This is a genomic window from Bradyrhizobium sp. AUGA SZCCT0105 (assembly GCF_018129565.1).
In the GTDB taxonomy this organism is placed as follows: Bacteria; Pseudomonadota; Alphaproteobacteria; order Rhizobiales; family Xanthobacteraceae; genus Bradyrhizobium.
Genome location: NZ_JAFCMK010000008.1, coordinates 266,384 through 321,411, shown reverse-complemented (window position 1 = coordinate 321,411; position 55,028 = coordinate 266,384). Strand labels below are relative to the sequence as shown.

Genomic DNA, 55,028 nt, shown 5'->3' with positions numbered 1-55,028 from the left:
CGGAGCAGATTCCGACGCGGGTGCGGCTCGCGGTCGGCGAGGAGATGCGCGGCGGCGAAGGCGGCAAGCTGCACTGGCGCGCCGGCGGCATCCTGCTGCAATTCCTGCCCAAGGCCCCCGAACGCGCCAAGCAGGCCGATCTGCATCCCGGCGATGCGCCGGAGGGCACGGCTACGCACAGCGTGCCGGATGACGACGCCTGGGTCGAGGGACAGTCGCTGATCTCCACCGTCGAGGATGTCGAGCTGATCGATCCCGATCTCTCCGGCGAGCGGCTGTTGTACCGCCTGTTCCACGAACGCGGCGTGCGCGTCTTCAACCCGCAAACGCTGCGCGCGCAGTGCTCCTGCTCGCGCGATGCGGTGTCGTCGATGCTGAAGAGCTTTGCGCCGAACGATCGCGCCGAGATGGTCAAGGACGGCAAGGTGGTCGTGACCTGCGAGTTCTGCTCGTCGGTCTACGAATTCACGCCGCAGGAAGCCGGCGTCGAGTAGGCGGAAAGCCGCCCACGAGGCCCGGTAACCAGGCCTGTCAGCTCAGCAAGGTGCGGGTCTTGCCGGCGGCGTCGTAGATTTCGATCTGAAGCATCGGATAAGCCGCCTTCAGTTGTCGGCCAGACGTTTCAGCAGCCTCGGCGGTGTCGAACTCCGACTTGAAGTGTTTGTCGACAATGATCACGAAGCCTTCGGTAGGAGGCCGGTCGGCGCGCAGCGGCTTCTTCAGCTCTGGTTCGTCAATGGAGAGCAGGGATTTCTTCGTCGTCATGGGAATCCTCCTGGATCGATCTCAACTCAGCCGGTGAAACGCGGGCGGCAGGGTCTCGCGCACGAGCCCGCTCAGATTCAAGGTCTCCCCGCTGTCGGTGATGTCCGAGAACAGTACCTCGACATAGGGATGCTGGCGGTTGAACGCAGCACCGCGTTGGTATTTCGCACTGACGATCCGCTCGATCGCCGCCAGGTTCAGCCTGCCGAGTGCGTTGTATTGATCGCGGAACAGGCTTTGATGTCCGCCGCGGTGCTCGACAGACTCGGCCCAGACGTCCATCACCTTGCGGCCGATGAATGCCTCGACCCGTTCATTTCCATCACGGGCGAGAAGTCGCAGCCCGTCCATGCTGTGCTGTCCGTCATCGACGTCAAATTGGGTAAGTGACATGGTGAATCTCCTGTCGTCGTAGTTGGCTCACATCGGCAGTCCATCGGGGACTGCACCTCCTTCATTGTCCCATCGCGACAAAGCCGCAGCGCCCGATCTCGCGTCCTGACGCGCCTCCAGAACCTTGTCGCGGCCGGCATCATCCTTGTGCTTGTGCAGGAAGCGCGCGATCTGCCCGCGCAGCGCCGACGTCTCCAACAGTTTTCCGACCGATCCGGCGGTGTCGAAGATTTCCCGCTGCAGCGCCTTCGGCAGCACGTTCCATTGCATGATGATGGCCGCGCCGAGACACCGCAGGACGTACTCCTCTTCGGCGGCAAGGGCGGCGCCGCGAGAGCGGTCCTGCTCCGCAACGTTTATGGCGTTGTCGAAATTGTCCGCCAATCCTTGCTCGTTATCCGCGAGCGAAGCGAGGCGGTCTTGCTGCTCTTGAAACTTGCGGCTTTCGCCCTGGCTGCTCGAACGCTTGATCAGTTCGCCGTATGCGGCTGCCTTGGTGCGGTACTGCTGAGATTTGAACATGGCGGGCCCTTTCCTTGGAGGTCTCCGCGCATTCCGACCAATCTCGATGGCTGACGAGGACTGATTTGTATATGGGAGGCAAAGGGTCGAATAACGAGCACCGAGGCCACAAATCACCGGGCACAAGCCAATCGGATGGCGCGCGTGAATATCTGCACCGCGACAACGTTCACCGCGGTCGCCAGTTCCTGAAGCACAGTTGGAAGCAATGTCGAAGCCGTCGCTTGGTGAGAGGCGACCGGAGGCCGGGCCCCGGTTGCATCGGAAGAATGGCGGCCTCAGCCGGCCCCGTACCGGGGCTTTCTCCGCAAGATCGGCAGTCAGCTCGGGGTTCGCAGGCCGGGAGATGTCAGCCAATCATTGATGTGCGAGGCGGTTTCGACCAGCCGCGCCTTGCGAAGCATCGCGTCGCGCTGAAGGCCGGGCAGGAATGGCTTCGCAGCATCTCCTGTCCTCACGGCTTCCAACGCCGGCAGATCATGAGGCGGCGGTTCAGGCTGGCTGTGTTGAGCAATCGGCATAAAGCTCTCCTGGTTACGGGCGGGAGCTTGCAGCACTCTCAGTCACCGGTATCGGCCGGCGGCGGAGCAGTGATGACTTCAGTAGATACCCCTTACGCCCGGTAGTCGACTCAATTCGCAATCGGGGGAGAATATCCAGACTTAGGCGTGCGTTCGGGACTTCGGCTATGGGGTTGACGACGTAAGAGAAGCCAATGGTGCGTCGAATGTGTACACGAAACCGGTCGGCTCATAGCTTAGCTGCACGTCGCCGCGCAACTGCCTGCCGAGCGTCTCGATCAACCGGGTCCCGAAACTGCGCCGTTCCGGAGGGTGGACTGCCGGACCGTTCTTCTCGGTCCATGTCAGATGCAAGCGCTGTGTTGGTTGATCCAGCGTCCAACTGATGTCGATCCGCCCCTGTGGGGCGGACAGGGCGCCGAACTTCGTGGTGTTCGTGCAGAGCTCGTTGAGTGTCATTGCGATGGCAATGACGGCGCCCGACGTCATGCGAATAGCGGGTCCCGAAATCGAGAATTTCGGCTCATCCGGATTGTTGAAGGCTTCGGTGGCGCCGCGGACGACCGTGCCGAGATCCGCGCTGCTCCATCTTGCCTGCAGCAGGAGATCGTGCGCCCGCCCGAGCGCCAGCAACCGGCCATCGATGGCGTGCTGCGCATGTTCGACCCCTTCCAGGTTGCGCAGGCTCTGGGAGACAATGGCACCGACGGTTGCGATCGTGTTCTTGATGCGGTGGTGCAGCTCCTCGAGGATCACCTTCTGCAGCTTGTCGGCCGCTTCGCGCTCCTTGGCGTCAATGCCGGCCGCGGTCAGCAAACTCTGGGCATCGATCGCGGCCTGCGCGAGCAGAAGCCGAAGGCTGATATTCTCTTCCGCCACAACGTCCTGCGGCGGTGCCAAGCTGCTTGCAGCACGCGGGTCTGGGCGGAGGTCGGCTGAAGACATCACCGACCGTATCATCATAAGCTGGCCCTTCGGCGAATGTTTTCTGCGCAATCGGGCGAATCTGGACGTATCCGGCACGAAAAACGCGAGCGATTGCCCCGATACGTGCCGAGTGGGCTTGTCATTCGATAGCGGAGTAGCCACCTGATCAGCAGCGCAACTGTATTGTTACAGCATCCCCCTTGCGGAAGCGCGAAGCCTTAGCTGCCAAATCTTGTAACCGATCGACCAGACGTCACGTCGCTTCAATGCGCGTGTTACGGATCACGACAAGCTGTGGCAACAACCTGACAGGCCTTACCCATGATTGAATTTCCAAATCATAGTCGTTCATACGACCAAACGCGGCGCGCCGTGCGGTTTTGGGGATATGACAGTGCTATTGAGGCATCGTTCTTCGTCACCGAAGGCGCATTGAAGCGACTTCAATCGGATGCCTATCTCGACGAGCCGGGCCTTCTGCACGCCTTCGATGCCAACCGCGATCGGATATGTGCCGCTGCGGCCAGGGTCTATGTCCGCGGAAGCAGGGGATCTTACGATCTGGTCGCCGCGAATTTCTGAAATCGTCGGGTTCGATCAGATCACGCCCGACAATTTGGCAGATTGAGCGCGTTAATCGCACACCACCCTTGCAAGCGATCAAAAGGAGGATGTCATGGATACGAGCTTCCTACAGACTTTCCTGGCGTGCGGAGCAATCTTCGTGCTCTCGTTCGTTGCGATCGGGGCTTTCTGGCTCCTGGAGCGCATGCGAGGCGCCAGCGCCCCTCACATGTGAAGATGGGGCAGGCGGCCGGCGGACCCAGGTCCACGCCGTTCGAGATGCCGCGTCTCCAACAGAAAGGCCGCGGATTGCTCCGCGGCCGTTCTGACGCCGATGCGTTTCCTCAGTAGCGGTCGGTCCCGATTCCGACGCTCACGCCCGGAGCGCGGAACCCGATGCCGCCACGCTCCTCATAGCCACGGCGCTCGATGTAGCGCTCGCGAGGTGCGTAGCCGTATGAATCATCGGGCTCACGGACGATGACGCGGCGTTCGCCACGTGCACGCCAGCAACGGCCGGCGTCATCGCAAACCATGCGAACGTTCTGGATGTTGCTCTCCGGCCCGACCGACGCGCCGAGTGAAAGCGGTGCGGCGAAAGCCGTGCTTGTGGCAGTCATGACGAGGGCACTTGCACCGGCTGCCAAATAGATCGCGAGATTCTTCATATGATTTCTCCAAAAAGTGCTTGTGTCAGGGAGCCAAGAGTCTCGCGAGCCATTGGTTCCTGGCACCGGCCGGTCGATTGCATTGATCGCGTGGCGGCCGTGCCGCCCCAATGCGCAATGGCACGTTGAAATGATGAGGAACTAAGGCCGGCCCTGCGCCTCCTCTCGTCGGGCAAATCAGGAAAACCCGCAACTATTTCCATTATTCAGAAATTTGACGGGCCGCGCATCCCCGGTGACTGCTTGGGGCGCGGCGAGACCGACATCGCGGCTAATTCAGCACCCTTTTCCCGTCCGGGCTCGGGCTATCCAGCGAGAAGGTCGGCACGTCGATGTCGAAGCGCTCGCCGGCTTCGGTGACCATCTGGTAGCTGCCGGTCATGAAGCCGGAGGCGGTCGGCAGCGGCACGCCGGAGGTGTATTCGAAGCGCTCGCCGGGCGCGAGCACCGGCTGCTCGCCGACCACGCCTTCGCCACGCACCTCCTGGCGGCGGCCGGTGGCGTCAGTGATGATCCAGTGCCGCGTCCGCAGTTGCACCGTTTCCGGGCCCGAATTGACGATCACGATCTTGTACGACCAGAAATATTCGCGCCGGTCGATCGACGAGCGCTCCGGCATGAAGTTCGGCTCGACGGTGACTTCGATCTGGCGGGTAACGGCGCGGTACATACGGCTCAATCCGATGATCTCGGCGCAAAATCCGCTTTCGGCCGGATCATGCGCAAACAGGCGCCCATCATAGCCAATTGGTCAGCCGGAACCAATCGCCGGGCAGGCCGTGAAAAGCCGGTCCCGGGGGCCGCCTGTTCATCGTGGTTTCAACATAGTTCCGCTCTAAAGCGCGGCCGCATGTCGCCGCACTCTGTGCTTTGTCGGCAAGTTGTGGACCGATATTATCTTTTCAGCACGACCTGCGGACGCCCGCAGCCGACACGGTGTTTGATGAGCTCGATTGCCGATCCCATAGCCGGTTCGCCGGTGGCCGACGCCAAAGCCGATGCAGAGGTCAAGGCGAAAGCCGTGGCGGCGGCGCCCGCAATCTCGCTGCCGGCGACCGGCGAGCGCGAGCTCCGGCTCGATTTGTTCCGCGGGCTCGCGCTGTGGCTGATCTTCATCGATCACCTGCCGACCAATCTCCTGACCTGGCTGACGATCCGCAACTACGGCTTCTCCGACGCCACCGAGATCTTCATCTTCATCTCCGGCTACACCGCCGCCTTCGTCTACGGCCGCGCGATGCTGGAGGGCGGCTTCGTGATCGCGACCGCGCGCATCCTGCGCCGGGTCTGGCAGATCTATGTCGCGCATGTCTTCCTGTTCACGATCTTCCTCGCCGAGATCTCCTATGTCGCGACCTCGTTCGAGAACCCGCTCTACACCGAAGAGATGGGGATCATGGACTTCCTCAAGCAGCCGGACGTCACCATCGTGCAGGCGCTGCTGCTGCGCTTCCGCCCCGTGAACATGGACGTGCTGCCGCTCTACATCGTGCTGATGCTGTTCCTGCCGCTGATCCTGTGGCTGATGAAGTGGAAGCCCGATGTCACGCTCGGCCTGTCGGTTCTGCTCTACGCGCTGACCTGGCAGTTCGACCTTTATCTGTCGGCCTATCCGAACGGCTTCTGGGCGTTCAACCCGTTCGCCTGGCAATTGCTGTTCGTGTTCGGCGCCTGGTGCGCGCTCGGCGGCGCGCGGCGGATGTCGCGCATCCTGTCGTCGAACATCACGATGTGGATCTGCATCGTCTATCTGGTCGCGGCGTTCTTCGTGACGCTGACCTGGTACGTGCCGCAGCTCGGCCACATCATGCCGAAGGTGATCGAGCAATGGATGTATCCGATCAACAAGACCGACCTGGACGTGTTGCGGTTCGCGCACTTCCTGGCGCTCGCCGCGCTCACCGTGCGCTTCCTGCCGAGGGACTGGCCGGGCTTGAAATCACCCTGGCTGCGACCATTGATCCTGTGTGGCCAGCATTCGCTTGAGATATTCTGTCTCGGGGTCTTCCTCGCCTTTGCCGGTCACTTCGTGCTTGCCGAAGTATCTGGCGGTGCCGCACTGCACGCCTTGATCAGCGTTTGCGGTATCCTCATCATGTGCGGCATGGCGTGGATTATTTCGTGGTACAAGCACTCCGCCGACAAAGGCGCCTCGAAAAAAGGCGCCGGCGGCAACGCCGATCTGGCGGGAGGGGGAGCATGAAGTCCGCGTGGACGATGCTGAGCCTGACGCTGCTGGCCGCCTGTTTGGCGGCTGCGCCCGCGCGCGCCGGCGATACCGTCGAGCCGGCACCGGCTCCGCCCTGCGACGTGCCGGCCTATCTGCTGGCGAGCGAGAGCTCGCTGCCGAAGGTCACCGACGCGGTGAAGGCCAACAAGCCGCTCAGCGTGCTGGTGGTGGGCAGCCGCTCCTCGACCATCCCCGGCAACGAGGCGAGCGCCTATCCGGCCACGCTGCAGGCGGCGCTGAAGGAGGCGTTTCCGGCCGCCACCATCGATCTATCCGTAGAATTACAGGGAAAGAGCACCGCCGAGGAGACCGCGGGAACCCTTGTTAAGCTTGTTGAAGCAAAAAAGCCTACTTTGGTTATCTGGCAGACCGGAACGGTCGATGCTATGCGAGCAGTCGATCCTGACGATTTTCGCACCGCCATCAACGATGGCGTTGTTGCGTTGCGGGGCGCCGGGACCGACGTGGTGCTCGTCAATCTGCAATACAGCCCGCGTACGGAAACGATGATCTCTGCGCCGCCATATCTCGACAATATCAAGGTGGTGGCGCAGCAGCACGACGTTCCGCTGTTCGACCGGTTCGCGATTATGAAGCAGTGGAGCGACGCCGGATATTTTGACCTGTTCAGCACCTCGCACGGTGTCGATCTGGCCAAGAAGGTTCATGCCTGTCTCGGCCGCGCACTGGCGAAATTCGTGATCGATGCGGCTCATCTGGGCCCGGTGCAGCAGAATTAGAGGAAGCCGAGTTGATGCGTTTTGCCTTCCCTTTTCGTTTCGCCGCAGGGCGGAGCCTGCGCGCCGTTGCGGTGCTCGTGTTGCTCGCGCCGCTCTCGGCCGTGCCGTTGTGCGCGCAGACCGGCCAGGCCGACCAGCATGCGGCGCTGTCATCGGGAGCAAAGACTGAAGCAATCAGAGCCGATGCTGCGAAGCCCGCCGCGGTCGAAACCGATGCGGCCAATCCGCAGCCGCAACCGGGCGTCGCCGCCAAGGCGCTCGACAAGGTGAAGCAGGTCGCGAAATCCGCCAGCGACATCTTCCACCGCGTGCCCTGCCATCAGCCCACCGGCGTGCCGAACAGTACCGGCTCGCTGCCGCATGTCGCAGCCAAGCTCGCCGCCGGCAAGCCGGTCGTCATCATCGCGTTCGGCTCGTCCTCGACCCAGGGCTACGGTTCGTCGGCGCCGGAATTCACCTATCCGAGCCGGCTCGCCGCGCAGCTGCGCCGGCAGTATCCGTCGGCCGACATCAGCGTGCTCAATCGCGGCAAGGGCGGCGAGGATGCGCCCGAGATGATGAAGCGGCTGCAGACCGAAGTGCTCGACGTGCACCCCGACATGGTGATCTGGCAGGTCGGCACCAACGCGGTGCTGCGCAACCTCGATCCGACCGAGACCGCCAAGCAGGTCGAGGACGGCGTGGCGCGGCTGCAGGCGTCCGGCGCCGATGTCGTGTTGGTCGATCCGCAATATTCGCCGCGCGTCACCGAGCGTCCCGAAAGCGCGCGCGGCATGGTGAAGCTGCTCGGCCGCATCGCCGCGCTGCGCCATGTCGGCATCTTCCCGCGCTTCGAGGTGATGCGCGACTGGCACGAGAGGCAGGCGATCCCGATCGACGATTTCGTCACCGCCGACGGCCTGCACATGAACGACTGGGGCTATGCCTGCTTCGCCCAGCTGCTCGGCGACGACATCATCCGCTCGGTCGGCGCGATCAAGATCGGCGTCAACGTCCCCGGCGACGTCAGGACCTACCGGCCGATGTGACCGGCGCTTCCTCCATCTCCTCGCACTAGCTCTATCCCCGTCACCCTGAGGTGGCCGCTTCTTCAGCGGCCCTCGAAGGGTCGATGGCCACCAGCCGGGCCGTGCATCCTTCGAGGCTCGCCCAGCGGCGCAATTGCGCCGCAAGGCTCGCACCTCCAGCGACAAAGGCGAAGCCTTTGCGCGGGGATGACGGGACTGATACTGTCGCGGGGCCTTTGCCTCGACCATCCCGCCACACTCACCAGCAATCTTGACCTCGCCGCGGTAATCCGCTCCCTTGGCGCCTGTTACGAAGCCTTAAGGGAAACGCTCATGTCTTTCGTGCTGGCCATCGATCAGGGCACCACATCGTCGCGCGCCATGGTGTTTCGCAGCGACATCTCCATCGCCGCGGTCGCGCAGCAGGAGTTTCCGCAGCATTTCCCGGCCTCCGGCTGGGTCGAGCACGAGCCGGAGGATATCTGGACCTCGACCGTGATGGTGTGCCGCGAGGCGCTGGAGAAGGCCGGGCTGAAGGCGAAGGACATCGCCGCGATCGGCATCACCAACCAGCGCGAGACCACCGTGGTATGGGACCGCGCCACCGGCCAAGCCGTGCATCGCGCCATCGTCTGGCAGGACCGCCGCACCGCCGACATCTGCGCCAGACTCAAGGCCGAGGGCCATGAGCCGGCGATCTCGGCCAAGACCGGTCTCATTATCGACCCCTATTTCTCGGGGACGAAGGTGGCCTGGATCCTCGATCACGTGCCAGGCGCGCGCGAACGCGCCGAGCGCGGCGAACTCCTGTTCGGTACCGTCGACTGCTATCTCTTGTGGCGGCTCACCGGCGGGCGGGTGCATGCGACCGACGCCACCAACGCCTCGCGCACGCTGCTGTTCAACATCCACACCGGGGCGTGGGACGACGACCTCATCAATCTGTTGCGCGTGCCGCGCTCGATGTTGCCAGAGGTGAAGGATTCCTCCGCCGGGTTCGGCGAGAGCACCGCGGATCTGTTCGGTGGCCCGATCGCGATCTCCGGCATTGCCGGCGACCAGCAGGCCGCGACCATCGGCCAGGCCTGCTTCGAGCCCGGCATGATGAAGTCGACCTACGGCACCGGCTGCTTCGCGCTGCTCAACACCGGCACCACGCCGGTGGCGTCGAAGAACAAGCTGCTCACCACGATCGCCTACCAGCTCAATGGCCAGCGCACCTACGCGCTCGAGGGCTCGATCTTCGTCGCCGGCAGCGCGGTGCAATGGCTGCGCGACGGTCTCGGCATCATCAAGCACGCTGCCGAGACCGGGCCCTTGGCCGACAAATCCGACTCGATGCAGAGCGTCTACCTCGTGCCGGCCTTCGTCGGCATGGGCGCACCCTACTGGAATCCGCGGGTGCGCGGAGCGCTGTTCGGCTTGACCCGCAACACCGGTCCGGCCGAGCTCGCGCATGCGACCCTGGAAAGCGTCTGCTACCAGACCTTCGACCTGTGGGCCGCGATGCGCACCGACTGGCCGGAGGCAAATGCCGCCAACACCGTGCTGCGCGTCGACGGCGGCATGACCGCATCCGACTGGACCATGCAGCGGCTCGCCGATCTGCTCAACGCGCCGGTCGATCGCCCGATGATCCAGGAGACCACGGCGTTAGGCGCCGCCTATCTCGCCGGCCTCGAGGCCGGCGTCTATCCGGAGCCCGCGAAATTCGCCGACAATTGGCGGCTCGAACACCGCTTCAGGCCGGCGATGAGCGAGGCGACGCGCGACCGCAAGCTCGCCGGCTGGGGCCGCGCGGTGAAGGGCGTGCTGGCGAGCGACGAGGGGGAGTAGCGCGCCGGGTGAGAAACCCGGATGAAGTCTCGTACCAAAAACAACAACCATCGGAGAACAACATGAACACGGATCTCAACCGCGTCGCGAAACTACTCACCGCCGCGCTCTGCGCCACGATGCTCGCCGCTCCCGCCGCGGCGCGCGAGAAGCCGAGCCCGCTTGTGGCGGCGCGCGAGGTCAAGACCGACGTCGCCGGGCTGAAGGCGCCGGGCCAGATCCTGGTCGACGTCTGGGGCATTCCGCACATCTATGCCGGCAACGAACACGACCTGTTCTTCCTGCAGGGCTTCAACGCCGCGCGCGACCGGCTCTGGCAGATCGACCTCTGGCGCAAGCGCGGGCTCGGCCAGCTGGCAAAGGATTTCGGTCCCGCCTATGCCGAGCAGGACAAGGCGCTGCGTCAGTTCCTCTATCGCGGCGACATGAACGCGGAATGGGCCGCCTATGGCCCGAAGGCGAAAACCTATGCGGACGCCTTCGTCGCCGGCGTCAACGCCTATGTCGCCGACGTCCAGGCGGGCAAGCGCGCGCTGCCGATCGAGTTCAGGATCGCGGGCACGATGCCGGACCTATGGTCGGCGGAGGATGTCGTGCGCGTCCGCAGCCACGGCCTGACCCGCAACGTCGCCTCCGAGGTGAAGCGCGCGCTGGTCGCCTGCGCCGCCGGCCTCGATGCCGATCGTTTCCGCGTCAAGCTGGAGCCCACCTGGACCACCAAGGTGCCCGATGGGCTCGACCCCTGCAGCGTGCCGAAGGGCGTGCTCGCGGCCTATGACCTCGCCACGCGCCCGGTGAAGTTCGCTGCTCAGAAGGACCAGAAGGCCGCGCTGGCGCACGATCCCGACAAGTTCTTGGCCGAGGCCGATCAGCAGCGCGACACCATCGGCTCCAACAACTGGGTGATCGCCGCATCGCGCACCGCGACCGGGCGCCCGATCCTCGCCAACGATCCGCATCGTGAGCACTCGGTGCCGTCGCTGCGCTACATCATCGGCCTCAACGCGCCCGGCATCTCGGTGATCGGCGCCGGCGAGCCGGCGCTGCCGGGCATCTCGATCGGCCACAACGACACCATCGCGTTCGGCCTCACCATCTTCAACGTCGACCAGGAAGACCTCTACGTCTACGAGCTCAACCCTGACAATCCGAACCAGTACCGCTACGGCACGGGCTGGGAGGACATGCGCATCGTGCACGAGAAGGAAGCGGTGAAGGGCGAAGCCGACCGCGACCTCGAGCTGAAGTTCACCCGCCATGGACCCGTGATCTTTGTCGACGCCGACAAGAAGCATGCGTTCGCCGTGCGCTCGATCTGGTTCGAGCCGGGCACCTCGGCCTATTTCGGCTCGTCCGACTACATGACCGCGAAGTCGTGGAACGGCTTCCTCGGCGCGATGCGGCGCTGGGGCGCGCCGTCGGAGAACCAGGTCTATGCCGACACTAGCGGCAATATCGGCTGGGTCGCCGCCGGCAAGACGCCGCGCCGGACCAGCTTCGATGGCCTGATGCCGGTGCCTGGTGATGGCCGCTACGAGTGGCAGGGTTTCCTGTCGCTCGACGAGCTGCCAAAACTCTATCAGCCCAAGCAGGGCTTCATCGCCACCGCCAACCAGATGAACCTGCCGGCCGATTATCCGGTCAATGAGCGCCGGGTCGGCTTCGAATGGTCCGACAGCGCGCGCTGGCAGCGCATCGTCGAGGTGCTGCAGACCAACAGCAAGGTGACGCTGGCGGATGCGATGGCGTTGCAGAACGACGACACCGGCATGCTGGCGCGGCGCCTCGTCGCGCTGCTGAAGCCGCTGTCGTCCGACGATGCCAATGTGAAGAAGGGCCTCGATCTGTTGAAGGCGTGGGATGCGCGCGACGCGGCTGATAGCGCTGCGGCCGCGGTCTACGAGGTCTGGATCGCGAACCATCTCGGCCCGGTGCTGCTCAAGACCACAGCGCCGAAGGCAGCCGAACTGATCGCGCCGGAAGCCTCCAGCATCTCCGCCATCGTCGATTATCTCGAAAAGCCGGATGCGGCGCTCGGCAGCGATCCCGCCGGCGGACGTGACCGCGTGCTCCGCGACAGCCTCGGCGCGGCCGTTGCCGACGTCGCCGACAAGCTCGGGGGCGATGCATCGACCTGGCGCTGGGGCCGTCTGCATGTCGCCAAGTTCGATCACGCGTTGATGCCGCTCGCCGACAAGGCGACCGCGGCGCAGATGTCGGTCGGTCCGCTCGCCTATGGCGGCGCCGCCAACGTGCCGCGCGCCGCCACCTATCGCCGCTCCGACTATAATCTCACCGCGGGTGCCTCGTTCCGCATGGTGCTCGACGTCGGCAATTGGGATGCGAGCCGCACCATCAACACGCCCGGCCAATCCGGCGATCCCTTCAGCGGCCACTACCGCGACCTCGCGCCGCTCTGGGCGACGGGCCAATATGTGCCGCTGCTCTACAGCCGCCCGGCCGTGGAAGCCGCAACCGCCGAGGCGATCACGCTGACGCCGCGGTGAGGGGCCAGTACGTCTCACTGGCTGCGCCACAAACTCCAGCGTCGTCCCGGCGAAGGCCGGGACCCATAACCACAAATCTCGCTTGGGTTGCACGCTGCGGCCCCAGCGTGCCTCATCACTAATATTCGGGGTAATGGGTCCCGGCCTTCGCCGGGACGACGGCGAATATGCGGATGATGCTTCCAGCTTCATCGAGCGCTTGATTCGCCAAAACACCGACTGACAAATCGGTGACTTTGTTACGCCGCGTTGCATTGCATCTGCCGCGACATGCGGATATCTCCCGCCGATCGTATCGAAACAAAGGTCGCGCGATGCTGCTGCCCGACGGCTATTCCGACATCCCCGACGGCAAGGTCGCCGCCGTCGTCACACATCTGGAAATGACCGAGCGGCCGCCGCGGCGCGACGATCCGCCGGGCGCGTGGCGCCTGCGTAAGGTCGAGCCGCCTGCGCTCGACTGGTATCGCGATCTCTACCGCCGCGTCGGTGAGGAGTGGCTGTGGTTCACCCGCACGGGAATCGATGACGCCGATCTCGGGGGTCGGATTCACGCGCCCGGCGTCGAGCTCTACGGGCTGGTCGTCGACGGCAATGATGAAGGCCTGCTCGAACTCGACTTCAGCGAGCCAGGTGAGTGCCAGCTGCTCTATTTCGGCGTCACCGCAAAGTTCATCGGCACCGGCGCCGCACGCTTCCTGATGAACTGCGCGCTCGAGATCGCCTGGTCGCGCGACGTCAGCCGGGTCTGGGTGCACACCTGCACCTTCGATCATCCCTCCGCGACCGCATTCTACCAGCGCTCCGGCTTCCGTGCGTTCAAGCGGCAGATCGAGGTGGCGGATGATCCCCGGCTCGACGGCAAACTGCCGCGCGATGCGGCGCGGCATGTGCCGGTGATTGGATAGGAGGGAATTATATGCCTGGCTTTTCCCTGGAACTACCGGCGGACTTTGCAGACTACGAATGGGAAGTCGAGGCAAAGGGTTGGTTTTCGCAGGCGCGGATCAATGCTTCGGGGAAGCGGTACCTTCTGAACTTCTATGACCCCGCACGACTTGCACAAGCCATCAATGACGAGCTTGAGCGCGGCAGGGTGTTCTTCGAGCCGAACCTGGTGATAGTTCAATCCATCACAAGGACGAGCATGGAGCAGGCCGTGGCGCTGTTGATGGAGTCAGGTGAGCTCACCAACATGGTTGAGGAATAGCGCCGATGGCGTCGCATCCCGCCTTCGCGAAATATCAAACATCATCCCGCACCCACCTGTAGCGTCGGCAGAATCAACAGCAGGCAATGCTTTGCCGGAATGACTCGCGATATTGCAATGCAGTGTGGCTCATCTACCATGGTGCAAAGCGCAACCTCTGACCCCGGCGTAGCCGCCACACTTCGAAAGCCCTGCTTTCGAAGCACGGCCTGCCGCGGGCATGACCGACGAGATGACAGATGTTCCTGATCGGCCAGTACGACTCGCCCTTTGTCCGCCGCACCGCGATCGCGTTGCGGCTCTATGGATTGCCGTTCGAGCACAAGCCGTGGTCGACCTTCGGCGATGCGGAGAAGGTTGCGGCCTACAATCCGGTGCGGCGGGTGCCGACGCTGGTGCTCGATGATGGCGAGGCGCTGATCGAGAGCGGTGCGATCCTGGATTATCTCGACGAGCTGGTCGGGCCGGAGCAGGCGATGATTGCACGCTCGGGGCCCGAGCGGCGCAGGCATCTGCGCATCACGGCGCTGGCGACCGGGCTTGCCGACAAGGCGGTGAGCCTTGTCTATGAGCGCGTGCTGCGCAAGGAGCAGTTGAAGCTGTGGGTCGAGCGCTGCGAGGCGCAGATTGCGGGCGTGCTCGCGGTGCTGGAAAAGGAGCGCGCGGCGGTGCCGTCGCCGTACTGGCTGGGCGATCGCATCGGTCATGCCGATATCGCGGTGGCTTGCGCGTTGCGCTTCACCGGCGAGGCGCATCCGCATCTGTTCGATGCGCGCTATCCGGCGCTGCAGGCCCACGCCGCGCGCTGCGAGGCGCTGCCGCCGTTCCAGGAGATCGTGCAGCCGCTGGCGCCGCCGAGCGGTTAGGGACGAATACTGGATCACCCGCGAAAGCGCACGCGGGTGATGACACCGGGCTTGCTCGCGATCGTGCAACACACTCAACGTCGTCCTGGCGCAAGCCAGGACCCATTACCCCGACCGCTTGTTGCTGCGCGACGCTGGGGCCGCTATCCCGTTCATCATCGAACGCGGTGGTTATGGGTCCTGGCTTGCGCCAGGACGACGGTTGTGAATGCGGCGCTGGCGGTGGGTCGCGGGCAACGCCATACGGCACTCCGCGCGCCCCCGAGGCGCGTGCTTCGGGCTACCCATTGCCGGTCCGATCTTCTATGGTGAACCACATCGGGTCGCATGCGGCGAAATCGATAAATCCATGATATCAAAGGCTTAAGGCTCTAATCGAAGCCTTTGGAGGGCGGTTTGACGCGGTATATTTCGACCCGGGGTGAGGCCCCGGTGCTTGGCTTCTGCGATGTGATGCTGACCGGGCTTGCCCGTGACGGCGGGCTTTACGTGCCCGAGACCTGGCCGCAATTGTCGCCCGAGACCATCGCCGCCTTCTTCGGCTGTCCCTATTGGGAGGTCGCGGTCGAGATCATCCGGCCGTTTGTCGCCGGCGAGATTTCCGACGCCGAGCTCGGCCGCATGGCGAACGAGGCCTATGCCACCTTCCGCCATCCCGCCGTGGTGCCGCTCGACCAGGTCGGGCCGAACCAGTTCCTGCTCGAGCTGTTCCACGGGCCGACGCTGGCGTTCAAGGACGTCGCGATGCAGCTGATCTCGCGGCTGATGGATCACGTGCTGGCCAAGCGCGCGCAGCGCACCACCATCGTGGTCGCAACCTCGGGCGATACCGGCGGCGCCGCGGTCGAGGCGTTTGCCAATCTCGACAATGTCGACCTCGTGGTGCTGTTCCCGAGCGGGCGCATCTCCGAAGTGCAGCGGCGCATGATGACGACGACCGGTGCGGCCAACGTCCACGCGTTGGCGATCGAAGGTACGTTCGACGATTGCCAAGCGCTGGTGAAGGAGATGTTCAACAACCATCGCTTCCGCGACCAGGTGGCGCTGTCGGGCGTCAACTCGATCAACTGGGCGCGCATCGTGGCGCAGGTGGTCTATTATTTCACCTCGGCGGTTGCGCTCGGCGCGCCGCAGCGGACGGTGGATTTCACGGTGCCGACCGGCAATTTCGGCGACATCTTCGCCGGCTATGTGGCGAAGCGCATGGGGCTGCCGATCCGCTGGCTGCGGATTGCCGCCAACGTCAACGACATCCTGCCGCGCACGCTGAAGACCGGCAACTACGAGGTGCGCGAGGTGCACGCCACGGCGTCGCCGTCGATGGACATCCAGGTGTCCTCGAATTTCGAGCGGCTATTGTTCGAGGCCAGCGGCCGCGACGCCGATCAGGTTCGCCGCCTGATGGCCTCGCTGAAGCAATCCGGCCGCTTCGTGCTGCCGGATGCGACCCTGGCCGCGGTGCGCCGCGATTTCGACGCCGGCCGCGCCGACGAGACCGAGACGGCGGCGGCGATCCGCGCCGCCTGGCGCGAGGCCGGCGATCTTGTCGATCCGCACACCGCGGTGGCGCTTGCGGTCGCCGACCGCGACACCTCGGACTCCAAGATCCCGAACATCGTGCTGTCGACCGCGCATGCGGCCAAATTCCCCGATGCGGTCGAGGCGGCCTGCGGGGTGCGCCCGCAGCTGCCGGCCTGGCTCGGAGGCCTGATGACCAAGTCCGAACAGATGACTGTGATGAAGAATGATTCCGCCGAGGTCGAGCGCTTCGTGCTGTCGGTCAGCCGTGCCGCCAAGCAGGGAGTTGCCTGATGAGCGTTGAAATCACCAAGCTGCCGAGCGGCCTCACCGTCGTCACCGACACCATGCCGCATCTCGAGACCGCGGCGCTCGGGGTCTGGGCCGGCGTCGGCGGGCGCGACGAGAAGCCGAACGAGCACGGCATCTCGCATCTCCTGGAACACATGGCGTTCAAGGGCACCGCGCGTCGCTCCTCGCGCGAGATCGTCGAGGAGATCGAGGCGGTTGGCGGCGACCTCAATGCCGGGACCTCGACCGAGACCACGGCCTACTACGCGCGGGTGATGAAGGCCGACGTGCCGCTGGCGCTCGACGTGCTCTCCGACATCCTCGCCAACCCGTCCTTCGTGCCGGACGAGCTGGAGCGCGAGAAGAGCGTCATCGTGCAGGAGATCGGCGCAGCGCAGGATACACCCGACGACGTCGTGTTCGAGCATCTCAACGAGCTCTGCTATCCGGACCAGCCGATGGGGCGCTCGCTGCTCGGCACCGCCAAGACGCTGAAGGCCTTCAACCGCGACACGCTGCGCGGCTATCTGTCGACGCATTACCGCGCCCCGGACATGGTGGTCGCCGCCGCCGGCGCGGTCGATCACAAGCGCGTCGTCGAGGACGTCGCCGAGAAATTCGCGAGCTTCGACGCCACGCCGGCGCCGAAGCCGCAGGCTGCGATGTTCGGCAAGGGCGGCTCGCGGGTGGTGCATCGCGATCTCGAGCAGGCGCATCTGACGCTGGCGCTCGAAGGCGTGCCGCAGACCGACCTGTCGCTGTTCTCGCTGCAGGTCTTCACCAACACGCTGGGCGGCGGGATGTCGTCGCGGCTGTTCCAGGAGGTGCGCGAGAAGCGCGGCCTGTGCTACTCGATCTACACCTTCCACGCCCCCTACACCGACACCGGCTTCTTCGGCCTCTACACCGGGACCGATCCGGCCGATGCGCCGGAAATGATGGAAGTCATCGTCGACGTCATCAATGACGCGGTGGAAACCCTGACCGAGGCCGAGGTCGCCCGCGCCAAGGCGCAGATGAAGGCCGGCTTGTTGATGGCGCTGGAAAGCTGTTCATCCCGGGCCGAGCAGCTGGCACGCCACGTGCTAGCCTATGGCCGGCCGCAGACGGTGGAAGAGCTGGTGGCGCGGATCGACGCGGTCTCGGTCGAATCGAGCCGCAACGCCGCCCGTGCGCTGCTGTCGCGCAGCCGGCCCGCCGTTGTTGCACTCGGCAGCGGCAGGGGTCTGGACACGGCGGTGTCTTTTGCGGAAGGATTGACGAAGTCGAAGGCAAAGACGCTGCTGCACTAAGAATTCTGCTTACCTCGCCCCGCTTGCGGGGGAGAGCAGAGGCCGCCTACCGGCGGCCGTTGACGGAGATACGCCGAGGCGGAGCCTCGGCTATGGCCGAAGGCTTCGGGTGAGGGGGCTATCCGCAGGCCGAGTTTGCGGAAACGGCCCCTCACCCCGACCCTCTCCCCGCACGAGCAGGCGAGGGGGAGCAGCTTGGCGGGGGAGTGTTGGGCCATGGCCCTGTTTCGTTTGCCGTCCAGTGGACCGGCTGCACTGATGCCGCGGGGGCACGGGCTTTTGCTGCGTGCGCCGCAAATGTCGGATTTCCCGCAATGGGCTCAGTTGCGCGAGTTCAGCCGCGCCTATCTGACGCCATGGGAGCCGATCTGGCCCTCCGACGACCTGACCCGCGCCGGCTTCCGCCGCAGGTTGCGTCGCTACAGCGAGGATATCGCCGCCGACCGCTCCTATCCGTTCATCATCTTCCGCGAATCGGACGGGGTGATGATCGGCGGTATCACGCTCGCCAATGTCCGCCGCGGCATCGTACAGGCCGGCACGATCGGCTATTGGGTCGGCCTGCCGCACGCCCATCGCGGCTACATGACGACGGCGCTGCGGGTGCTGCTGCCCTCGCTGTTCGGCGAGCTCAACCTGCATCGCATCGAGGCGGCCTGCATTCCCTCCAATGCGTCGTCGATCCGCGTGCTGGAGAAGTGCGGCTTCACCCGCGAGGGTCTGGCGCGGCGCTATCTCTGCATCAACGGGATCTGGCAGGACCACCTGCTGTTCGGCCTGCTGCATGAGGATTTCCGCGGCTGAATCCCAAGCCTATTGGCTGATGGCGGGCCGCATCCGAGCCGTTTCAGGATGCTTTCAACATGCCTTTGCAACATGCCGTTTCAACATGCCTTGGGTTCGCCGCCATTGGCTTGCTATAACGCCCGCGAAGCGGGGAACTCCGGTTTGGGGGCTTTAGGAATATCGCATGTGTGACAGGGTGATCAGGTTCGCGCTCGCGGCGGCGGTATCGATCGGTCTCGGTGCCACCCTGCTGCCGAAGGCCAGCTCGGCGCAGTCGCTGAGCGACCGCTTCAAGAGCCTGTTCGGCGGCGGTTCGTCCGATTCGAAGCCGGCGACGCCCGCGGCGCCGCAGCCGCTCAACGATGCCGACGCCGGGCTGACCTGCCCGCCGGTGCAGATCCGCTCCGGGGCCTCGACCTATTCGGTGGCCGTGGACGGCAAGGAAGCGGTCGGCAACGACGTCAAGTTCCTGGCCTCGATCACGCGCACGGCGCGGGAATGCAATCTGAACAGCGGCCAGATCACGGCCAAGATCGGTATCCAGGGGCGGGTCATTGTCGGCCCCCAGGGCGCACCGCCGACCATCCAGGTGCCGCTGCGCGTCGCCGTGGTGAAGGGCGGCGTCGGCGAGAAGACCATCGCCACCAAGGCCTACACCACCACGGTGCAGATGGACGACAGCGGCAGCGTGCCGTTCAGCCTGGTCGCCGAGGATGTCGTCTATCCGGCGCCGTCGGCCGCGGAGAACGACGATTACATCTTCTATATCGGCTTCGATCCGCAGGCGCTGAAGCCGGAGCCCAAGGCCCGCGCGCCGCACAAGAAGAAGTAGCGGCGGCGGCCGTGACGGGCCGGTGGAATAAGAAACAGCAGGAACAAAGAAAAAGGCCGGCGCGATCAGTTCGCGCCGGCCTTTTTCGAAGGAAGTGTGATCGCGTCAGTTCAGCTTGGAACGAACTTCGGCGATGCCCTTGCCGACGAGGTCGTCGGCAACCGAGCCCTTGACCGACTGCGACAGGATGGTCGAGGCGGCGGTCACGGCGGCGTTGGCCGCGGCGGCGCGCACATCGGCCACGGCCTGGGCCTCGGCCTGGGCGATCTTGCCCTCGGCGGTCTTGGTCCGCCGGGCGACAAAATCTTCCATCTTGGCCTTGGCTTCAGCCGCGATCCGTTCGGCTTCGGCCTTGGCATTGGAGATGATGTCGGCGGCTTCGCGCTCCGCACTGGCGCGGCGCGCCTTGTATTCGCCGAGCAGCTTGTTGGCCTCGTCCTTCAGACGGCGGGCGTCATCCAGCTCAGCCTTGATGCGCTCGGCACGATGATCGAGCGCCGTCAGCAGGGTGCGATGGACGCCGAGGTAGCCGAACACGACCAGCAGAATGACGAAGGCGATCGCAACCCAGGTTTCCGGTTCGTAAAACATCGTCTATCCCTTCAGCGACGCGTCGACGGCGCTGTTGACCGCATTCGCGTCCGGCGTGACGCCGGCGAGTTGCTGGACGATGGCGCCGGCCGCATCCGCCGCGATACCGCGGACGTTGCTCATGGCGTTGGTCCGGGTCGTTGCGATCTGCTTCTCGGCGTCGGCGAGCTTGGCCGCCAGCTTCTCTTCCAGCGCCTTGCGCTCGACTTCCGAGGCCGCGTTCAGCTTCTCGCGGGTCTCGTTGCCGATCGCCTGCGCGTTGGAGCGCGCATTCGCCAGCTCGGTTTCATAGGCCTTCAGCGCCGCGTCGGACTCGTCCTTCAGCTTCTGCGCTTCGGCCAGATCGCCCTCGATCTTGTTCTGGCGTGCATCGATCGTCCCGCCGACGCGCGGCAGGGCGATACGCGACACGATCAGATAGAGCGCGACAAATGCAATCGCCAGCGACACCAGCTGCGAGGCGTAATTGGAGGAATCGAACGGCGGAAAGGTTCCGCCGTGATGTCCGCCATCGGCCTCGGTGTGGGCGCCGGCATTCTGGCCTTTTGCCTCGCCATGACTCTCAGCCACGGTGTTCTCCTGTTGCTGTCATGCGCGCCGCCCATTGTACGACCTTTGGGCGGCGCGACGGGTTACCGCGAGAGCGGAACCGGGTTGCCGCTAAAGCGGAACCGGGGTGCCGCTCAGAGCGGAACGAACAGCAGAAGCAGCGCGATCAGCAGCGAGAAGATGCCGAGCGCTTCGGTCACGGCGAAGCCGAAGATCAGGTTGCCGAACTGGCCCTGAGCGGCCGAGGGGTTACGCACCGCAGCGGCGAGGTAGTTGCCGAAGATGATGCCCACGCCGACGCCCGCACCGCCCATGCCGATGCACGCGATGCCCGCGCCGATAAGTTTTGCTGCTGCCGGTTCCATTTGTAGCTCCTTGAGAAAGATAGACAGATTGGTGGGTGGAGATTCCCCGGACCGCTTAGTGTCCCGGATGAATGGCGTCGTTGAGGTAGATGCAGGTCAGGATCGCGAACACGTAGGCCTGCAGGAACGCGACCAGCAGTTCGAGCGCGTACAGCGCGACCGTGAGCGCCAGCGGCAGCACGCCGCCGAACCAGCCGAGTGCGCCCAGCGAGAAGCCGAGCATCGCGACGAAGCCCGCGAACACCTTGAGCGCGATGTGGCCGGCCAGCATGTTGGCGAACAGACGCACGCTGTGCGAGACCGGCCGCAGGAAGAACGACAGGACCTCGATGAACATGACCAGCGGCAGGATGTACAGCGGAACGCCGGAGGGGACGAAGATCTTGAAGAATTTCAGACCGTTCTTGTAGAGGCCGTAGATCAGGACGGTGAAGAACACCAGGAGTGCAAGGGCTGCGGTGACGATCAGGTGGCTCGAGATCGTGAAGGTGTAGGGGATGATGCCCACGAGGTTCGAGACGCAGATGAACATGAAGAGCGAGAAGATCAGCGGGAAGAACTTCATGCCTTCCGCACCGGCGTTGCCGCGAACCGTGCTGGCGACGAACTCGTAGGAGATCTCGGCGACCGACTGCAGCCGTCCCGGAACCAGATCCCGGCTGCTCGCCAGCATCAGCAGTGCAATCAGCAGCACCGCGATGAACATGTAGAGCGACGAATTGGTGAAGGCGATCGTGTGATTGCCGATGTGGCCGAGCGTGAAGAGGGGCTCGATATTGAACTGGTGGATCGGGTCGATTTTCATCCGCGCGGCTCTTGGTCCACCGGCCATCGTGCCGGTAATCGAATTTCAAATGTCGTGACTTCCCGCCAGCGCTCAGCGCTTGCCCGAGGCCACGCCCGCGGACCTCACCACGTTGAACACGCCGGCGACGAAGCCGAGCAGCGTCAACACGATGAAGCCGAATGGCGACGTCGACAGCAAACGGTCGAATCCCCAGCCAATCGCCGCTCCGACGGCAACGCCCGCGATCAGCTCCGAGGAAAGACGAAAACCGAGCGCCATCGCCGAAGCTCTGGCCGCACTGTCCCCGCTTTCAGTACCGGATTGATCAGTCTTGCTCCTGCGGCTGTCGCGAATTTCTGACAACCGATGATCGAGACTTCCGAGCCTTGCGGAAAGCGCAGCTTCGTCAGGAGGCGATTGATCGCGACTTCCACCTGCGCCGTCGTTGGTGTTCTCAGCCATGCTGCAAACACTAACCGAAGCCGCGGATGATGGAAATTGCGCCCGTCCCCGTCAAAAGCCGCGCGGACCATACTTACCGCGTCTAATCAAGTCAAGATTGCGTCGTAACCAGTTATTGCTTTGATTCTGCTGGATTAATTTGAAGATATTCAAGGTCAGAGTGACGCAGTGTTCGCAGTGCAACAGCTTGTATGCTTTGAAGCGATGTTGCCTGGCATTTCCGGCTCTGCTGGGATCACCGAAAGTCCTTATCCTCTCACGCAGTCAGGGTTCCGCATGTCACGCCAGATCGATTACTACTTCTCGCTGCAATCGCCCTGGGCCTATATCGGTCACAAGCCCTTCGTGCGGCTCGTAAACGCTTACGATCTCAAGGTAAATTACCGGCCCGTGCTGCTGGTCGATTTGTTCTCGGAGACCGGCGGGCTGCCGCTCGCCCAGCGCCATCCGGTGCGGCAGCGCTACCGGATGATCGAATTGCAGCGCTGGCGCGACAAGCGCGGGCTGAATTTTCACCTGCAGCCGGCCAATTGGCCGTTCAACGGGCGGCTTGCCGATGGCGTCGTGATCGCGCTGCTCGAGGCCGGCCTCGACCCCGAGCCGTTCTTGCAACGCGCCTATCCCGCGGTGTGGGAGCTTGAGCTCAATCTTGCCGATGCTGCAACGCTGGTGAAGCTCGCCGACGATGCAGGCTTGCCCGGCCGGCAGCTGGTGGAGCGCTCGGGCTCCGATGCGATCAGCGCGGTCTATGAGCAGAATCGCCAGAATGCATTGGACGCCGGCGTGTTCGGCTCGCCCGGCTATGTGCTCGATGGCGAGGTCTTCTGGGGGCAGGACCGGATCGAATTGCTCGAGGACGCGTTGAAGTCTGGTCGCAAGCCCTATAGCTCTGTGGTCTAGGGGCAGGAATCAGGTTGAGGCGGAGCAAGCCATGCCCATCGCGATGTCGTCCTCGAAATTGTCCATCGCAATCGTTGCCATCCTGATCTCAAGCGGCGCCGCGCTCGCGCAAACCGTGCCCGATACCGAGAACGGCCGCTATGCGTTGTCACCGGCCGGCGATGGCTTCCTGCGGCTCGACACCCGCACCGGTGCGGTGTCGACCTGCTCCAATTCCAGCGCGGGCTGGGCCTGTTACATGGTGCCCGACGAGCGCGCAGCGCTGGATGCCGAGATCGGCCGCCTGCAGGCCGACAATGACAGGCTGAAAGGCGAGCTCGCCGCGCGCGCACCATCGGCCAAGACCGACGAGGCGTTGCCGAAATCGGATTCGTTGAAGAAGGCTGAGCCGAAGGTCGCCGAGGGCGAGCGCAAGATCGAGATCCCGCTGCCGAGCGACCGCGACATGGATCGCATGATGTCGTTCGTGGAGCGGGCCTGGCGGCGGCTGATCGAGATGGCCAATCGCGTTCAGCGCGACGTCAATGGCGGCAAGATTTGATACGGCGTTTGCAACATCCACGGTGTCGTCCCAGCGAAAGCCGGGACCCATAACCACCGAAGCGTATTGGTTACAAAGGATATCCACTCCGAGTCTTTGAACATGAGGGGCCGCGGGGTATGGGTCCCGGCCTTCGCCGGGACGACGAGTTGAGAGACTGCAGATGAGTTCAGCGAAAATGATTGCGCGCTCGGCACCATCCTCGGTCGCAGCGACCAGCATCGCCTCGTCGCGCTTGACGGTCGAAACGTCCGGCGCCGGCTTCACCGACATCACGCGCGAGGTCGCGAAATTCCTGCGCGAGGTGCGCGCCGGCGAGGGGGCGGTGACGCTGTTCATCCGTCACACCTCGGCCTCGCTGACGATCCAGGAGAATGCCGATCCGACGGTGCTGGTCGATCTGATGACGGCGCTCGATCGCGCCGCGCCCGAAGACGGCGGCTGGCGTCACGACACCGAAGGCCCCGATGACATGCCGGCGCACATCAAGACCATGCTGACGGCGACCTCGCTGCAGGTCCCGGTGCTCGATGGCGAGATGGCGCTCGGCACCTGGCAGGGCATCTATCTGATCGAGCATCGCGCCAGGGCGCACCGGCGCGAGATCGTGCTGCAATTCATCGGCGCCACGCGCTGACGGGTTAGACCTCGCTTCCAAGGCCTGGCTTCCAAAACGACATCGGCCGCGGATCGCTCCGCGGCCGATGCATTTTGATTGCGAATGACGACTGATCAGGACTTGCGGTCAGGTCTTGGTGATGTCGACGTCCTTGGTTTCCGGAATGAACAGCGCGCCGACCACGACGGTGATTGCCGCGAAGATGATCGGATACCAGAGACCGGAGTAGATATCGCCGGTCGAGGCGGTGATCGCGAACGCGGTCGCCGGGAGCAGGCCGCCGAACCAGCCGTTGCCGATGTGATAGGGCAGCGACATCGAGGTGTAGCGGATGCGGGTCGGGAACAGTTCGACCAGCATCGCGGCGATCGGGCCGTAGACCATGGTGACGTAGAGCACCAGGATGAACAGCAGCCCGATGGTCGCAGCCACCTGCGGACGGAAGACGTCGAACGGGTTCGACATCTTCACGACGCCGGCGTCACCCGGCTTCGGATAGCCCGCCGCCTGCACCGCCGCTGTGATGGCGGGGTTCGACGTCTTGGCGTCCGTGTACGGCACGTCCTTGTCGTTGACGGTGACCTTCACCGGCGAGCCGGCCGGGCCCGGCACGGTGGCGTACTTCACCGACGACTGGGCGAGGAAAGCGCGGGCGGTGTCGCAAGGCGCCGTGAAGACGCGGGTGCCGACGGGGTTGAACAGATCGCCGCAGCCGGCGGGATCCGCAACGACCTGCACCTTGACCGTCTCATAGGCCTTTTCCAGCGCCGGATTGGCGTTGGTTGTGATCATCTTGAAAATCGGGAACAAGGTGAGTGCGCCGAGCAGGCAGCCCGCCAGGATGATCGGCTTGCGACCGATCTTGTCCGACAGCGCGCCGAACACCAGGAAGAAGCCGGTGCCGAGCAACAGCGACCATGCGATCAGGAGGTTGGCAGTGTAGCCGTCGACCTTGAGGATCGATTGCAGGAAGAACAGCGCGTAGAACTGGCCCGTGTACCAGATCACTGCCTGGCCCATGGTCAGGCCGAACAAGGCGAGGATCACGATCTTGGCGTTGCTCCAGGTCGCGAAGGCTTCGGTCAGCGGCGCCTTGGACGTCTTGCCTTCCTCCTTCATCCGCTGGAACACCGGCGATTCGTTCAACCGCAGACGGATCCAGACCGAGATGCCGAGCAGCAGCACCGAGACCAGGAACGGAATGCGCCAGCCCCAATCGGCGAAGTCCTTCTCACCGGTGAAGGTTCGGGTGAACAGGATCACCAGCAGCGACAGGAACAGTCCGAGCGTTGCCGTGGTCTGGATGAACGAGGTGTAGTAGCCGCGCTTGCCCTGTGGCGCATGCTCGGCGACGTAGGTCGCCGCACCGCCATACTCACCGCCGAGCGCGAGGCCCTGCAACAGGCGCAGCGAGATCAGGATGATCGGCGCCGCGATGCCGATGGTCTTGGCGCTGGGCAACAGGCCGACGATGAAGGTCGACATGCCCATGATCAGGATGGTGACGAGGAAGGTGTATTTGCGGCCGACGATGTCGCCGACCCGGCCGAACACGATGGCGCCGAACGGACGCACCAGGAAGCCCGCGGCAAAGGCCAGCAACGCGAAGATGTCGCGTGTCGCCGGCGGATAGTCGGAGAAGAACTGCGCACCGATGATGCCGGCCAGTGAACCGTAGAGATAGAAGTCGTACCACTCGAACACGGTGCCGAGCGACGACGCCAGGATGACGAAACGCTCATCCTTCGTCATGCCGGCGGGCCGCGCCGAAGTTGCAGTCATTGTGGACATCTGGATTGCTCCCCCCGAATTATTGCTGCCATGCGAGCCCCGCCTGGCTGACTAGGCTCGAATGAGCCTGGGCTTCATTCGAGGGTAACATCGCAGTGAAACCCGTCCCAATAAGACTTTTGGCTTTTGCACGCTTGAACTTATCTTCGAGGGGTAGAATGAAATGGAACGTCCCCGCGTGCGTCTGTTGCGGCGCACAAGCTCGGCGGGTTAACTGCGTTGGCATCTGGTATTATCAAGGGCTTGCGTGATACTGCCACGCGGGCGACAACCGAACGGCGCGGGCTTGCCAAAGCCCGCTTGTGGGACTGAGATGACTGCTGCTGCCAATACTCATCTTGTCATCGCCGACGACCATCCGCTGTTCCGCGATGCGTTGCGTCAGGCGGTGTCCAGCGTCGTGAGTTCGGCCACGATCAGCGAGGCCGGATCGTTCGAGGACCTGACCGCGCTGCTGGAGCGGGACTCCGAGGTCGATCTGATCCTGCTCGACCTGAGCATGCCGGGGATCAGCGGCTTTTCCGGCCTGATCTATCTGCGGGCGCAGTATCCGGCGATTCCTGTGGTCATCGTTTCCGCCAGCGACGATGCCGGAACCATTCGCCGCTCGCTCGATTTCGGCGCCTCCGGTTTCATCCCCAAGCGCTTCGGCGTCGAGACGCTGCGTGACGCCATCATGAAGGTGATGGAGGGCGACGTCTGGGTTCCGCCGGACACCGATCTGTCGGCGGCCGGCGATCCCGACATGACGCGGCTGCGCGACCGTCTGGTGACGCTGACCCCGCAGCAGGTGCGGGTGCTGATGATGCTGTCCGAGGGGCTGCTCAACAAGCAGATCGCCTACGAGCTCGGCGTCTCGGAAGCGACCATCAAGGCCCATGTCTCGGCCATCCTGCAGAAGCTCGGCGTCGAAAGCCGCACCCAGGCCGTGATCGCCGCCGCCAAGATCGCGGGCGGCCAGTGGCGCCAAGGCACGCCGTCGAGCTGACTTACGCGGCCGGCATCACCCGGTACGCGCAGCGCCGCGCACCGGCCAGGATGTGATCGACGCGCTCGACCACGACGTCGCTGCCCAGCACGGCGCGAAACACCGCAAGCTCGGAGCGGCAGAGGCCCTGACAGGCTGCCGCCGCCGCGCAGATCGGGCAGTGGTTCTCGATCAGCAGGAAGCCGCCGGCGTCCTTGACCACGCTCGCCATATAGCCTTCCCGGCTCCGGATCCGTGCGAGCGCCATGAGCCGCTGTCGGAGTGAGCCCTCGGTTCCGACCGCCTTTCGGTAGTCGGCAATGCCGGCGCGTTCGCGATGCGCGATCAGCGTCTCCAGGCCGCGCTCGCCAAACACCTCATGCATCGACCGCAGCAGATCAAGCGTGAGGTCGGAATGGCGGTCGGGGAAGCGCGCGTGGCCGCGCGCCGTCAGCCGCCAATACTTCCGCGGCCGCCCGCGCCCTTCGCGTTCATCGCCGCTTTCGACGAGGCCCACCGCTTCGAGTTTGAGCAGGTGCTGGCGCGCACCGGCAGGCGTCATGTCGAGGCGCGCGCCGATGCCGGCAGCCGTCTGCGGGCCGCGCGTCTTCAGTTCGAACAGGATGCGATCCTGGCTGCGGGTGTCGTCTAGACTCATCGGCCTATTTTAGAAACAAGATACTATCTGAAATAACCGGAAATCGCCGCCGCGGGATGTTCGCGCATTTCGCGAGCTGGCGCGGCGCCTTTGTCGCCAGCGCCGCAACGGCCGCCGTGCTGGCGATCGCTGCCTTCTTCGTGCTGCCGCCGGTCACGGCGGCACGGCCCTCATCGTCGGCGCGCGTGCCGCTCGGCCGTGTCGCGCTGATCTGCCTTGCCATCGCCGCGACGTCAGCCACCTCCGCCGTCGGATCGTCCTTGCTGAAGCTCGGCCTGATCGTCACGGCGATCGTCTCGTTCGTCGCGATGCTCCGGCTCGATCGTCTGGCGTCACCCCGGCTGCTGCCGAGCGAGCGTTCTCCTGGCGCACCGGCACCGGCGTCGGGCTTTGGCTCGCGCTGCTGCTCTGCGTCACTTTCAGTCCGTTGCAGATCTACGTGCCGATGTTCCTGCAGCAACTGCATGGCTTCGATCCGCTCTCGGCCGGCTTCACCGTCGCCTGCGCCTCGCTGGGCTGGAGCGCCGCCTCGCTGCTGACGGCCGGCGTGTCGGCCCGCCGCGCGGACCGCCTGATGCTGACCGGTCCTGCGATCATGGCAGCGAGTCTCGCCGCGATCGGGTGGCTCGGTCCGGACGGCGCGGCGTCGATCATCCTGCTGGTCGTGGCGATCGCGATGCTGGGAGCCGGTATCGGCCAGTGCTGGCCGCTCGTCGCACATCGCATCATGGACAGTGCCAAGGCGGGCGACGAAGTGGTCGCGGCCTCGTCGGTCCCGACCATCCAGCAGATGGGCTTTGCGTTCGGTGCGGCGATCGCGGGGCTGATCGCGAATGCCAGCGGCCTGTCCGCTGCGATTGCCGACGCGACGATGGCGCGCGCCGCCTTCTGGGTGCCGGCGAGCTTCGTGGTGCCGGCCATGCTCGCCGTTGCGGCCGGACTTCGCCTGCGGGCGCTGCGCAGGCGTCAGGCCGGCCGGTCGTAAGGCTACTCCGCCGCCACCATCTGCTGGGTGCGCCATTGTCCGAGCAGGGCGCGCAGCGAGGCCGGCTTGACCGGCTTGTTCAGCACCGCGATGTTTTCCTCGCGCGCGGCCAAGCGCACCGCGGGGCTGCGATCGGCGGTGATCAGGATCGCCGGAATTCCGTCGCCGAAGCGGCGGCGGATCTCGCGGATCGCAGCGACGCCGTTGCCGCGATCGAGGTGATAGTCGACCAGCACGCCGGTGACGCGGCCGCCGGCGGCCTCGATCGCGCTGATCGCGCCGTCGGCATCGAGCACCGCGATCACCTCGGCGTCCCACGCCGTCAGCAGCGTCTTCATGCCGTCGAGGATGGCGGGATCGTTCTCGATGCAGACGATCAGGGAGCCGCTCATCGGCGTCTTCGACAGCGGCGTGGCGGTGGTGACGGCCGCGGTATGGTTGACGGCGGTGGCGACCGGCACGGTGACCGAGAACGCCGAGCCGCCGCTGACATTGGCCGAAATCGCGATGCGGTGGTTGAGCACGCGCGCCAGCCGCTCGACGATCGACAGGCCGAGACCGAGGCCGCGGGCGATCCGGGCGCCCTGCTCGAGCCGATGGAATTCCTTGAAGATCTCGCCGCGCTTCTGCACGGGGATGCCGACGCCAGTGTCGAAGATGCTGATCTGGAGCGCGTTGCCGCGGCGCCGGCAGCCGATCAGCACGCGGCCGCGCGGGGTATATTTGATCGCGTTGGAGATGAAGTTCTGCAACAGTCGGCGCAGCAGCGAGCGGTCGGATTCGACCGGCAGCGAGCAGGCGATGAAGCGCAGATCGAGGCCCTTGTCGCGGGCGATCGGCATGAACTCGATCTCCAGCGAGCGCATCAAATCGGCCATCCGGAAGCTCGTGATCGCCGGCGTCATGGCGCCGGCATCGAGCCTCGATATGTCGAGCAGCGCGCCCAGGATGTCCTCGATCGCCTCGAGCGAGTCGTCGATGTTCTCGACCAGGCGCGAATCCTCGCCGCCGTTCTGGCGTTCGACCAGGCTCGTGACATAGAGGCGCGCCGCATTGAGCGGTTGCAGGATGTCGTGGCTGGCCGCCGCCAGGAAGCGGGTCTTGGAGGCGTTGGCGTCTTCCGCGATGCCCTTGGCGAGCGCGAGTTCCGAGTTCAGCCGCGTCAGTTCCTCGGTGCGGTCGCGCACCCGCTTTTCCAGCGTCGCATTGGCGCGCTCCAGCGCCTCCGCGGCCTCGAAGCTCGGCGTGACGTCGGAGAAGGTGATGACGAGCCCGCCCCCCGGCATGCGGTTGGCGCGCACCTCGATCACCAGGTGGCGGTCGGTGAAGCGTTCCAGATAGGGCTCGCCCTCGGTGGTGTAGGCGCGCAGCCGCAGTTGCAGCAGGTTGTCACTGTCACCAGCCGGCGGCGGACTGATCGCGCCCATGAATTCGAGGATCTCGGGCAAGGGGATGCCGAGCTGCACCAAATGCGGCGGCAGCGCGAGCAATTCGGAGAACTGGCGATTGGAGCAGATCAGCTGCAGATCGGCGTCGAACACCGCGATGCCCTGACGCACGTGATTGAGCGCGGTCTGCAGGATCTCGCGGTTGAAATGCAGCGCGGCGTGCGAGTCGTCGAGCAGCTTCAGCGCGGCCTTGGCCGACACCGTCCGCCGCTGCAGCAGCAGCGACATCACGAGGCGCGAGGACGCCGCCCCGATCGAGGACGCGATCAAGCGCTCGGCATGCTGCAGCAGCTCGAAATCGGCCGGTGCCGAGGCCAGCAGCACGACGTTGCGGTCGACGGCGAACGAGGCGAAGGCCTCGCGGGTGCGGTCGGGGCCGAGATATTGCGTCACCGTGCTCTCGATGTCCTGCACCGTCACCGTGGTGCGCCAGCGCCGGAAGCTCGGCGCGATCGGGGCCAGCGCATTGGGCACGAACACGTCGGCCTGCAACAGCTCGATCGCGGACGGCGCGCGCGCCAGCGAGAACACGACGTAAGTGAGGATGTTGAGCGCGAGGCTCCACAACACGCCGTGCAGCAGCGGCGGCAGGTCGGCGCCGAACAGCGCCTGCGGCCGCAGCGCCTCCATCCCGAACGGCCCATGCTGCAGCAGCATCAGGCCGGTGGTCGAGTTTTCCAGGAAGCTCGGGATGAACAGCGTGTAGAGCCACATCGCGAAGCCGACCAGCATGCCCGCCATGGCGCCGCGTGCGGTAGCGCGGCGCCAGAACAGGCCGCCGAAAAATGCCGGCGCGAGCTGGGTGATCGCGGCAAAGGACAATAGGCCGATCGCGACCAGCTGGGTGTTGCCGAGCGCGCGATAGTAGAAATACGCCAGCACCATGATGGCAAAGATCGAGAAGCGGCGCGCCTTCAGCAGGAAGTCGCCAAAGTCCTTCTGACCGGCGCGGGCATCGTCGCTGCGCGGCAGCACCAGCGGCAGCACGATGTCGTTGGAGACCATGATCGACAGCGCGACGCATTCGACGATCACCATTGCGGTCGCCGCCGAAAGTCCGCCGACGAACACCGCGAGGCTGAGCAGTTGCGAATTGCCCTCGATCGGCAGCGCCAGCACGAACATGTCGGCGTCGACGGCGCCGAACGGGAAGATGACGAGGCCCGCGATCGCGATCGGAATCACGAAGATATTGATGACGACGAGGTAGAGCGGAAACAGCCAGCGTGCCCGGGTGACCTCGCCGGGCGTCGAATTCTCGACCACGCTGACGTGGAACTGGCGCGGCAGCAGCATGACCGCGCAGAACGACAGCAGCGTCATGATCAGGAAGTTGCCGATCGACGGCACATATTCGATCGCGCGTACCGCCTCCGGGGTCTTCAGGGCGCGCTCGTAGAGCTCGACCGGGGAGAACATCCAGAAGGTGACGAAGGCGCCGGCGGCGATGAAGGCGACCAGCTTGACGATGGATTCGGCGGCGATCGCCAGGATCAGCCCGTGCTGGTGCTCGGTCGCGTCGGTGTGGCGGGTGCCGAACAGCACCGCGAACACCGCCATCGCCAGCGTCACCATCAGCGCGATGTCGCCGATGATCGGGATTTTCGAGAACGCCTGATCCTCGCTCAGGATGGTTTCGAGCGATGAGGCCACCGCCTTGAGCTGCAGCGCGATGTAGGGCACCGAGCCGATGATCGCGATCAGCGCCACGGTGGCCGCGACCGCCTGGCTCTTGCCGTAGCGCGCGGCGATGAAGTCGGCGATCGAGGTGATGTTCTGCGACTTGGCGAGCGCGATGACGCGGCGCAGCAGCGGGGTGCAGAGCCCGATCATCACGATCGGGCCGACATAGATCGCCAGGAAGTCGACACTGGTGCGGGTGGCGAAGCCGACCGAGCCGAAGAAGGTCCAGGAGGTGCAGTAGATCGCCAGCGACAGCGGATAGATCCACTGGCTGGCACGGCCGCGCGCACCCGCCGACCTGCGGTCGCCGCGGCTGGCAATGAAGAACAACAATCCGATGTAGGCGAACGCCGTGGCGATAACGCCCCAGTCGTGCAGCATCGCTGCTCATCTCCTGTCCCGGCCGCTGGGAGGGCCGGGTGCCAGGATTATAACGCAAAGGGCCGGCGGTGCGATGCACGGCCGGCCCAAATTCGGGGGTGGACGCGGATAGGGTTACTCGGCGGCCAGCGACTTTTGGTGCAGGGGCAGGCCGAGCCGGTCCCAGACCTGGAGCAGGGCCTCGGCCAGCGCGTCGATCAGGCCGTCGTCATGGTAGGGCGAGGGCGTGATGCGCAGCCGCTCGGTGCCCTTGGCGACCGTCGGATAGTTGATCGGCTGGATGTAGATGCCGTGCTCCTCGAGCAGCAGGTCGGAGGCGCGCTTGCACTTCTCGGGGTCGCCGACGAACAGCGGCACGATATGGGTGTCGCTCGACATGACAGGCAGGCCGGCGGCGGTCAGGATCGCCTTGGTGCGGGCGGCACGGTCCTGGTGGCGCTCGCGCTCCCAGTTCGAGGTCTTCAGATGGCGGATCGCAGCGGTTGCGGCCGAGCAGATCGCCGGCGGCAGCGCGGTGGTGAAGATGAAGCCCGGCGCGTAGGAGCGCACCGCGTCGATGATCTCGGCGCGCCCCGCGATATAGCCGCCGAGGCAGCCGAACGCCTTCGCGAGCGTGCCCTCGAGCACGTCGATCCGGTGCATCACGCCGTCGCGCTCGGCGATGCCGCCGCCGCGCGGGCCGTACATGCCGACCGCATGCACCTCGTCGACATAGGTCATGGCGCCGTATTTCTCGGCGAGATCGCAGATCTTCGCGAGCGGCGCGACGTCGCCGTCCATCGAATAAAGGCTCTCGCAGACGATCAGCTTCGGCCGGTCGGGGCCGGCGGCGATCAGCAGCTCTTCGAGATGCGCGACGTCGTTGTGACGGAAGATCTGGCGCTCGCAGCCGGCCTGGCGGACGCCCTCGATCATCGAATTGTGGTTCAGCGCGTCCGACAGGATCAGGCAGTTCGGAATGAGCTTGGCGAGCGTCGAGATGCCGGTCTGGTTCGAGACATAGCCCGAGGTGAACAGCAGCGAGGCTTCCTTGCCGTGGAGGTCGGCGAGCTCCGCCTCGAGCTGCACCAGCGGATGATGGGTCCCCGCGATGTTGCGGGTGCCGCCGGCGCCGGTGCCGACGCGGGTCGCGGTCTCGACCATGGCGCCGACCACCTTGGGGTGCTGGCCCATGCCGAGATAGTCGTTGGAGCACCAGATCACGACGTTGCGGCTGCCCTTCGGCGAGTGCCAGGTCGCGTGCGGGAAGCGTCCCGCGATCCGTTCGAGGTCGGCGAACACCCGGTAGCGCCGCTCGTCATGCAGGCGGTTGAGGGCGGTTTGGAAAAACTGGCTGTAATTCATCGGCAAACCCAGAAAGCGGAACCTGACCGGAAAACCTGACTCTTCTTAGAGCTTTTCCAGCTCTAATGTCCATGCATTGGCCCACATTTGGGCATGCGTCGCAGTTGGGCAAATTGCCCTAGCGGCCGTCTATCCGGCTTGATTTCGGTCAAATTGCCCGGGGCATTACGGCCCGGGCGCTCAGGTCGTCTTGAAGCGCAGCATGCCGTCGTCGTGCATCTCGGCCGTCAGACGGCCCTCGACCAGCATGTAATTGACATGGGCGACCAGCTCGCCGGCGGCGAAGCCCATCTGGTGCTCGTCCAGCACGTGCTTGTGGAACACCACCGGGACCAGTTCCTTGGAGGTCTGCGGCACCTCGCGGCAGGCCTCGGCGATCAGCCGGCAGCGCTCCTCATGGTGATCGGCGAGCTGCTTGATCCGGGTCTTCAGCCCGTAGAACGGCACGCCATGGCCGGGCAGCACCATCACGTCATAGGGCAGGGTGGTGGTCAGGCTGGCCAGCGAGGCCAGGTATTCGCCGAGCGAATTCTGCTCGGGCTCGACCGCCCAGACGCTTACATTGGGCGAGATCTTGCTCAGCACCTGGTCGGCGGACAGGAACAGCTTGTCGGCCGCGCAATACAGCATCACCTGGTCGAGCGCGTGCCCGCCGCCGGTGATCACCTTGAAGCGCCGCGTGCCGATCACGACCTCGTCGCCATGGGTGAGGCGGTGATAGGACGGCGGCAGCACCGACACCCGCTTCAGGTAGTCCTGGCCGCGGCCGAGCAGCTTCTCGGTCAGGTCCTCGTCCATGCCGTGGCGGCGGAAGAACAGCCGCTGCGCGTTGCGCCGTTCCTCGGTGCCGCGGTTCTGGTGATAGACCGATTGCAGGTATTCCACCTGCGACATGTACAGCGGGCAGTCGAAGCGCTCGGTGATCCAGCCGGCGAGACCGACATGGTCGGGATGCGAATGCGTCACGATCAGCCGCTTGACCTTGACGTGCTTCAGCGGTCCTTCGAACAGCGTGGTCCAGGCCGCGATCGATTCCTCATTGCCGAAGCCGGCATCCACCATGGTCCAGCCGTCGCCGTCGGCGAGCAGATAGATGTTCACATGGTTGAGGCGGAACGGCAGCTTCAGCCGCGCCCACAGCACGCCGGGGGCCACCTCCACGACCTGGTCGTGGCCGGGGTGGTTCTCCCAGGGGTATCGCAATGCCTCCGCCGAGGAGGGAAGGCTGTCGGTCTTCGTATGCATGCTACCGACTTAGCGGGACCCGGGCCGCCGCGCCAGCCGAAAAATCAGATAGTCGTCCGGAGAATGGGGGGGGGGGGAATCGGGGAATTTCCGTAATCCGGATCAAACCAACCGGCGCGCTGGTTCGCGCCGTCATTCCGGGGCGCCTCGAAGAGGCGAACCCGGAATCTCGAGATTCCGGGTTCGATGCTGTCGCATCGCCCCGGAATGACGGCAATGGCTTACGCCGCCCTTATGTTCGACAGGAAGCCGTCGATCTCCGAGCGCAGCACGTCGGCCTCGCGGCGCAGCGCGTCGGAGGCGCTGAGCACCTCGCCGGCCGCGGCGCCGGCCTCTGCCGAGGCGGTCGAGACGCCGACGATGTTGCTCGACACCTCGCTGGTGCCGCCCGCCGCATGCTGGATGTTGCGGGCGATCTCGCGGGTCGCCGCGCCCTGCTCCTCGACAGCAGCGGCGATCGCGGTGGTGACGTCGTTGATCTCGCCGATCGTGCTCGAGATGTTGCGGATCGCGGTGACCGCCGTCGTCGTCACCTCCTGCATGCTGACGATCTGCTGGCGGATTTCCTCGGTCGCCTTGGCGGTCTGGCTCGCCAGGTTCTTCACCTCGGAAGCGACGACGGCAAAGCCGCGGCCGGCCTCGCCGGCGCGCGCCGCCTCGATGGTGGCGTTGAGCGCCAAGAGATTGGTCTGCGAGGCGATGGTCTGGATCAGGTCGACCACGACGCTGATCCGCGCGGCATTGTCGGCAAGCCCCTGCATGGTGGTATCGGTGGCGCTGGCTTCCTCGACCGCCTTGCGGGCGATCTCCGCCGAGGTGACGACCTGGCGGCCGATCTCGGAGATCGACGACGACAGTTCCTCGGTGCCGGCCGACACCGTCTGCACGTTGACCGAGGTCTCCTCGGCAGCAGAGGCGACCGCGTTGACCAATGCGCTCGACTGGTCGGCGGTCGCCGACATGCTCTGCGCGGTCGACTGCATCGAGTTCGCCGCGCCCTGCAGGCTGCCGAGCGCGGTACGGACCGTCGATTCGAACGTCGCGATCTGCTTCTCCATGCGCGAGGCGCGCTCGGCCTTGGCGGAGCGGTCCTTGTTCTGGTTCTCGGTGAGCTCGCGGCTCTCGATCATGCTCTCGCGGAATACCTGCAACGAGTCGGCCATGACGGCGATCTCGTCGCGCTGGCGGCTCTGCGGGATCTCGGTGTCGAGGTCGCCGTCGGACAACAGCTGCATCGAGCGCTGCAGGCCACGGATGCGGCGCAGGATGTTGCGCCCGACATAGAGCCAGACGAACAGGAACGAGCCCACCAGCGTCAGCGCGCCGAGCCCGATCATCACCGTGGTCGCGAGCGAGATCTGCTGCCGCGCCTGGAAAGTCGCGGAATCGGTATCCTTCTGCACGGCCTCGACCAGCTGCTGAACGCTGATGCCGAGCCCGACATTGAGCTTGCGGGTCTCTTCCAGGATGGTCTGGCCGTAATCGATCGAATCGAGCTCCTTCTGGCGGATCTTGAACACGCCGGTCTTGCCTTCGCCGAGCACGAGCAGCTTCTCCGCGGTGTCGCGCACCGCAACGATCGCCGGATTGTTCGGCAGGTCCTCGAGGTTGGACTTGACGCGCTCGCGGCCCTTCTTGAACTCCGCCTCGATCGCATCGAGCGTCTCGCTGGAATTGGCCGACAGCGCCGCGGTCATGTCGGCAGCCATCAGATTGCCGGCGGCGAGCACGTTGCTGATCTGGCCGACGGTGCGCGCGGCCTCGGTGGCAGCGTCAGCGGAGACGTCGGCCGCGGCGAGAATGGCGTTGAGCCGGGTCTGCGCGTCGAGCATCGCGGGACCGGCAGCGGAAACGAAGGCGCCCTGCGCCTTGCGCAGCGCGTTGTACTGCTTGTCGCGCAGCGCACCGACGTCGAGCCGCTCATGCGCCGCCGAGATCAGGCTCTTGGTCGCCTCGTCGGTGTTTTTGACGTTCTCCTGCAGCGCGCTGACGACGGATTTGTCGGCGCCGAGTTCGATGATCTCGCCAAGCTTGGCGTTGGTTTGCTGCGCGACCTCCTGCACCTTCTTGGTGCGATCGTTCAGCGCATCCTCGCTCTGCACGGCGAGCAGGCCGGGCCCCTGGGCTGCGAGCGAGGCGCTCTGCGCGGAAAGCTGCAGGCTCGCGGCGAGCCGCGGAATGTCGCGGCCAGAGAGATCGCTCATGGTGCCGCCGAGCTGATGCAGCACGATGCCGGCGCCTGCGCTGATCACGAGCGCCATGCCTGCGATCACGGCGAATGCCGCGAACAGGCTGCCTCTGACACCCATCTGCGGCAGATGGATACGCTTGAGATTTGGTTTGCCGAGCTTGAACCGAAACGCCATTGCCCCGTACCCCCTGGCCTTACCCTTGGCCACTACTCTTGGATGTTTCCCCGGCGCGGGAGTATCAATGCGGCGGGTTAATAAAATCGGGAAAATTGCGACGATCTGCGGGATTTTTCAGGGCCGCGCATCGGCGCCGCGTTGGTTCGCTGTGCGGAATCGATGCGCGCGATCGGACGAAAAAAGGCCGGCGCGAGCCGGCCTTTCCACTTTCGGTTGTGCTGGTCGGTAACCTCAATAGCGGCCGTAAGCGGGGCCGCCGAGGTTGCCGAGGTTGAAGCGGTAGTTGAGGCCCGCCTTCACCGTGTGCTCGTCATTGTGGAAGCTGCCGACCGGCACCAGCGCGCCCGGTGCGGTGAAGCGGCTGTCGCCGAAGTCGTAATACTGGTACTCGACCTTGGCCGACCAGTTCGGCGCGAACATGTATTCGGCGCCGCCGCCGATGGTCCAGCCGTTGCTGTGGTTGTCGGTGAGCGCGAAGGGTACCTGCGCGCCGCCCAGCGTCACCGTTTCGTTATTGTCGGAATAGGCATAGCCGCCCTTCACATAGATCAGGCCCGGGCCCCAGGTGTAGCCGACCCGGCCGGTGATCGACGCGATGCCGCGCTGGTTGTTGTTGTAGACGTAACCGCCCGGGAAGATCGCGTTGAGCTGATGGCCGCCGACCCAGGAATACTGGCCTTCGAGGCCGATCACCCACATCGGCGACAGCTGCCAGTCGTAGCCGCCCTGGACGCCGCCCATGAAGCGGGCGCTGGAGTCCGACAGCGCGAGGCCGTTGAACGTGTTGTTCTGCGAGAACACGCCGCCGAGATGGCCGCCGAGATAGAAGCCGGTCCAGTTGTAGAGCGGCGCGGCGTAAACAGGCGCCGGCGCCTTCTGGTAATAGCCACGGGAGCCGAGGTCGGCGGCCTGGGCGGTCGCGCCAAAGGCAGCGACGGCAACAGCTGCGGCTGCGGTTGCGAGCAGGAACTTCTTCATAAGGCAGTCTCCGGACAAGTCATGAGGCGCAGCGTGAATGGCGCCATCCATGGCGATGCGTTAGACCGCATTTGAATAAAATGCTGTCACCGAAAGACGACGTGGAGCGTTAAGTCGCAGGCCTTGCGGTGAAACGTTTTGTTGTGCCTAACGAACGCTTAAGCGGGAATGACGGAAGGCTTAACGGGCCGCGCGCGATGTGCTGCTTCCGTTAACCAAGCCGTCTGCTAGTCCAATCGCTTGCGCACGTCGTCGCGCATCTGCTCGCGGAACGCCTGGCGGCGCGCGGCGCGATCCTTGACCGGAACGTCGTGGCGATCGAACACGTCGAACTTCTCCAGGATCGGATAGTGCTCGCTCGCCATCGCCAGCACGCGCAGCAGGGCGGCGACCTTCGGGGTCGGGCCGGTGACCTCCCACTTGCGGAGTTTTTCGGCGCCGCCGGCCGCCGGTAACCCGCACAGCTTCGCCATATCCGCCGCCGTCAGCTTCCGGCCGAGTGCCTCGCCGAGATGTTCGCGCAGTTTCTTCAGTTCTGGGCCAGTCACTCTTGGGTCCGTTCCGCGACTTTGAAGTGTGAAGTGAGTCACATGACGTGATCGAGGTGCAGGCTATACGCCGCGCATGCGACTTCTAGAGCCTTTTCCGTTCCGATTGAATCGGAACGGGGCTCCAGATTTTTGTTTTGACGCGCTTTCTTCACGCGAACCGGTACCCACTTCGCTCGAAAACGCTTCTGGAGGAAACATCATGCACGGCATCATCGAAAGCCTGAGCCCCGAGCACGGACAGATCGATTGGAAATGGGTCGGCAGTGTGTTCGCGTTCTACATCGCGCTGATGATCGGCGGGGCGGGTCTGCTGCTCGCGCATTGATGCGGTGAACGCGGCGGAGCCCGCAATGACGGTAGCGATCGCTGGGAGAATGGTGCTGCCAGACAGGATTGAACTGTCGACCTCTCCATTACCAATGGAGTGCTCTACCACTGAGCTACGGCAGCATGCCCGGGAAAAATTGAATCGGCCCCACGGGCCCGTCCAAGCGGGCGGTTCTTGCCACAGGCCTCCCGTTGGCGCAAGCGAAACAGCGCGCCGGTTGCCGATGAAATCGGCAGAAACTGACATTCTTCGCCGGTGATTCTGCCCAATTCGGCCGATTCCGGTCCGATTGGGTTCCGACCGTGCCGGGAAGCCGGATTTCGCCCAACCGCCGAATCATGCCGCCTGGCGCAACTGGCCGACCGGGCAGGGTGCGCAGGCGGCGGCCATTGGCTATATTCGGCCTCGCGGAAGGCGCGACGGCGGTTCGAGAGTTTTGCAATGACGGGTGAGCACGACAGAGGCGGCGGGCAGGCCGGAGCCCGCGTGAAGGATTCACGACAGGATCGTCTCAAGCTGGCTCTGCGCGAAAATCTGAAGCGGCGAAAATCGCAGGCGCGCGGTCGCGAGGATGTGGCTTCCGAACCAGCCCAAGCCTCGTTAGATGACGCCTCACTAGACGACGCCTCGCCAGAAGACGGCTCACGAGACGGCGGCGGCGGAAGCGAGCCGGGCCGCTAGAGCGATTTCGGGCGAGATGGACATCAGTTCGTGCAGAAAATCCGGCAAAACGACAAGCCAGGGCCTGGGTTCTGGTTCTAGTGAGAATCGAAACTCCGGCCGGTTGGCATTTGTTGCAACAAGAAGCGAGTCGCCGAGATGGCCATGGATGAGACGACGATCGATCGGCTGAACGCCACCGCCACCGCCTTTCCGCGCCATGAGCAGACCTTTCCGACCCTGACGGGGCACGAGATCGAGCGGATGCGCCGCTTCGGCGAGCCGCGGTCGTACAAGGACGGCGAGGCGCTGTTCGAGACCGGCAAGCCGGGGCCCGGCATGTTCGTGGTGCTGTCGGGCAGCGTGTCGATCTCCCAGCGCGATGGCCTCGGCCGTGTCACGCCGATCATCGACCAGGGGCCGGGGCAATTCCTTGCCGAGATCGGCCAGCTCTCAGGCCGCGCCGCGCTGGTCGACGGCCATGCCGAGGGCCCCGTCGAGACGCTGTTGCTGCCGCCCGAGCGGCTGCGCGCGCTGCTGGTCGCCGAGGCTGATCTCGGCGAGCGCATCATGCGCGCGCTGATCCTGCGCCGCGTCAGCCTGATCCAGGGCGGCGCCGGCGGGCCGGTGCTGATCGGCTCCGCGTCGGTCGGCAACATGGCGCCGCTGCAGAATTTCCTGGCGCGCAACGGCCAGCCGCATCACGTCCTCGATCCCGAGACCGACAAGGATGCGGCCGACCTCGTCGCGCGCTATTCGCCGACGCGCGCCGAGCTGCCGCTGGTGGTCTGTCCGAACGGCACGGTGCTGCGCAATCCGTCCGAGACCGCGCTTGCGATGGCGCTCGGCATGATCGGCAACAGCGCACATGAGAAGCTCTACGACGTCGCCGTGGTCGGCAGCGGCCCGGCCGGGCTCGCCACCGCGGTCTATGCGGCCTCCGAGGGGCTGTCGGTCGCGGTGTTCGATTCCCGTGCTTTCGGCGGCCAGGCCGGCGCCAGCGCGCGGATCGAAAACTATCTGGGCTTCCCGACCGGGATCTCCGGCCAGGCGCTGGCCGGGCGCGCCTTCAACCAGGCGCAGAAATTCGGCGCCGAGATGCTGATCCCGGTCTCGATCAAATCGCTCGACTGCTCGAAGGCGTCGGGCGCGTTCACGCTCGCCACCGGCTGCGGGCACACGCTGCGCGCCAAGTCGGTGGTGGTCGCGAGCGGCGCGCGCTATCGCCGGCCGGCGATCGACAATCTCGAGAATTATGAGGGCCGCGGCGTCTGGTACTGGGCCTCGCCGATCGAGGCGCGGCTGTGCGCCCAGCAGGACGTCGTGCTGGTCGGCGGCGGCAACTCCGCAGGCCAGGCGGCGGTGTTCCTGTCGGCGCATGCGCGCAGGGTCAACATGATGATCCGCGGCGGCGGGCTCGGGGCCAGCATGTCGCGCTATTTGATCGAGCGCATCGAGGCGACGCCGAACATCGAGTTGATGTTCAACACCGAGGTGACCGGGCTCGAGGGCGCGGAGACGCTGGAGCGCGTGCGCTGGCGCAGCCGGCTCGCGCCCGACGAGTTCACCATGGACATCCGCAATCTCTTCCTGTTCGTCGGCGCCGATCCGGCGACCGGCTGGCTCGAGGGCTGCGGGGTGCAGGTCGATCGCGGCGGCTTCGTGATGACCGGCGTGCAGAACGGCGACGGCGCGCCCGCCGTGCCGCTGCTCGAGACCACGGTGCCCGGCGTGTTCGCGGTCGGAGACGTCCGCTCCGGATCGGTCAAGCGCGTCGGCGGCGCGATCGGCGAAGGCGCGCAGGTCGTCGCGGCCCTGCACGGGTATCTCGCCGATGATGGCAGTCCCTCGCTGTAGGGATGATCGATACGACACTATCCCCGTCATCCTGAGGTGCCGCTTCTTCAGCGGCCCTCGAAGGATGAATCGGCCACCAGCTGGGCCGTTCATCCTTCGAGGCTCTCAAGGGCTCGCGCCTCAGGATGACGGATCAGATAGGCGCGGCAGGTAAAAGGACAGAAAATGACAAAAGGCTGCACCCATATCGCCGGCATCCAGGATGTCACGCCGAGCGCGCTCGGCTGCGAGGAATGCCTGAAGAGCGGCAGCCGCTGGCTGCATTTGCGGATCTGCCGGACTTGCGGCCATGTCGGCTGCTGCGACGACTCGCCGAACCGGCACGCGACGGCGCATTTCCACGCCACCGGCCATCCCGTGATCGAGGGTTACGATCCGCCGGAAGGCTGGGGTTGGTGCTATGTCGACGAGGTGCTGTTCGACCTGTCGAAGCACAAGACCCCGCATAACGGACCGATCCCTCGCTATTATTGATTCAATGTCTCACGAGGCGCACGTGTCGCGGCATGTGGCATCGGTGCGAAATTTTTCGGCAAGTGCCGGCGCCGGCAAATTTTTCATGAGATGTCGGCCGTCCTGCCATCGAACCATGTAGCATTTTTCCCGCACGCATCGTAACCTCGCGCGCGGGTCTCAACGGGGAGTTCGCCACATGACGACGTTAGTGCTTGTGCACGTCATTATCAGCCTGATTGCAATCGTCGCCGGTGTGATCGTGATGTTCGGCCTGCTCGGTTCGCGCGCGATGCCCGGACTGACCGCGATCTTCCTCATCCTCACCATCCTGACCAACGCCACCGGCTTCGTGATTCCGCCTCTGGTGACCGAGAAGCTGCTGCCGTCGCACATCATCGGCGGCCTCTCGCTGGTGCTGCTCGCGATCGCCTGCATCGCGTTGTATGCGATGCAGCTCGAGGGCGCTTGGCGCCCGATCTATATCGTGACCGCGATGGTCTCGCTCTATCTCAACGTCTTCGTGCTGGTCATCCAGAGCTTCCTCAAGGTGCCTGCGCTGCAGGCGCTGGCGCCGGCGGTGCCGCCGAACCCGCCGTCCGGGCCGGTATTTGCGGTGGTGCAGGGCATCGTGCTGGTGTTCTTCGCCGTGGTAATCATCGGCGCGTGGCGCCGGTTCAGGCCGGTCACATTCGCCTGATCTGACACATCTGTTCATGCCACGTCATTCCGGGGCACGCGTTAGCATGAACCCGGAATCCAGAGTCAATCGATCGAGATTCCGGGTTCGACGCTGCGCGTCGCCCCGGAACGACGCAACGCAACAGGAGGAGCAATCAATGCCCACCATCACCACCAAAGACGGCGTCGAGATCTTCTACAAGGATTGGGGTTCGGGCCAGCCGATCGTGTTCAGCCACGGCTGGCCGCTGTCGTCGGACGATTGGGACGCGCAGATGCTGTTCTTCGTGGGTCACGGCTTTCGCGTGATCGCCCATGACCGCCGCGGCCACGGCCGCTCCGCCCAGGTCGCCGACGGCCATGACATGGATCACTACGCCGACGACCTCGCGACCGTCACCGCGCATCTCGACCTGAAGAACGCCGTCCATGTCGGCCATTCCACCGGCGGCGGCGAGGTGGTGCATTACATCGCCCGCCACGGCGAGAGCCGGGTGGCAAAGGCCGCGATCCTCAGCGCGGTGCCGCCGTTGATGGTGCAGACCGCGGCCAACCCCGGCGGCCTGCCGAAATCGGTGTTCGACGGCCTGCAGGCGCAGCTCGCGGCCAACCGCTCGCAGTTCTACCGCGATCTCCCGGCCGGGCCGTTCTACGGCTACAACCGGCCCGGCGCGAAACCGTCGGAAGCCGTGATCCAGAACTGGTGGCGGCAGGGCATGATGGGCGGAGCCAAGGCGCATTACGACGGCATCGTCGCGTTCTCGCAGACCGACTTCACCGAGGATCTGAAGAAAATCAATGTGCCGGTGCTGGTGATGCATGGCGACGACGACCAGATCGTGCCCTATGCCGATTCCGCCCCGCTCTCGGCCAAGCTCCTGAAGAACGGCACGCTGAAGACCTACAAGGGTTTTCCGCACGGCATGCCGACGACCGAAGCCGAGACGATCAACAAGGATCTGCTGGCGTTCATCAAGGGCTGACGGGCGGCTGCGCGGTAGGCTGCGCATCTCAACATCGCGCAGCTTCACCGACACCTAAGTGAGGGAGCCTGTCCGTCGTGCTCACCTCACGAAAGATCACGCGCTCATATATCGTCCTGTGACACGGTCCTTGCCGTTGGATCGAAGTCGCCGAAAAGGAGCACATTGCATGAAAGTCATCCTGTTCGGCGCGACCGGCATGGTCGGGCAGGGCGTGCTGCGCGAGTGCCTGCTCGATCCCGGCGTCGAACGCGTGCTGGCGGTCGGGCGCAGCCCGACCGGGCAGCGCGATCCAAAGCTCGTCGAGTTGATCCATGACGATTTCGTCGACTACAGCGCGATCGAGCCGCAGCTCACCGGCCATGACGCATGCTTCTTCTGCCTCGGCGTCTCCTCGATCGGCATGGACGAGACGCGCTACCGGCATCTGACCTACGACATCACGCTGGCGGCGGCGACGACGCTGGCGCGGCTCAATCCCGGCATGGTGTTCACCTATGTCACGGGCCGCAGCACCGATTCCACCGAACAAGGCCCGCTGATGTGGGCGCGGGTGAAGGGCAAGACCGAGAACGACCTGCTCAAGCTGCCGTTCAAGGCCGCCTACATGTTCCGGCCCGCCGGTATCCAGCCGCTGCACGGGGTCCGCTCGAAGACCGGCTGGGTGCAGGCGATCTATGTCGCGACCTCGCCGCTGCTGTCGTTCCTTGTCCGCGTTGCCCCGAGCTACATGACCACATCGGAACAGCTCGGCCGCGCCATGCTCAAGGTGGCCCGCGACGGCTACCCGAGGCCAGTGCTGGAGAGCGAGGACATCAACAGCCTCTGATGGGCGGCGGCAGGGCCGGTTCCCTCGAGCCGGATTTCCCTTCGGCCACGTGCTATCTCTGGCGGCCGAAGGCGTTATAACCACCGTCATGTCCCCACCCGCACCGCTGAAACTGATCGCCCTCGATGCCGATGACCTCGCGGTGATCTCCGCCCATGTACAGGACGCCCGCGTCCAGCCCGCCGACATCGTCTGGCGCCAGGACGAGAAGCGCCTCGTGGTCGGCCTGAACCGGCTGGACTGGGAGCAGACCTTGGCCGGTGTCACGTCTTCGCGCCGGCTGATCGCCGCACTCAGGTTCGACCGGGTGCTGGCATGCAAGTCGCGCAACATCGACCTGGAGGCCCCGGAGGCCACCCTGGAACTGCTCGGGATCGAATTCCACGCCTCCGACCCGCCGGGCGGCAGCGCGCTGCTGATGTTCGGCCAGGGTGCGGCGCTGCGGCTCGATGTCGAGTGCCTGGAGTGCGAATTGACCGATCTCGGGCCCGACGATCTCGGGGTGGGGCCGGGTTGATTCTTGGTCGTCCCTGCTTTCGCAGGGACGACAGCAATTTCAACCTCCCTTGAAGGGTTGACGGCCATTATCCGCCGCGCCATTGAGCAGGGACCCGAATTCCTCTTCAGAAAGCCGCCATGCCCGTTCGCCTGGACCGACAGAGCGCCGATTTCGAGCAACGCTTCCGCGAGTTCCTGGCGGCCAAGCGCGAGGTATCGGCCGACGTCGAGCGCGCCACCCGCGCCATCGTCGACGACGTGGCGGCCCGCGGCGATGCGGCGCTGCTCGAGGCGACAAAAAAGTTCGACCGGCTCGAACTCGACGCCGCCGACCTGCGCATCACCGCCGCCGAGATCGACGCTGCGGTTGCGGCCTGCGATGCCAAGACCGTCGAGGCGTTGACATTCGCGCGCGACCGGATCGAGACCTTTCACCGCCGCCAGCTGCCCAGGGACGAGCGCTTCACCGATGCCGCCGGGGTCGAGCTCGGCTGGCGCTGGAGCGCGGTCGATGCGGTCGGGCTCTACGTGCCCGGCGGCACCGCGGCCTATCCGTCCTCGGTGCTGATGAATGCGGTGCCGGCCCGGGTCGCCGGCGTGCCGCGGGTGGTGATGGTGGTGCCGGCGCCGGACGGCAAGCTCAACCCGCTGGTGCTGGCGGCAGCAGGTCTCGGTGGCGTCTCGGAAATCTACCGCGTCGGCGGCGCCCAGGCGGTGGCCGCGCTGGCCTATGGCACCGCGACCATCGCGCCGGTCGCCAAGATCGTCGGCCCCGGCAACGCCTATGTCGCCGCGGCCAAGCGGCTGGTGTTCGGCAAGGTCGGCATCGACATGATCGCCGGCCCCTCCGAGGTGCTTGTCATCGCCGACGACACCGGTAATGCGGACTGGATCGCGGCCGATCTCCTGGCGCAGGCCGAGCATGACGTCAGCGCGCAGTCGATCCTGATCACCGACAGCCCACGGCTCGCGGCCGATGTCGAGCGCGCGGTCGAGGCGCAGCTTGCGACGCTGCCGCGTGCGGCGATTGCGCGCGCCTCGTGGGATGATTTTGGCGCCGTGATCATGGTGGCAAAACTCGACGACGCGGTCGAGCTCGCCAATGCGATCGCGGCCGAGCATCTGGAGATCATGACCGCGGACGCCGAGGGCCTGTCGAAAAAGGTCCGCAACGCCGGGGCGATTTTCCTCGGGCCCCATACGCCCGAGGCGATCGGCGACTATGTCGGCGGCTCCAACCATGTGCTGCCGACCGCGCGCTCGGCGCGGTTCTCCTCGGGCCTCGGGGTGCTTGACTTCATGAAGCGAACCTCGATCCTGCGGTGCGGGCCGGATCAGCTTCGTGCGCTCGGGCCCGCCGCGATGACGCTCGGCCAGGCCGAGGGTCTCGATGCCCATTCACGTTCCGTCGGATTGCGCCTCAACCTCTCATGAACAAGCCACCAGACGACGAGGATTCCAACAATCGCATCGTCGCGGTGACGCTCGACGAGGAATCGATCGGCCGTTCCGGCCCCGACATCGAGCATGAGCGGGCGATCGCCATCTACGACCTGGTCGAGCAAAACCTGTTCGCACCCGAAGGCGCAGCCGGGCCGGGGCCCTATACCCTGCATATCGCGATCACCGGCAACCGGCTGATGTTCGATATCAGGAAAGAGGACGGCGCGCCCGTGGTGGCGCATCTCTTGTCGCTGACGCCGTTCCGCCGCGTCGTGAAGGACTACTTCATGATCTGCGACAGCTACTATCAGGCGATCCGTACCGCGACACCGGACAAGATCGAGGCCATCGACATGGGCCGCCGCGGCATCCATGACGAGGGCTCGCGCACGCTTCAGGAGCGGCTCAAGGGCAAGGTGCGCGTCGATTTCGAGACCGCGCGGCGGCTGTTCACGCTGATCACTGTGCTGCACTGGAAGGGTGAAGGCGCATGATCCCGACCCGGAGGGCCGCGTTAGCGCAAAGTGGGTACCGGTTTTCGGATCAGATCATGCGCCAAGAAAAGAGGCGCATGATCCCGATGATGATCGCCGCCTCGGCAGACGACGGGGGCGTACCCCGGTCGAAAAAAGCCTGATCGCATGGAAGCGCCGCGCGCGCGCTCCCCGCAGGCCGTGCTGTTCGCATGCGGCCACAACGCCGTGCGCTCGCCGATGGCCGAAAGCCTGCTGCAGCAGATGTTCCCGCAAGGCGTCTATGTCCGCTCCGCCGGCGTGAAGAAGGGCGAACTCGATCCGTTCGCGGTCGCCGTGATGGCCGAGTTCGGCCAGGACATTTCCGGCCACAAGCCGCAGACCTTCGAGGAGCTCGAGGACTGGGAGGGGCTGAACTTCGACCTCATCATCACGCTGTCGCCCGAGGCACACCACAAGGCGCTGGATCTGACCCGGACGCTCGCCGCCGCTGTCGAATACTGGCCGACCCCTGATCCGACCGGCACCAGCGGCAATCGCGAGCAGAAGCTCGCCGCCTATCGCGAGGTTTGCGACGGCCTGTTGATGCGCATCCGCCGCCGTTTCACCAAGGCCGGCGTGGCAAACTTGTGAGGCTCCGCGCAGGGACCCGCGTGTTCCGATTCGCAAGGTCGGCCCCTTGTCGCCAGACTGACAAACAGCTGTGCTTATGGGGCCTTGTCGCCCACGGGGAAGCGCGATTCGCGGCCGGTTCCAAGGTTGTGCATCGATGCCCCATCCGATAGGTTCCGCCCGCGTCCGTCCCCCCGATTCAGCCCAAAAGCCCGCATGCTAGGCCGTCCCAAATTCGTTCTTGCTTCCGGTTCGCCGCGGCGGCTGGCCCTGCTCAACCAGGCCGGCATCGAGCCCGACGCGCTGCGCCCGGCCGACGTCGACGAGACCCCGCGGCGGGGTGAGCTGCCGCGCGCCTGCGCCAACCGCCTGGCGCGTGCGAAAGCGGACGCGGCGCTGAAGTCGGTGCAGCTCGACGACGATCTGCGCGGCTCCTTCATCATCTCCGCCGACACGGTGGTCGCGGTCGGCCGCCGCATTCTGCCGAAAGCCAATCTGGTCGACGAGGCCGCGCAGTGCCTGCGCCTGCTGTCGGGCCGCAACCACCGTGTCTACACCGCGATCTGCGTGGTGACGCCGCGCGAGGCGTTCCGCCAGCGCTTGGTCGAAACGCGCGTGCGCTTCAAGCGGCTCAGCGACGACGACATCCAGGCCTATATCGGCTCCGGCGAATGGCGCGGCAAAGCCGGCGGCTATGCCGTGCAGGGCATTGCCGGATCCTTCGTGGTCAAGATGGTCGGCTCCTACACCAACGTCGTCGGCCTGCCGCTCTACGAGACCGTGACCCTGCTCGGCGGCGAAGGTTTCCCGATCCGCCACGGCTGGCTCAACGCCGTCGCGGTGTGAGGCATCCAGTTTCGCGCAGCGACGGCAGTCGATAGCCGGATGCGATAGCCCTTCCCAGGGGCGCGCCGCCAAAATATCGAAAACAACCCCATGCACAGTAGCCGGCGACTGCCGGCGTTCGACGCGGCACCTTGGCTCGTCAAGCAGCGATGGAGCGCAGCGGAACATGCGGCAGATGATGTAAGCTCCGGCCCAGCCATGACCCACCAAACCCGAACACCCCCGGCCACCGCGCGCGCCTGCCCGATCTGCGGCAAGCCCGCCCAGCAGGCCTTTCTCCCGTTCTGCTCCTCGCGCTGCCGCGACGTCGACCTCAACCGCTGGCTCAGCGGCCGCTACGTCGTTCCCGGCCGCGAGGACGACGTGGAGGACCCCGAATAGCCAAGATTTCCCAACAAGTTGGGGAAACAACGCCAGGCGGGCGGCGCCCGGCAAAGCGTTTCGCGAAGGCGGGTGGACACAGCGCCCCGACCTCTCTATAAACCGCCCGCTCGCTGCGGCCTTTTCGGCCCCGCGGGTTTGCCCAGGTAGCTCAGTTGGTAGAGCATGCGACTGAAAATCGCAGTGTCGGTGGTTCGATCCCGCCCCTGGGCACCAAACTACGATATTCTACGAGAATGTACGATGCAGCTCCGGTTTGGGAGCGCAATGTCGCTCGACGACTGATGGATCGCAGCACGCTGCATTGGCGGAGCCGGTCACTGGGCGAGGGCCCATTCCTAGAACGGGCAGTTACGGAACGACCGCTTGGCGCAAAGCGGCGGCCCTTTCAGCCGTGTTTGCTGGCATCATTGACGTCCCTCCTCTGCGCGACGGAAGTTTGAGTCATGCGGTCGGTAACGCGGCAATCACAAGTGACGCGCCGACACCTATGACGCAGGAGGAATGTGCCGGCTTCATAGCGACATTGGAGGTTGCTTCTCTGGCAGAAACCATCGCGCAGTGATGAGAGCGGGCAAGCTAGAAGGCCGCGTGCTCCAACCGTTCGCGCAGGCGCGGAACCACAAAATCGACGAAGGCGCGCAGTTTCAACGGCAAGCGGTTCTGCTTGTCATAGACGAGATGCACGGGCCGCGGCGCAGGCTCGAAAGCATCGAGAACGACCGCCAGCCGGCCGCTCCGTACATGGTCCTCGACCTGATACGAGTTCGTGCGGATAAGACCCGCTCCGCCTAGCCCCGCTTCAATCGCGGCGTCGATCGTATTCACGCTCAGGCGCGAGCGGAAAGACGTGGTGATTTCGGATCCTTCGGACTCGAATATCCATGTGGTCGGCGAGGAGACGCCGTCGAAGGAAATGACGCTGTGTCGCGCCAGATCGTCGGGCGTTTTGGGAACGCCGTTCGCGGCCAAGTAATCCGGAGCCGCGCATACCAGCCGCCGGACCGAACCCAGGCGCGTCGCGATCAAGCTGCTGTCCGGCAACTCACCGATACGAAGCGCGACATCAACCTGGTCATCCAGGAAATGCGTGACCCGGTCGGTGAGGACCAAGTTTACCGCGACTTCGGGAAACGCGGAGAGGAAACGCGTCACCGCGGGCAGCATGTGCATCCGTCCGAACATGATGGGCGCGGTGACCGCCAGCTCACCCTTTGGCTCCGTGTACTCGCCGGAGGCCGCGCGTTCGGCTTCCGTCAATTGCTCCAGGATCGACTTCGCAGCCGTGACGTAGGAGCGCCCGGCCGGCGTCATTTCCAGGCCCTTGGCCGATCTGATCAGAAGGGTCGCGTTCAGGTGGGTTTCCAGTTCGGCGACCTTGCGGCTGACGGTGGCCAGCGGAAGCCGAAGGTGCCGGCTGGCTTTGGAAAGGCTGCCGCACTCCACGGCTGCCAGCAGGGTCGTCATGGCTTCAAGTCGGTCCAAGGGCTTCCATCCAGCGAGAGGTCTCCTCCCGAAGATATCGACTATCGGCCATCCATGGAAGGTTTCAAAAGGTCGCCCATAGACACGACGACGGGCGGCGCCGCCGCCCGCAGGATGTCCCAACCGCCGAGGAACGACCATGAACACCCGAATTTTCCATCGGACAGCAACCGTCAATGGCCGCAAGATCTTCTACCGGGAGGCGGGCGATCCTGCGGCGCCGACCATCCTGCTGCTTCATGGTCTGCCGACCAGCAGTCAGATGTTCCGGGAACTGATGCCGGCTCTGGCTGACCGCTTCCACCTTGTCGCTCCGGATTACATCGGCTTCGGCCATTCCGACGCCCCGTCGAACAAGGAATTCACCTACACCTTCGACAACTTGGCGGCGCACGTGTCTGGGTTGGTCGACGTTTTGAAGCTCGATTCGTACATCCTTTACATGCAGGACTACGGCGGCCCGATCGGCTTGCGCCTGTTCACGGAGCGCCCCGATCGGGTGAAGGGCTTCATCATCCAGAATGCCAACGCCTACATGGAAGGCGTCGGCGATGCTCCCAAGGGCGTGCTCCTGCCCCTGTGGGAGAAGCGCACGCCGGAAACCGAGAAGCCGGCACGCGACTTCGTCAGCCTGGAAGGCACCAAGTTTCACTGGCTGGTCGGCGCCAAGGATCCGGAGGCGATCAACCCGGACAACTGGGTGCTCGATCAGGCGCTGCTCGATCGGCCCGGCGTGCAGGACTACCAGGTCGACCTGCTGGAGAACTACAAGACCAACATCGCGCTCTATCCCGAGTGGCAGGCCGCCTTTCGTGCTCACAAGCCGAAGACGCTGATCGTCTGGGGCAAGCACGATCCGTTCTTCATTCCGCCCGGCGCCCGTGCGTATCTCAACGATCTGCCCGACGCCAAGCTGGTCTGGCTCGATGCCGGGCACTTCGTGCTCGACGAGAACGCTCCGCAGGTGGCGGCCGAGATCAAGGCTGTGTTCGCCGCCTGACTGCGGTCCTCGCATTGGCCGGTCGCCGTTACCAGACGGCCGGCCTTGGTGTTCTTTGCAGGAGTCCGATCATGAAGAAAATACTCGCTACCGCGTTTCTAGCGGCGAGCACTGCGCTTTCCTCATCCGCCGGCATGGCAGGCGCGCAAACGGTGCCGTCGATCTCGTCGACGACGACCTACCATAAGGTGACGGTCGACGGGCTGAAGATCTTCTACCGCGAGGCCGGCCCGAAGGACGCGCCGACCATCCTACTGCTGCACGGCTATCCTTCCTCGTCCCGGATGTTCGCGACGCTGATTCCGCTCTTGGCGGACCGCTATCATCTCGTCGCGCCGGACTATCCGGGCTTCGGCGAGAGCGATGCGCCGCCCGCGACTGAGTTCCGCTACACCTTCGATCACCTGGCGCAGATCATCGATGGCTTCACGCAGCAACTCGGATTGCGTAGTTACGTGCTGTACAACAACGATTATGGCGGTCCGATCGGCATGCGCTTGGCCGTCGCCCATCCCGAGCGCGTGAAGGCGATCATCGTCCAGAACGCGGTGGCGCATGATGAGGGACTGGGACCGGCCTGGGATATCCGCAAAGCCTTCTGGAAAGACCGGTCGGCCTACGAAGACAAGGTCATCCCCGGCTTCACATCGCTGGAAGGCGCGAAGGGCCGGCATCTCGGCTCGACGCCGCATTCGGACCGATATGATCCGGAGGCGTGGGAGTGGGAAGGGGCTCACCTTGCGCAGCCGGGCCAACGTCAGATCCAGTCCGATCTGTTCTACGACTACCAGACCAACGTTGCGAGCTATGCGTCGTGGCAGGATTGGCTGAAGCGCCACCATCCGCCGTTGCTCGTTTTGTGGGGCAAGTACGACCCGTCCTTCGCGCTGCCCGGAGCGGAGGCCTACAAGCGTGATGTACCCGATGCGGAAGTCCACATGCTGGACGGCGGCCACTTCGCCCTCGACGAAGCGGTGGATGAAGCCGCGACGCTGATCCGTGCTTTCCTTGCGAAACGCGGAATCTAGCCTTTGATTCCGAGCATTCGGGAATGCTCGGAATTGACCTGTCGAAGTGGGAACGAGCGAGTTGCTGCGCGCTCTTCATCTCACCTGCCACAACGAGAACAACGGATGCCAATGCTGAAGCGTATCAGTCGTTTTCCTGTAAAAGGGTTGGTCGCCGAGGATCTGCCCGAAATCGAGGTAGCCAGCGGACGTGGTCTTTCCCACGACCGGACGTTCGCGCTTGCCTTGGCCGATACCGATTTCGACGAGGCAAATCCGCGTCCCATTCCCAAGACAAAATTCGCCGTCCTGGCCCGCTTCGCTCGACTGGCCGCACTGCAAACCGCGTTCGATATTCCGACTTCGACCCTCTCGTTGCTACATGCGGGTTCTGTTCTCGCGGAGGGTAGTCTCGAGACGACAAGCGGTCGAGAAACGGTGGAAAAGGCGATCGACGAATTCATGGGTGGCGATCTCAACGGTCGACCGCGCGTGGTCAAGGGCAACGGTCATCGCTTCACCGACGTCAGCGTACATTCTCCGGTGTTGATGGAAGCCGTATCCCTGATCAATCTTTCGACCGTGCGCGAGCTGGAGAACAGGCTTCAAAGGCCCGTTGATCCGAGACGTTTTCGCGGCAACCTGCTGGTGGATGGCATCGATCCCTGGTCCGAGATGGATCTGATCGACCGCGAATTCCGGATCGGCGATGTCACCGTCAAAGGCGTTCGGCGGACGAAACGTTGCCCGGCCACGGAGGTCAATCCCGATACGGCCGAGAGAGACATCCGTGTCCCGCTGGAGTTGCGCGAACACTTTGGTCATGGCGATCTCGGGATTTATGTCAAGATCGCGTCGGACGGCATTCTTCGGGTCGGCGATCGCCTTGTACTTCCGGCATGACGGCATGCTTCTAGCGACGCTTTGACGGTCGTGCGTTCAAACGGGTTGCGACCGCACGACCGGAAAATCAATGTCTGTCTTGGCAACTTCGTTCAGGTAGTTGGTGAAAATGTTTTCTGCGACCAGCGCGACGATCTCGACGATCTGGGCGTCGTCGTAACCTGCGAGCCTGACAGCGGCGATGTCGTCGTCGCCGACCCGGCCGCGTTGATCGGCCACCTTAGCAGCGAAATTCACTACGGCTTCCGCTTTGACGCTCTTCGAGCCGCCCTTCCGATTCAGTGCGATCTCGTCGGGAGATAATTTCGCGATATTGGTTGCGAGATAGCTGTGAGCCGATAAGCAGTAGTCTGAACCGTTCACCTGGGCTACCGCTAGGGCGATCCGTTCGCGCGTCTTCGCATCCAGCGTCCCGGATAGTCCTTCCTGAAAAGCGGCGAACGCTCCAAGTGCGGCAGGACTGCTGCCGATCAGACGGCAGAAATTGGGGACGACGCCGAGCTTTCGGTAGATGCTGTCCAGGATCGGCTTGCTGGCTGGCGGCGCATCGTCGCGGGTCGATATCCGCAGTCGGGGCATGAGCTACTCCTTCAAGGGGCCAACCGACCGGCGAATACGCCGATCGCTTGCTTCGTGGGCCGCCCGGATTCAGATTTGATCGGCGGCATTCGGGTCGACTACCGTTCGCCGGTCCGGCTTGCGACGGACTCGATGCGCTGGCGTGTGTCTTTCATCAATTCCGCCAACTGCCCGATCACCATGTAACGGATGTGCGTCGGCGCGGTATCTGCGTTTCCAGCGTCGAAAGTAGGGGCCGGGGCATATTCCAACGCCAGCTGGACGCACTGGGCCGCGTCCGCGCCGCGCAACTCGGAGATCAGTGTCAAGGCGAAGTCCGCGCCTGCGGTGACGCCGCCGCCCGTGATGATGTTCTCATCGCGCACGACGCGCGCCTTCTCAGGTGTGGCGCCGAATGCCGGCAGCATATCGAGCCACGCCCAGTGCGAGGCCGCGCGGCGCCCCTTGAGCAGACCAGCAGCCCCAAGGATCAGAGATCCAGAGCAGACGGAGGTCAGATAGGTGGCGGTGCCCGCCAAACGGCGCACGGCGCTCAGGAAGCGCGAATCTTCCATTGCGTCGATGCAGCCCAAGCCGCCCGGAACGCAGATGACGTCGCACCGTTCGATGGCCTCCAGGTCGGCGAGCTTGTCGAAGGAGAGTCCGCTGGAAGTTACCGGAGTTCCGCCGATGGACGCGACGACCACCGTGATGTCGGGAATCATCGTCAGAAATTGGTGTGGGGCGGTGAAATCAAGCTGCGTCACTTCATTGTAGACGGGGATCACGACGACGGTCATGGGATGTCTCCTCGAAAGCCGTGCTCATCGACGGCCAAGGTTGTTGCTGAATGACTTTGCGGATGGTTTGAGATCAGTCCGATCGCGAGCTTGCGGCGATCGTGTACTTCACGACGCTTCTTCCACTCGCGGGAGGGGCGACAGACGGAGGAACCCCGATGCGGTCGTCGCACTCCCGTGGCGCAGAAACGAGACGGCGGTAAAGCTAGGCGCGCGATTCCGCCGGTTGGTCCATCCGCAGATCAGGCGGCCTTCTTGGTGTGGAGCTCCGGGAACGAAGAGTCGAAGTCGGTCTTGAAGGTGTTGTTGAACAGATTGGTGATGAAGCTGAAGGCGGTCTCGGCAACGATGTCGATGATCTGCGCATCGGTGAAGCCGGCGGCACGCACTGCCGCGAAATCGGCGTCGTCGATATGGCCGCGTGACTTGGCGACCTTGTAGGCGAACTGCAACGCCGCGTCGGCTTGCGGATCGGTGGAATGACCCTCGCGGTTGAGCTCCATGTCTTCCTTGGTCAGGCCGTTCAGCTTGCCGCCCAAGTA

The 55,028-nt window shown here is 64.7% G+C and carries 58 protein-coding genes and 2 tRNA genes (2 of these 60 running past the window's edge); 35 read left to right on the top strand and 25 right to left on the bottom strand.

Annotated features, from left to right (window positions below):
- Positions 1-494 carry the final stretch of an Hsp33 family molecular chaperone gene (locus JQ573_RS32540; protein WP_176533928.1) on the top strand. 508 nt of this gene lie to the left of the window's left edge, so 494 of the gene's 1,002 nt are visible here — the last part of the coding sequence; its start codon lies beyond the left edge, outside the window; the stop codon is at positions 492-494.
- 37 nt (positions 495-531) lie between these two features.
- On the opposite strand, the gene JQ573_RS32535 is transcribed toward JQ573_RS32540, so the two are convergent.
- The 4 genes from JQ573_RS32535 to JQ573_RS32520 form a co-directional block, all read right to left on the bottom strand.
- Complete coding sequence (locus tag JQ573_RS32535; protein ID WP_092123053.1) at positions 532-765, bottom strand: hypothetical protein; 234 nt, start codon at positions 763-765, stop codon at positions 532-534.
- A 21-nt stretch (positions 766-786) separates the two neighbouring features.
- A complete protein-coding gene (locus JQ573_RS32530) occupies positions 787-1,158 on the bottom strand; it encodes a signal transduction histidine kinase (protein ID WP_212317160.1) in 372 nt (123 codons plus the stop codon).
- A gap of 27 nt (positions 1,159-1,185) precedes the next feature.
- Positions 1,186-2,037, bottom strand: a complete 852-nt coding sequence (locus tag JQ573_RS40395; protein WP_249132590.1) for a hypothetical protein — start codon at positions 2,035-2,037, stop codon at positions 1,186-1,188.
- Between the two features lie 329 nt (positions 2,038-2,366).
- Positions 2,367-3,146 (bottom strand): sensor histidine kinase, encoded by a 780-nt coding sequence (locus JQ573_RS32520; RefSeq protein ID WP_212317161.1) that lies wholly within the window; start codon positions 3,144-3,146, stop codon positions 2,367-2,369.
- 303 nt (positions 3,147-3,449) lie between these two features.
- On the opposite strand from JQ573_RS32520, the gene JQ573_RS32515 reads away from it, so the two are divergent.
- On the top strand, positions 3,450-3,710 hold the full coding sequence (locus tag JQ573_RS32515) for a DUF1488 domain-containing protein (RefSeq protein ID WP_092123059.1): 261 nt from the start codon (positions 3,450-3,452) through the stop codon (positions 3,708-3,710).
- Positions 3,711-4,036: 326 nt separating this feature from the next.
- Here the strand turns inward: JQ573_RS32515 and JQ573_RS32510 are convergent, their stop codons facing one another.
- The gene (locus JQ573_RS32510) at positions 4,037-4,360 is read right to left on the bottom strand and encodes a hypothetical protein (protein ID WP_212317162.1); all 324 of its coding nucleotides are present in this window, start codon (positions 4,358-4,360) and stop codon (positions 4,037-4,039) included.
- Between the two features lie 271 nt (positions 4,361-4,631).
- Complete coding sequence (apaG, locus tag JQ573_RS32505; protein WP_092123063.1) at positions 4,632-5,030, bottom strand: Co2+/Mg2+ efflux protein ApaG; 399 nt, start codon at positions 5,028-5,030, stop codon at positions 4,632-4,634.
- Positions 5,031-5,303: 273 nt separating this feature from the next.
- Here apaG and JQ573_RS32500 point away from each other — a divergent pair, with 273 nt between their 5' ends.
- From JQ573_RS32500 to JQ573_RS32445, 12 genes are all read left to right on the top strand, one after another.
- Positions 5,304-6,563, top strand: coding sequence for an OpgC domain-containing protein (locus tag JQ573_RS32500; RefSeq protein ID WP_092123065.1), 1,260 nt, complete (start codon positions 5,304-5,306; stop codon positions 6,561-6,563).
- Entirely contained in the window at positions 6,560-7,330 is a 771-nt protein-coding gene (locus tag JQ573_RS32495) for an SGNH/GDSL hydrolase family protein (RefSeq protein WP_212317164.1), read from the top strand. Before JQ573_RS32500 ends, JQ573_RS32495 begins: the two co-directional genes overlap by 4 nt.
- Positions 7,331-7,344: 14 nt before the next feature.
- Positions 7,345-8,358 (top strand): SGNH/GDSL hydrolase family protein, encoded by a 1,014-nt coding sequence (locus JQ573_RS32490; protein WP_249132589.1) that lies wholly within the window; start codon positions 7,345-7,347, stop codon positions 8,356-8,358.
- Between the two features lie 312 nt (positions 8,359-8,670).
- Positions 8,671-10,173 (top strand): glycerol kinase GlpK, encoded by a 1,503-nt coding sequence (glpK, locus tag JQ573_RS32485; protein ID WP_212317165.1) that lies wholly within the window; start codon positions 8,671-8,673, stop codon positions 10,171-10,173.
- Between the two features lie 62 nt (positions 10,174-10,235).
- Entirely contained in the window at positions 10,236-12,680 is a 2,445-nt protein-coding gene (locus JQ573_RS32480) for a penicillin acylase family protein (protein ID WP_212317167.1), read from the top strand.
- 314 nt (positions 12,681-12,994) lie between these two features.
- Positions 12,995-13,588 (top strand): N-acetyltransferase, encoded by a 594-nt coding sequence (locus JQ573_RS32475; protein ID WP_212317169.1) that lies wholly within the window; start codon positions 12,995-12,997, stop codon positions 13,586-13,588.
- 11 nt (positions 13,589-13,599) lie between these two features.
- Positions 13,600-13,890: a hypothetical protein gene (locus tag JQ573_RS32470; protein ID WP_212317171.1), complete on the top strand. Its 291-nt coding sequence runs from the start codon at positions 13,600-13,602 to the stop codon at positions 13,888-13,890.
- A 239-nt stretch (positions 13,891-14,129) separates the two neighbouring features.
- On the top strand, positions 14,130-14,756 hold the full coding sequence (locus JQ573_RS32465; RefSeq protein WP_212317173.1) for a glutathione S-transferase family protein: 627 nt from the start codon (positions 14,130-14,132) through the stop codon (positions 14,754-14,756).
- Between the two features lie 396 nt (positions 14,757-15,152).
- On the top strand, positions 15,153-16,568 hold the full coding sequence (gene thrC / locus JQ573_RS32460) for a threonine synthase (protein ID WP_212317174.1): 1,416 nt from the start codon (positions 15,153-15,155) through the stop codon (positions 16,566-16,568).
- Complete coding sequence (locus JQ573_RS32455) at positions 16,568-17,857, top strand: pitrilysin family protein (RefSeq protein ID WP_176533914.1); 1,290 nt, start codon at positions 16,568-16,570, stop codon at positions 17,855-17,857. The genes thrC and JQ573_RS32455 overlap by 1 nt, the downstream gene beginning before the upstream one ends.
- A gap of 216 nt (positions 17,858-18,073) precedes the next feature.
- Entirely contained in the window at positions 18,074-18,661 is a 588-nt protein-coding gene (locus JQ573_RS32450; protein ID WP_212317176.1) for a GNAT family N-acetyltransferase, read from the top strand.
- Between the two features lie 166 nt (positions 18,662-18,827).
- The gene (locus JQ573_RS32445; protein WP_212317178.1) at positions 18,828-19,475 is read left to right on the top strand and encodes a hypothetical protein; all 648 of its coding nucleotides are present in this window, start codon (positions 18,828-18,830) and stop codon (positions 19,473-19,475) included.
- A gap of 105 nt (positions 19,476-19,580) precedes the next feature.
- Here the strand turns inward: JQ573_RS32445 and JQ573_RS32440 are convergent, their stop codons facing one another.
- From JQ573_RS32440 to JQ573_RS32420, 5 genes are all read right to left on the bottom strand, one after another.
- On the bottom strand, positions 19,581-20,066 hold the full coding sequence (locus tag JQ573_RS32440) for an ATP F0F1 synthase subunit B (RefSeq protein ID WP_092123087.1): 486 nt from the start codon (positions 20,064-20,066) through the stop codon (positions 19,581-19,583).
- 3 nt (positions 20,067-20,069) lie between these two features.
- Positions 20,070-20,636: a F0F1 ATP synthase subunit B gene (locus tag JQ573_RS32435; protein ID WP_092123089.1), complete on the bottom strand. Its 567-nt coding sequence runs from the start codon at positions 20,634-20,636 to the stop codon at positions 20,070-20,072.
- Positions 20,637-20,749: 113 nt separating this feature from the next.
- Complete coding sequence (locus tag JQ573_RS32430) at positions 20,750-20,980, bottom strand: F0F1 ATP synthase subunit C (RefSeq protein WP_016847054.1); 231 nt, start codon at positions 20,978-20,980, stop codon at positions 20,750-20,752.
- A gap of 55 nt (positions 20,981-21,035) precedes the next feature.
- The gene (locus tag JQ573_RS32425; protein ID WP_212317180.1) at positions 21,036-21,785 is read right to left on the bottom strand and encodes a F0F1 ATP synthase subunit A; all 750 of its coding nucleotides are present in this window, start codon (positions 21,783-21,785) and stop codon (positions 21,036-21,038) included.
- A 72-nt stretch (positions 21,786-21,857) separates the two neighbouring features.
- The gene (locus JQ573_RS32420) at positions 21,858-22,229 is read right to left on the bottom strand and encodes an AtpZ/AtpI family protein (protein WP_092123093.1); all 372 of its coding nucleotides are present in this window, start codon (positions 22,227-22,229) and stop codon (positions 21,858-21,860) included.
- Positions 22,230-22,505: 276 nt separating this feature from the next.
- On the opposite strand from JQ573_RS32420, the gene JQ573_RS32415 reads away from it, so the two are divergent.
- The 3 genes from JQ573_RS32415 to JQ573_RS32405 all read left to right on the top strand — a co-directional run bounded on the left by JQ573_RS32415 (position 22,506) and on the right by JQ573_RS32405 (position 24,307).
- On the top strand, positions 22,506-23,129 hold the full coding sequence (locus JQ573_RS32415) for a 2-hydroxychromene-2-carboxylate isomerase (RefSeq protein ID WP_212317182.1): 624 nt from the start codon (positions 22,506-22,508) through the stop codon (positions 23,127-23,129).
- Between the two features lie 31 nt (positions 23,130-23,160).
- Positions 23,161-23,670: a hypothetical protein gene (locus JQ573_RS32410; protein ID WP_212317184.1), complete on the top strand. Its 510-nt coding sequence runs from the start codon at positions 23,161-23,163 to the stop codon at positions 23,668-23,670.
- 163 nt (positions 23,671-23,833) lie between these two features.
- Positions 23,834-24,307 carry a secondary thiamine-phosphate synthase enzyme YjbQ gene (locus JQ573_RS32405; RefSeq protein ID WP_212317186.1) on the top strand — a complete coding sequence of 158 codons (474 nt, stop codon included), beginning with the start codon at positions 23,834-23,836 and terminating at the stop codon, positions 24,305-24,307.
- Between the two features lie 108 nt (positions 24,308-24,415).
- Here JQ573_RS32405 and JQ573_RS32400 read toward each other — a convergent pair whose 3' ends face one another.
- Positions 24,416-26,080, bottom strand: a complete 1,665-nt coding sequence (locus tag JQ573_RS32400; RefSeq protein WP_249132588.1) for an MFS transporter — start codon at positions 26,078-26,080, stop codon at positions 24,416-24,418.
- A gap of 313 nt (positions 26,081-26,393) precedes the next feature.
- Between JQ573_RS32400 and JQ573_RS32395 the strand changes: the two genes are divergently transcribed.
- Positions 26,394-27,068: a response regulator transcription factor gene (locus JQ573_RS32395; RefSeq protein ID WP_050630075.1), complete on the top strand. Its 675-nt coding sequence runs from the start codon at positions 26,394-26,396 to the stop codon at positions 27,066-27,068.
- Position 27,069: 1 nt separating this feature from the next.
- Here the strand turns inward: JQ573_RS32395 and JQ573_RS32390 are convergent, their stop codons facing one another.
- Both JQ573_RS32390 and JQ573_RS40385 read right to left on the bottom strand, forming a co-directional pair.
- Complete coding sequence (locus JQ573_RS32390; protein WP_212317188.1) at positions 27,070-27,705, bottom strand: metalloregulator ArsR/SmtB family transcription factor; 636 nt, start codon at positions 27,703-27,705, stop codon at positions 27,070-27,072.
- 4 nt (positions 27,706-27,709) lie between these two features.
- Positions 27,710-28,171, bottom strand: coding sequence for a hypothetical protein (locus JQ573_RS40385; RefSeq protein WP_249132587.1), 462 nt, complete (start codon positions 28,169-28,171; stop codon positions 27,710-27,712).
- Here JQ573_RS40385 and JQ573_RS40380 point away from each other — a divergent pair.
- On the top strand, positions 28,106-28,690 hold the full coding sequence (locus JQ573_RS40380; protein ID WP_312011700.1) for an MFS transporter: 585 nt from the start codon (positions 28,106-28,108) through the stop codon (positions 28,688-28,690). The genes JQ573_RS40385 and JQ573_RS40380 overlap by 66 nt on opposite strands.
- Before the next feature lie 2 nt (positions 28,691-28,692).
- Here the strand turns inward: JQ573_RS40380 and JQ573_RS32380 are convergent, their stop codons facing one another.
- The 6 genes from JQ573_RS32380 to JQ573_RS32355 form a co-directional block, all read right to left on the bottom strand.
- Entirely contained in the window at positions 28,693-32,202 is a 3,510-nt protein-coding gene (locus tag JQ573_RS32380; protein ID WP_212317189.1) for a PAS domain-containing hybrid sensor histidine kinase/response regulator, read from the bottom strand.
- A 114-nt stretch (positions 32,203-32,316) separates the two neighbouring features.
- The gene (hemA, locus tag JQ573_RS32375) at positions 32,317-33,546 is read right to left on the bottom strand and encodes a 5-aminolevulinate synthase (protein WP_212317190.1); all 1,230 of its coding nucleotides are present in this window, start codon (positions 33,544-33,546) and stop codon (positions 32,317-32,319) included.
- A 180-nt stretch (positions 33,547-33,726) separates the two neighbouring features.
- A complete protein-coding gene (locus JQ573_RS32370) occupies positions 33,727-34,791 on the bottom strand; it encodes an MBL fold metallo-hydrolase (protein ID WP_212317191.1) in 1,065 nt (354 codons plus the stop codon).
- Between the two features lie 221 nt (positions 34,792-35,012).
- Positions 35,013-37,157 (bottom strand): methyl-accepting chemotaxis protein, encoded by a 2,145-nt coding sequence (locus tag JQ573_RS32365; RefSeq protein WP_212317192.1) that lies wholly within the window; start codon positions 37,155-37,157, stop codon positions 35,013-35,015.
- Positions 37,158-37,391: 234 nt separating this feature from the next.
- Entirely contained in the window at positions 37,392-38,138 is a 747-nt protein-coding gene (locus JQ573_RS32360; RefSeq protein WP_212317193.1) for an outer membrane protein, read from the bottom strand.
- 227 nt (positions 38,139-38,365) lie between these two features.
- Entirely contained in the window at positions 38,366-38,686 is a 321-nt protein-coding gene (locus tag JQ573_RS32355; protein ID WP_092123112.1) for a hypothetical protein, read from the bottom strand.
- A 202-nt stretch (positions 38,687-38,888) separates the two neighbouring features.
- Between JQ573_RS32355 and JQ573_RS40695 the strand changes: the two genes are divergently transcribed.
- Positions 38,889-39,014, top strand: coding sequence for a hypothetical protein (locus JQ573_RS40695; RefSeq protein WP_283815131.1), 126 nt, complete (start codon positions 38,889-38,891; stop codon positions 39,012-39,014).
- A gap of 50 nt (positions 39,015-39,064) precedes the next feature.
- Here JQ573_RS40695 and JQ573_RS32350 read toward each other — a convergent pair.
- Positions 39,065-39,139 (bottom strand) — tRNA-Thr (locus tag JQ573_RS32350).
- A 697-nt stretch (positions 39,140-39,836) separates the two neighbouring features.
- Here JQ573_RS32350 and JQ573_RS32345 point away from each other — a divergent pair.
- From JQ573_RS32345 to JQ573_RS32290, 12 genes are all read left to right on the top strand, one after another.
- The gene (locus JQ573_RS32345; protein WP_212317194.1) at positions 39,837-41,534 is read left to right on the top strand and encodes a cyclic nucleotide-binding domain-containing thioredoxin-disulfide reductase; all 1,698 of its coding nucleotides are present in this window, start codon (positions 39,837-39,839) and stop codon (positions 41,532-41,534) included.
- A gap of 165 nt (positions 41,535-41,699) precedes the next feature.
- Complete coding sequence (locus tag JQ573_RS32340; protein WP_212317195.1) at positions 41,700-42,008, top strand: UBP-type zinc finger domain-containing protein; 309 nt, start codon at positions 41,700-41,702, stop codon at positions 42,006-42,008.
- Between the two features lie 178 nt (positions 42,009-42,186).
- Positions 42,187-42,687 (top strand): hypothetical protein, encoded by a 501-nt coding sequence (locus tag JQ573_RS32335; protein WP_212317197.1) that lies wholly within the window; start codon positions 42,187-42,189, stop codon positions 42,685-42,687.
- 139 nt (positions 42,688-42,826) lie between these two features.
- Complete coding sequence (locus JQ573_RS32330) at positions 42,827-43,651, top strand: alpha/beta fold hydrolase (protein ID WP_212317199.1); 825 nt, start codon at positions 42,827-42,829, stop codon at positions 43,649-43,651.
- Between the two features lie 169 nt (positions 43,652-43,820).
- Positions 43,821-44,480, top strand: coding sequence for an epimerase (locus JQ573_RS32325; RefSeq protein WP_212317201.1), 660 nt, complete (start codon positions 43,821-43,823; stop codon positions 44,478-44,480).
- An 88-nt stretch (positions 44,481-44,568) separates the two neighbouring features.
- Positions 44,569-44,997: a DUF2948 family protein gene (locus JQ573_RS32320; RefSeq protein ID WP_212317202.1), complete on the top strand. Its 429-nt coding sequence runs from the start codon at positions 44,569-44,571 to the stop codon at positions 44,995-44,997.
- 119 nt (positions 44,998-45,116) lie between these two features.
- Positions 45,117-46,412 (top strand): histidinol dehydrogenase, encoded by a 1,296-nt coding sequence (hisD, locus tag JQ573_RS32315; protein ID WP_212317203.1) that lies wholly within the window; start codon positions 45,117-45,119, stop codon positions 46,410-46,412.
- Complete coding sequence (locus tag JQ573_RS32310; protein ID WP_092123128.1) at positions 46,409-46,915, top strand: UPF0262 family protein; 507 nt, start codon at positions 46,409-46,411, stop codon at positions 46,913-46,915. Before hisD ends, JQ573_RS32310 begins: the two co-directional genes overlap by 4 nt.
- Positions 46,916-47,062: 147 nt before the next feature.
- Positions 47,063-47,527 carry a low molecular weight phosphatase family protein gene (locus tag JQ573_RS32305; protein ID WP_212317204.1) on the top strand — a complete coding sequence of 155 codons (465 nt, stop codon included), beginning with the start codon at positions 47,063-47,065 and terminating at the stop codon, positions 47,525-47,527.
- A 195-nt stretch (positions 47,528-47,722) separates the two neighbouring features.
- The gene (locus JQ573_RS32300; protein ID WP_092123132.1) at positions 47,723-48,352 is read left to right on the top strand and encodes a Maf-like protein; all 630 of its coding nucleotides are present in this window, start codon (positions 47,723-47,725) and stop codon (positions 48,350-48,352) included.
- A gap of 198 nt (positions 48,353-48,550) precedes the next feature.
- Positions 48,551-48,733 carry a DNA gyrase inhibitor YacG gene (yacG, locus tag JQ573_RS32295; RefSeq protein WP_212317205.1) on the top strand — a complete coding sequence of 61 codons (183 nt, stop codon included), beginning with the start codon at positions 48,551-48,553 and terminating at the stop codon, positions 48,731-48,733.
- A gap of 140 nt (positions 48,734-48,873) precedes the next feature.
- Positions 48,874-48,949, top strand: a tRNA-Phe gene (locus JQ573_RS32290).
- 363 nt (positions 48,950-49,312) lie between these two features.
- Here JQ573_RS32290 and JQ573_RS32285 read toward each other — a convergent pair.
- The gene (locus tag JQ573_RS32285) at positions 49,313-50,218 is read right to left on the bottom strand and encodes a LysR family transcriptional regulator (RefSeq protein ID WP_212317206.1); all 906 of its coding nucleotides are present in this window, start codon (positions 50,216-50,218) and stop codon (positions 49,313-49,315) included.
- A gap of 139 nt (positions 50,219-50,357) precedes the next feature.
- On the opposite strand from JQ573_RS32285, the gene JQ573_RS32280 reads away from it, so the two are divergent.
- From JQ573_RS32280 to JQ573_RS32270, 3 genes are all read left to right on the top strand, one after another.
- Positions 50,358-51,218: an alpha/beta fold hydrolase gene (locus JQ573_RS32280; protein ID WP_212317207.1), complete on the top strand. Its 861-nt coding sequence runs from the start codon at positions 50,358-50,360 to the stop codon at positions 51,216-51,218.
- Between the two features lie 14 nt (positions 51,219-51,232).
- The gene (locus tag JQ573_RS32275) at positions 51,233-52,246 is read left to right on the top strand and encodes an alpha/beta hydrolase (protein WP_312011694.1); all 1,014 of its coding nucleotides are present in this window, start codon (positions 51,233-51,235) and stop codon (positions 52,244-52,246) included.
- Positions 52,247-52,357: 111 nt separating this feature from the next.
- Complete coding sequence (locus tag JQ573_RS32270; RefSeq protein WP_212317208.1) at positions 52,358-53,128, top strand: MOSC domain-containing protein; 771 nt, start codon at positions 52,358-52,360, stop codon at positions 53,126-53,128.
- Positions 53,129-53,164: 36 nt separating this feature from the next.
- Here JQ573_RS32270 and JQ573_RS32265 read toward each other — a convergent pair whose 3' ends face one another.
- From JQ573_RS32265 to JQ573_RS32255, 3 genes are all read right to left on the bottom strand, one after another.
- Entirely contained in the window at positions 53,165-53,707 is a 543-nt protein-coding gene (locus tag JQ573_RS32265; RefSeq protein ID WP_212317210.1) for a carboxymuconolactone decarboxylase family protein, read from the bottom strand.
- A 98-nt stretch (positions 53,708-53,805) separates the two neighbouring features.
- The gene (locus JQ573_RS32260) at positions 53,806-54,486 is read right to left on the bottom strand and encodes a DJ-1/PfpI family protein (protein WP_212317212.1); all 681 of its coding nucleotides are present in this window, start codon (positions 54,484-54,486) and stop codon (positions 53,806-53,808) included.
- A 242-nt stretch (positions 54,487-54,728) separates the two neighbouring features.
- A protein-coding gene (locus JQ573_RS32255) for a carboxymuconolactone decarboxylase family protein (RefSeq protein WP_212317302.1) crosses the window boundary here: on the bottom strand, positions 54,729-55,028 show its 3' portion. 252 nt of this gene lie beyond the right edge of the window; the window shows 300 of its 552 coding nt (coding positions 253-552); its start codon lies off the right edge, out of view; it ends in the stop codon at positions 54,729-54,731.

Excerpts from the sequence above, each read along its gene's own strand:
- JQ573_RS32535 (WP_092123053.1), bottom strand. The coding sequence starts at position 765 with ATGACGACGAAGAAATCCCTGCTCTCCATTGACGAACCAGAGCTGAAG.
- JQ573_RS32530 (WP_212317160.1), bottom strand. The coding sequence starts at position 1,158 with ATGTCACTTACCCAATTTGACGTCGATGACGGACAGCACAGCATGGAC.
- JQ573_RS32520 (WP_212317161.1), bottom strand. The coding sequence starts at position 3,146 with ATGTCTTCAGCCGACCTCCGCCCAGACCCGCGTGCTGCAAGCAGCTTG.
- JQ573_RS32515 (WP_092123059.1), top strand. The coding sequence starts at position 3,450 with ATGATTGAATTTCCAAATCATAGTCGTTCATACGACCAAACGCGGCGC.
- JQ573_RS32510 (WP_212317162.1), bottom strand. The coding sequence starts at position 4,360 with ATGAAGAATCTCGCGATCTATTTGGCAGCCGGTGCAAGTGCCCTCGTC.
- apaG (WP_092123063.1), bottom strand. The coding sequence starts at position 5,030 with ATGTACCGCGCCGTTACCCGCCAGATCGAAGTCACCGTCGAGCCGAAC.
- JQ573_RS32500 (WP_092123065.1), top strand. The coding sequence starts at position 5,304 with ATGAGCTCGATTGCCGATCCCATAGCCGGTTCGCCGGTGGCCGACGCC.
- JQ573_RS32495 (WP_212317164.1), top strand. The coding sequence starts at position 6,560 with ATGAAGTCCGCGTGGACGATGCTGAGCCTGACGCTGCTGGCCGCCTGT.
- JQ573_RS32490 (WP_249132589.1), top strand. The coding sequence starts at position 7,345 with ATGCGTTTTGCCTTCCCTTTTCGTTTCGCCGCAGGGCGGAGCCTGCGC.
- glpK (WP_212317165.1), top strand. The coding sequence starts at position 8,671 with ATGTCTTTCGTGCTGGCCATCGATCAGGGCACCACATCGTCGCGCGCC.
- JQ573_RS32480 (WP_212317167.1), top strand. The coding sequence starts at position 10,236 with ATGAACACGGATCTCAACCGCGTCGCGAAACTACTCACCGCCGCGCTC.
- JQ573_RS32475 (WP_212317169.1), top strand. The coding sequence starts at position 12,995 with ATGCTGCTGCCCGACGGCTATTCCGACATCCCCGACGGCAAGGTCGCC.
- JQ573_RS32470 (WP_212317171.1), top strand. The coding sequence starts at position 13,600 with ATGCCTGGCTTTTCCCTGGAACTACCGGCGGACTTTGCAGACTACGAA.
- JQ573_RS32465 (WP_212317173.1), top strand. The coding sequence starts at position 14,130 with ATGTTCCTGATCGGCCAGTACGACTCGCCCTTTGTCCGCCGCACCGCG.
- JQ573_RS32455 (WP_176533914.1), top strand. The coding sequence starts at position 16,568 with ATGAGCGTTGAAATCACCAAGCTGCCGAGCGGCCTCACCGTCGTCACC.
- JQ573_RS32450 (WP_212317176.1), top strand. The coding sequence starts at position 18,074 with ATGGCCCTGTTTCGTTTGCCGTCCAGTGGACCGGCTGCACTGATGCCG.
- JQ573_RS32445 (WP_212317178.1), top strand. The coding sequence starts at position 18,828 with ATGTGTGACAGGGTGATCAGGTTCGCGCTCGCGGCGGCGGTATCGATC.
- JQ573_RS32440 (WP_092123087.1), bottom strand. The coding sequence starts at position 20,066 with ATGTTTTACGAACCGGAAACCTGGGTTGCGATCGCCTTCGTCATTCTG.
- JQ573_RS32430 (WP_016847054.1), bottom strand. The coding sequence starts at position 20,980 with ATGGAACCGGCAGCAGCAAAACTTATCGGCGCGGGCATCGCGTGCATC.
- JQ573_RS32425 (WP_212317180.1), bottom strand. The coding sequence starts at position 21,785 with ATGAAAATCGACCCGATCCACCAGTTCAATATCGAGCCCCTCTTCACG.
- JQ573_RS32420 (WP_092123093.1), bottom strand. The coding sequence starts at position 22,229 with ATGGCTGAGAACACCAACGACGGCGCAGGTGGAAGTCGCGATCAATCG.
- JQ573_RS32415 (WP_212317182.1), top strand. The coding sequence starts at position 22,506 with ATGTCACGCCAGATCGATTACTACTTCTCGCTGCAATCGCCCTGGGCC.
- JQ573_RS32410 (WP_212317184.1), top strand. The coding sequence starts at position 23,161 with ATGCCCATCGCGATGTCGTCCTCGAAATTGTCCATCGCAATCGTTGCC.
- JQ573_RS32405 (WP_212317186.1), top strand. The coding sequence starts at position 23,834 with ATGAGTTCAGCGAAAATGATTGCGCGCTCGGCACCATCCTCGGTCGCA.
- JQ573_RS32400 (WP_249132588.1), bottom strand. The coding sequence starts at position 26,080 with ATGTCCACAATGACTGCAACTTCGGCGCGGCCCGCCGGCATGACGAAG.
- JQ573_RS32395 (WP_050630075.1), top strand. The coding sequence starts at position 26,394 with ATGACTGCTGCTGCCAATACTCATCTTGTCATCGCCGACGACCATCCG.
- JQ573_RS32390 (WP_212317188.1), bottom strand. The coding sequence starts at position 27,705 with ATGAGTCTAGACGACACCCGCAGCCAGGATCGCATCCTGTTCGAACTG.
- JQ573_RS40385 (WP_249132587.1), bottom strand. The coding sequence starts at position 28,171 with ATGCAGTTGCTGCAGGAACATCGGCACGTAGATCTGCAACGGACTGAA.
- JQ573_RS32380 (WP_212317189.1), bottom strand. The coding sequence starts at position 32,202 with ATGCTGCACGACTGGGGCGTTATCGCCACGGCGTTCGCCTACATCGGA.
- hemA (WP_212317190.1), bottom strand. The coding sequence starts at position 33,546 with ATGAATTACAGCCAGTTTTTCCAAACCGCCCTCAACCGCCTGCATGAC.
- JQ573_RS32370 (WP_212317191.1), bottom strand. The coding sequence starts at position 34,791 with ATGCATACGAAGACCGACAGCCTTCCCTCCTCGGCGGAGGCATTGCGA.
- JQ573_RS32365 (WP_212317192.1), bottom strand. The coding sequence starts at position 37,157 with ATGGCGTTTCGGTTCAAGCTCGGCAAACCAAATCTCAAGCGTATCCAT.
- JQ573_RS32360 (WP_212317193.1), bottom strand. The coding sequence starts at position 38,138 with ATGAAGAAGTTCCTGCTCGCAACCGCAGCCGCAGCTGTTGCCGTCGCT.
- JQ573_RS40695 (WP_283815131.1), top strand. The coding sequence starts at position 38,889 with ATGCACGGCATCATCGAAAGCCTGAGCCCCGAGCACGGACAGATCGAT.
- JQ573_RS32345 (WP_212317194.1), top strand. The coding sequence starts at position 39,837 with ATGGCCATGGATGAGACGACGATCGATCGGCTGAACGCCACCGCCACC.
- JQ573_RS32340 (WP_212317195.1), top strand. The coding sequence starts at position 41,700 with ATGACAAAAGGCTGCACCCATATCGCCGGCATCCAGGATGTCACGCCG.
- JQ573_RS32335 (WP_212317197.1), top strand. The coding sequence starts at position 42,187 with ATGACGACGTTAGTGCTTGTGCACGTCATTATCAGCCTGATTGCAATC.
- JQ573_RS32330 (WP_212317199.1), top strand. The coding sequence starts at position 42,827 with ATGCCCACCATCACCACCAAAGACGGCGTCGAGATCTTCTACAAGGAT.
- JQ573_RS32325 (WP_212317201.1), top strand. The coding sequence starts at position 43,821 with ATGAAAGTCATCCTGTTCGGCGCGACCGGCATGGTCGGGCAGGGCGTG.
- JQ573_RS32320 (WP_212317202.1), top strand. The coding sequence starts at position 44,569 with ATGTCCCCACCCGCACCGCTGAAACTGATCGCCCTCGATGCCGATGAC.
- hisD (WP_212317203.1), top strand. The coding sequence starts at position 45,117 with ATGCCCGTTCGCCTGGACCGACAGAGCGCCGATTTCGAGCAACGCTTC.
- JQ573_RS32310 (WP_092123128.1), top strand. The coding sequence starts at position 46,409 with ATGAACAAGCCACCAGACGACGAGGATTCCAACAATCGCATCGTCGCG.
- JQ573_RS32305 (WP_212317204.1), top strand. The coding sequence starts at position 47,063 with ATGGAAGCGCCGCGCGCGCGCTCCCCGCAGGCCGTGCTGTTCGCATGC.
- JQ573_RS32300 (WP_092123132.1), top strand. The coding sequence starts at position 47,723 with ATGCTAGGCCGTCCCAAATTCGTTCTTGCTTCCGGTTCGCCGCGGCGG.
- yacG (WP_212317205.1), top strand. The coding sequence starts at position 48,551 with ATGACCCACCAAACCCGAACACCCCCGGCCACCGCGCGCGCCTGCCCG.
- JQ573_RS32280 (WP_212317207.1), top strand. The coding sequence starts at position 50,358 with ATGAACACCCGAATTTTCCATCGGACAGCAACCGTCAATGGCCGCAAG.
- JQ573_RS32270 (WP_212317208.1), top strand. The coding sequence starts at position 52,358 with ATGCTGAAGCGTATCAGTCGTTTTCCTGTAAAAGGGTTGGTCGCCGAG.
- JQ573_RS32265 (WP_212317210.1), bottom strand. The coding sequence starts at position 53,707 with ATGCCCCGACTGCGGATATCGACCCGCGACGATGCGCCGCCAGCCAGC.
- JQ573_RS32260 (WP_212317212.1), bottom strand. The coding sequence starts at position 54,486 with ATGACCGTCGTCGTGATCCCCGTCTACAATGAAGTGACGCAGCTTGAT.